This window comes from Tahibacter caeni (assembly GCF_024609805.1).
GTDB classification, from domain to species: Bacteria; Pseudomonadota; Gammaproteobacteria; order Xanthomonadales; family Rhodanobacteraceae; genus Tahibacter; species Tahibacter caeni.
Window position 1 is genome coordinate 1 of the sequence record NZ_JANFVR010000008.1, and the last position, 40,390, is coordinate 40,390.

At 68.7% G+C, this 40,390-nt stretch carries 22 protein-coding genes; 10 read left to right on the forward strand and 12 right to left on the reverse strand.

The annotated features are described in order from the left end of the window. A partial coding sequence (locus tag NON22_RS01550) for a hypothetical protein (protein ID WP_257385133.1) occupies positions 1 to 582 on the forward strand: 582 nt, incomplete at its 5' end. Positions 583 to 640: 58 nt separating this feature from the next. Here the strand turns inward: NON22_RS01550 and NON22_RS01555 are convergent. Next, positions 641 to 2,296 (reverse strand): hypothetical protein, encoded by a 1,656-nt coding sequence (locus NON22_RS01555; RefSeq protein WP_257385134.1) that lies wholly within the window; start codon positions 2,294 to 2,296, stop codon positions 641 to 643. Positions 2,297 to 3,475: 1,179 nt separating this feature from the next. Here NON22_RS01555 and NON22_RS01560 point away from each other — a divergent pair. The 3 genes from NON22_RS01560 (at position 3,476) to NON22_RS01570 (ending at position 15,237) form a co-directional block, all read left to right on the forward strand. Beyond that, positions 3,476 to 4,438 (forward strand): hypothetical protein, encoded by a 963-nt coding sequence (locus tag NON22_RS01560; protein ID WP_257385135.1) that lies wholly within the window; start codon positions 3,476 to 3,478, stop codon positions 4,436 to 4,438. Positions 4,439 to 4,509: 71 nt separating this feature from the next. Then, complete coding sequence (locus NON22_RS01565) at positions 4,510 to 10,536, forward strand: hypothetical protein (protein WP_257385136.1); 6,027 nt, start codon at positions 4,510 to 4,512, stop codon at positions 10,534 to 10,536. A gap of 12 nt (positions 10,537 to 10,548) precedes the next feature. Then, complete coding sequence (locus tag NON22_RS01570) at positions 10,549 to 15,237, forward strand: hypothetical protein (protein WP_257385137.1); 4,689 nt, start codon at positions 10,549 to 10,551, stop codon at positions 15,235 to 15,237. A gap of 192 nt (positions 15,238 to 15,429) precedes the next feature. On the opposite strand, the gene NON22_RS01575 is transcribed toward NON22_RS01570, so the two are convergent. After that, on the reverse strand, positions 15,430 to 15,933 hold the full coding sequence (locus NON22_RS01575) for a DUF4136 domain-containing protein (protein WP_257385154.1): 504 nt from the start codon (positions 15,931 to 15,933) through the stop codon (positions 15,430 to 15,432). A gap of 336 nt (positions 15,934 to 16,269) precedes the next feature. On the opposite strand from NON22_RS01575, the gene NON22_RS01580 reads away from it, so the two are divergent. Then, a complete protein-coding gene (locus NON22_RS01580) occupies positions 16,270 to 16,425 on the forward strand; it encodes a hypothetical protein (protein ID WP_257385138.1) in 156 nt (51 codons plus the stop codon). A 29-nt stretch (positions 16,426 to 16,454) separates the two neighbouring features. Here the strand turns inward: NON22_RS01580 and NON22_RS01585 are convergent, their stop codons facing one another. The 4 genes from NON22_RS01585 to NON22_RS01600 form a co-directional block, all read right to left on the reverse strand. Beyond that, positions 16,455 to 16,976 carry a universal stress protein gene (locus tag NON22_RS01585; protein ID WP_257385139.1) on the reverse strand — a complete coding sequence of 174 codons (522 nt, stop codon included), beginning with the start codon at positions 16,974 to 16,976 and terminating at the stop codon, positions 16,455 to 16,457. A gap of 396 nt (positions 16,977 to 17,372) precedes the next feature. After that, the gene (locus tag NON22_RS01590; protein ID WP_257385140.1) at positions 17,373 to 18,758 is read right to left on the reverse strand and encodes a right-handed parallel beta-helix repeat-containing protein; all 1,386 of its coding nucleotides are present in this window, start codon (positions 18,756 to 18,758) and stop codon (positions 17,373 to 17,375) included. A gap of 476 nt (positions 18,759 to 19,234) precedes the next feature. After that, positions 19,235 to 27,694: a glycoside hydrolase family 94 protein gene (locus NON22_RS01595; protein ID WP_257385141.1), complete on the reverse strand. Its 8,460-nt coding sequence runs from the start codon at positions 27,692 to 27,694 to the stop codon at positions 19,235 to 19,237. Between the two features lie 210 nt (positions 27,695 to 27,904). Then, a complete protein-coding gene (locus NON22_RS01600) occupies positions 27,905 to 28,216 on the reverse strand; it encodes a hypothetical protein (protein WP_257385142.1) in 312 nt (103 codons plus the stop codon). 192 nt (positions 28,217 to 28,408) lie between these two features. On the opposite strand from NON22_RS01600, the gene NON22_RS01605 reads away from it, so the two are divergent. The 3 genes from NON22_RS01605 (at position 28,409) to NON22_RS01615 (ending at position 30,359) form a co-directional block, all read left to right on the forward strand. Then, positions 28,409 to 28,795, forward strand: coding sequence for a hypothetical protein (locus NON22_RS01605; RefSeq protein WP_257385143.1), 387 nt, complete (start codon positions 28,409 to 28,411; stop codon positions 28,793 to 28,795). A 325-nt stretch (positions 28,796 to 29,120) separates the two neighbouring features. After that, positions 29,121 to 29,735, forward strand: a complete 615-nt coding sequence (locus NON22_RS01610) for a BON domain-containing protein (protein ID WP_257385144.1) — start codon at positions 29,121 to 29,123, stop codon at positions 29,733 to 29,735. A gap of 90 nt (positions 29,736 to 29,825) precedes the next feature. Beyond that, positions 29,826 to 30,359 (forward strand): hypothetical protein, encoded by a 534-nt coding sequence (locus NON22_RS01615; RefSeq protein WP_257385145.1) that lies wholly within the window; start codon positions 29,826 to 29,828, stop codon positions 30,357 to 30,359. Positions 30,360 to 30,469: 110 nt separating this feature from the next. On the opposite strand, the gene NON22_RS01620 is transcribed toward NON22_RS01615, so the two are convergent. From NON22_RS01620 to NON22_RS01640, 5 genes are all read right to left on the reverse strand, one after another. Then, entirely contained in the window at positions 30,470 to 30,643 is a 174-nt protein-coding gene (locus NON22_RS01620; RefSeq protein ID WP_257385146.1) for a hypothetical protein, read from the reverse strand. A 178-nt stretch (positions 30,644 to 30,821) separates the two neighbouring features. Next, positions 30,822 to 31,010, reverse strand: a complete 189-nt coding sequence (locus NON22_RS01625) for a hypothetical protein (protein ID WP_257385147.1) — start codon at positions 31,008 to 31,010, stop codon at positions 30,822 to 30,824. A 384-nt stretch (positions 31,011 to 31,394) separates the two neighbouring features. Next, a complete protein-coding gene (locus tag NON22_RS01630; protein ID WP_257385148.1) occupies positions 31,395 to 32,693 on the reverse strand; it encodes a cation:proton antiporter in 1,299 nt (432 codons plus the stop codon). Positions 32,694 to 32,826: 133 nt separating this feature from the next. Continuing rightward, positions 32,827 to 33,450 carry a Crp/Fnr family transcriptional regulator gene (locus NON22_RS01635; protein ID WP_257385149.1) on the reverse strand — a complete coding sequence of 208 codons (624 nt, stop codon included), beginning with the start codon at positions 33,448 to 33,450 and terminating at the stop codon, positions 32,827 to 32,829. A gap of 411 nt (positions 33,451 to 33,861) precedes the next feature. Further along, a complete protein-coding gene (locus NON22_RS01640; protein ID WP_257385150.1) occupies positions 33,862 to 34,287 on the reverse strand; it encodes a hypothetical protein in 426 nt (141 codons plus the stop codon). Positions 34,288 to 35,001: 714 nt separating this feature from the next. Here NON22_RS01640 and NON22_RS01645 point away from each other — a divergent pair. Beyond that, positions 35,002 to 35,211, forward strand: coding sequence for a cold-shock protein (locus NON22_RS01645; protein WP_257385151.1), 210 nt, complete (start codon positions 35,002 to 35,004; stop codon positions 35,209 to 35,211). 3,929 nt (positions 35,212 to 39,140) lie between these two features. Continuing rightward, positions 39,141 to 39,689, forward strand: a complete 549-nt coding sequence (locus NON22_RS01650) for an ECF-type sigma factor (RefSeq protein WP_257385152.1) — start codon at positions 39,141 to 39,143, stop codon at positions 39,687 to 39,689. Positions 39,690 to 39,853: 164 nt separating this feature from the next. Here the strand turns inward: NON22_RS01650 and NON22_RS01655 are convergent. Further along, the coding region (locus NON22_RS01655; protein WP_257385153.1) for a hypothetical protein at positions 39,854 to 40,390 on the reverse strand (537 nt) is incomplete at its 5' end.

A 40,390-nucleotide genomic window follows, 5' to 3' on the forward strand; every position in this document is an offset into this window, starting at 1 on the left:
GGCGCCGGCAGGGCGCAGTCCGCCGCCGATTTCGCCGCGGCCGCGACGACGGGTCTCGACGAGCGCAGCGGCGCCCGGGATCGCGCGGCGGTCTGGCTCGTCCGCGCACGCGCGCTGCGCGCGGCAGGACACGCGAACGAGGCCTCGGACGCGGTCGCCCGCCTGACCGCGATCGCGCAATCCGACGCGACGCCCGTCACGCAGCTGTACGCCGGCCTCGCGCGCGCCGAACAGCAGGTCGCCGACGCGCAGGTTGCTGCCGGCCGCAGCGAGTACGACCGGGCGCTGGCCCTGGCCGAGCAGACCGGAGTGCCCGTCGACATCGCCGAAGTCGCCGTGTCCTACGCGACGCATCTGATCGACGCGGGCGAGCTCGAGCGGGCGAGGGCGGTCGTCGGCCGGACCGCGCGCTGGGCGGACGAGGATTTCGCCTGTGCCGTGCTGCAGACGCGGCTCTACGCCGCGCTCGGCCAGCCGCAGGCCTGGCAGCACGCGCTGGCCGTCGCCCGCCGGCTCGCCGGCGATCGCGAGATTCCGGCCGCCGCGACGCAGCTCGCCGTCGGCGCACCCGGAGCGCACTGAAGCAGCTTCCTGCGAACAGCGGCGCGGCGGCCTGCGCCGCCGTGCCGCTGCGGCCGCGTCAGTCCGGATCGAAGCCGTCGCGGAAGATCGTTTCCGAGTCGTGGATGCCGACCGTGCCGAGCTCCACGCGGAGACTGCGGTCGCCCTGCATGATCTGCCACGACGCCTTCTCGAAATGCTCCGGGCCGACGGTCCGGTCGATCCGGTTCACGTCGTCCGAGTCGAACAGGTCGCCGCCCGGGTTGAACAGCTCGAACTCGAACGTCTGCCCGGACACGGTCGGCGTGGCGAACAGATGGATGCCGTCGGAACGCGGATAGTCGTTGGTCAGCATCACAGCGGGACCGTCCGGCGTCGCGGCGAGCGTGTCGCTCGCGCTGCCGATGCGCAGCGCGAACGTGCCCGGGCGGATCGGATAGCTCGTCGCCCGCGACGGCGCGATCTCGAATCCCTGCGGCGACAGCGCGAACGTGAGCGTCACCGGCGTGCCGACCGCGGCGCCGACGAACGGTCCGGAGGTCAGATCGTTGTAGGCGACGGTGCCGGTCGCCTCGACGATGGCATCGACGGTCCGCTCCGGATGCAGGTCGATCACGAAACCCGCCATCACGCCTTCGGCATCGAGGCCCCAGCCGCCGATGGTCTGGCCGTCGGAGGAAATCGCCGCCGCGGCGGCGAGGAACCAGTTGTCCGGAATCGTCACGCCGCGCGCGGTCACGTAGTCGGCGAGCCGCTGCAGGCCCGTCTCGGGCGTCCATATCGTCGCCGTGCGGATCGGCCACGCGCCGCTCGCGCCGACGATGACGTTGCCGTCGCCGCTGACCGCGAACCCGAACGATTCGGGAGGCAGGAATCCGGTCGGCGAAGGACCCGTCGGCAGCTGCGCGAGCCGTTGCCGCGGCGACTGCCGCGACGGCGTCGCGCGCGCCGGGCCGGGATCTTCCGGCAGGATGCCGATCGGCTGCGTGCCGGTCGCCGCGGTCCAGCGCCAGGCTTCGCTGCCGTTCGCGGTGTAGTAGCCGCCGCCGACGACCACGCGGCCGTCCGCGGTCGCGGCGAGCGCTTCGCCGACCGGGTTGCCGTCCGCGTCCACGAGGTCGGTCGCGGCGCCGTTGCGCCAGATGACGCCGGTGCGATAGCCGTCGGGCTGGTCGTTCCAGCCGAACGCGACGCTGCCGTCGAGGCTGATGCCGTTCGCGCGCGAGTACGTCGACGGGCGGTTGACCGGCAGGCGCGTCATGCCGGTCGCCGCGGTCCAGCGGAACGCGACCGAATTGCCGGTCTCGTCGTACGCGAGGCCGACGGCGATGCCGTCGTCGGACACGCCGTAGGTCGAGCTCTGGTAGTTGTCGAGCTGCACGCCGCCCGGATACGGACCGATCGCGATGGGGCCGACGACGGGCACGTTGCTGTAGGCCAGCGCCGCCACCTCGATGCCCTTGCCGTCGAGCACCGCGCCGGCCAGTGGCTGCGCCCAGTCGCTCGTGCCGAGCGCATCGACGAAGTCCGGCAGCATCTCGACGCCGGTCTCCGGCGTCCAGCGCCAGGCCGGCGCGCCGTTGAAGCCCGACGCGATCACGCCGGTCGCGATGCGCCCGTTGTGCGACAAGCCGGCGACCCCGGCGAAACGGGGAGTCGGATAGAACTGGCCCGCATGGGCGAGCGAAGCAAAGACCGTTGCGGCGGCGACCGCGGCGGCGACGACAGGACGCATGCTCGATTTCTCCGTTGGCTGACAAGCGGCCCGACGATCGGCGCAGGGCGCGCCGCAGGCCATTCGTGCGGCTTTCGCGCTGGATTAGCGATCCGTTTCGGCCTGTTCGCTGGGGTTTCTCCGGCGCGCCGGCCGGCACGCCCGGCCCGCTGCCGGTCGCGGTTTGCCGGTGAACGGCGAGAGCGGCCGCCGCTGGCGGCGGGGCGCGGAGGCCGCGATCCCGGCGGAATCGGACGGGCTTCGCCGTGCGTATCGCCCGACGCGGACGGCGGAACGAACGGCCGTCCGGCGCGGCGAGGGCGAGTTCGACTTTTCATCGCTTCGTGGTCGTCGCGCCGGATGTCGCACGGTTCATGGCCGACTCGCAGCTTCCCTGGAGCAGCCGGGCGCCGGACGGACAGATCCTCAGCCCGGCGTGGAGAGCCAGACCGGGCTGGTACCTGATCGCGCAGGACGACCGGGTCATTCCGCCCGACGCGCAGCGCGCCACGTCGGGCCGCGCCGGCGTGACGGTCAGGACGGCTTCCTGCAGCCACGCGGTCTAGGTCGCCAATCCGCAGGTGGTTGCGGCGGTGATCGAAGAGGCGGCGGCCAGCCGCTCCTTCGCAACAGGTCTTCTGGCAGGTGTCGATGCGGTAGCGCGTGCGCATCACGCGTGTCGCCGGGCGGGCAGCGGGCAGGTACGGAAGCCGCTGCGCGGCGCGGATTCCGGATCGGATGCGCATGCTCGGCGCCATTCGGTGCATCGAAGCACACGGTCGCGGTCGCACTCCGATGCGCGCAAGCCGGATCGCCCGTCGCCCGGGGCGCCGGCGCAAACCTGCGATCGGCCGACCCGATCGTCGTCGTGTCGGGCGCCGGCAGGGAATCGTCCGGAGTACGGTCTGAATCCGCCGATCCTCGACGTATCCATCCGCATCGAACCCGGAGCAGGTCCGGGTCCGATTCCGGCGGCGTCGAGCACGTTCGTGTCCGTGCGCTGCGAGCCATGCCCGGCTCGCGGAAACGCCGGAGTTCGCCCGGATTTCTCCGGCAGTCTTTTTTTGGCGGTCCGGCGCGACGAGGGTGCGAGGTCGTCCGCCGCCGGGACACAAGCAGTGAAGCCGCACGACCGCTACTTGTGTCATCCCGGCCGGATCGATCGTCGATCCGCCGAATCGCCCGCACGGAGACGAGGATATGAGCCAGAGGTTCGGAGCCGCCTTCGGGGCGATTCTCGCGTTGCTGCTTCTGCTGCTTTTCGCGGCCGCCACGCTCCACTGGATCGCCCAGATCGTCATGGCGGACGGCGCGGAGATCAAGAAGAGCGCCGGCTACGTCTACGTGCTGACGACCGTCGCCGGTCTGGTCTCCGCACTGGTCATCGCCCAGCTCAGCGTAACCCGGCCCGGCGCCGCGCCGACGATCGCAGGGCTGAGTCCGGAGTCGCGTCTCGGCACGATAACGCTCAACACGGTGGTCGCCGTCTACCTCGTCGTCTGGATCCTGACCGGGTTCGCCGCGCTCGTCGTCGGCGTCATGTTCTATCCCCCCGAAGCGAACAAGACGATTTCCGATCTCGGCACGACCTGGCTCGGTCTCGCGGTGTCGGCCGCCTACGCCTACTTCGGCATCAGTCCCGGCACGGTCAAGGAAAAGCGGGTAACGCAGAGCGCGGGCGATTCCCTGCACTTGGCGACCCTGGAGCTCGTGTCGAACGTCGCCGAGGAGCTCGGGCAGCGCATCGCTGCCGGACGCATCGTGTTCGACGCCGGCAAGCCGCAGCTGCGGGATCAGCTCCTGAGAACGAATGCCGGTCCGCGGATCACCCCGAAGCTGCAATCGTTCGTCCTGCATCTGTGCGATATCTCGCGCGAACCGATACGCATCAGCGATTTGCTGCGCCCCTCGGGCACTTCCCACCACGTCGCCGGCCGCGCCGTCGACATCGGGAACGAGGAGATCGCCAAGGTCCTGCTGCCGCTCGTCGCCACGGATGCCCAGGTCAACGCGCTCGGCATCGACGAAATCATCTTCGACGCGTCCGTCGCGGGCGAAAGCAACCGCAACCGATGGAACTACGACGCCGGCCGGAAGCACGTCTACGACGACGCGACCTTGGCCCAGCACAAGGATCACGTTCATTTCGCCGTCGTCGCCTGAGGGCGCGGTGAGCTGAAGGTCGCGAAATTCCGGGGCGTGTGCCCTTGGTCACGAACGCAGTCGAGGTTCCCATGCTCGTCTCGCAAGCGCATTTCTTCGTCGGCGAAAACGACGCGGTGAAACGGCTTCGCCTGCACCGCGATGCAGGCCAATGGCGGCTGGACGGCACGGTGCTGCAGAACGGCACGCACGGCCCGCTCGGACGTGTCGAGATCTACGACGACCGCGGGGTGCTCGCGTTCGCGGCCGAAGGCCTGCGTACGGGCGCGGCAAAGATCGCGATCACGGGAACGGCGGCGGCGCGCAAGCTCGCCGCGACGATCGCGCTTCCGGTGTTCTTCAACGACGGCGAAGGCCTCGTCACGGCGACGTTCGATCTCTCCGCCGCCGGCGGCGTCGTCCGGTTCGCGAACAGGGATCCCGGCGACAAGGTCGATCCGCGCCCGCGCGTGTTCCGGCTGCCCGGCGGGCTGGATCCGCCGTCGAGGCTGATGCTGGATCGGGACGGCGAATGGAAGTGCGAACTCGTCAGCGACCCCGCGCCGGCCGACGACGCCGACGGCAATGACAGGGTACGAACTCCGACCCTGAGCTGGCACCGCATCGCGCCGAAGGGCACCATGAGCGACCTCCTGCGGCTGCGCGGGGTCGATCTCGGCGAGCGCGCGGACCCGCTCGCCAACGAAGCCGGCGACATCCGCCTAGCCAACTCCAGCAACGGACCGCCGGCGACGCTGTCGCAGCAGCTCGCGCCGTCGCGCCGCGTCGCGCTCGATGTCGAGCAGTATCTCGGCGAAACGGCGTGGCGGATCGTCGTCGGTCCGGTGTCGACGGCCGACTTCTGCGCCGTCTGGACGGAGTCGCTGTACCGGCCGCTCGTCGACGGGCTGGTCCGCGCGCGCGGTGCGGCACTGACGTTCCTGCCGTCGCTCGCGCCGCGCGGCGATGCGAAGCGCGCGGCGGCAGGCTTGAGCTTTGCGTTCGTCTTCAAGGCGGCGTTGGGCCGAGACGCGCCGGATCACCGCGACGTCGCCCACGCGCGCCTCGCCGGCTTCGAGCCCTTGCCGTCGCTCGCGAACGAGGAGCGCCTGTCCGCGACGATCCTCGCCGGTGCCGGCGGAGCAGGGACGTTGCCGGCGAAACTCGCCGGTACGTCTTCCCGGCTCGTTTTCTCGCTGAGCTACGACGCGCCGCGACGCATCGACCTCGGCGCGCTGAGCTTGCAGGTCGTCGGCGCGGATGTGGATGCACCGCCGTTGCCCATCCGCGTGGCGCTGCGCAGCGCGCTTGCCGCCGGAGTCGTCCTCGAACGGCGTGAGGCTCCGCCGCTCGATCTCAGCGTCGACATCGAGGAACTCGCGCTGTCGCACGTGCGGCCGGGTGCGACCGACGGCGTGCCCGATGCGGCACGCGCGCGGACCGAACCGCCGCTGATGCTGCAGCCGGAAGAAAAGGCGCTCATCAGGAACGCGCGCGGCGCGGACGACGGCACGCTCGTGGTTCCGCTCGGCACGGCAACCGGCGAACGGCGCGCGTGGCTGCGCGCGGCCGAGCGCTACAAGCCGTTTCGGCAGCGTGCGCTCAGTCTCGAGATCCGCAGCGCCGGCGACGCCGCGCCGCAGTCGGTGGCGGTGCTCGACGGCGCGCCGCTGTTCGTCGGCAAAATCGCCGACATCCAGCTCGAGCCCGCCGAAGGCATGGAGGAAATCGCCAACTATGCCGAGAGCGAACTCGACGGATCGAAATGGGAGATTGCCGGCATCCGCTCGTCGTTCGACCTGCGCCTGCCGCCGCAGGCGGTCGGCGAGAACGCGGAGAAGGGCTCGCGCTTCGCGCCCGCGATCGCCGCCGGCCGGCCGATCGACTATCGCTACGCGGCGCCGGCGAAGCTGCTGCTGAAATCGTCGTGGTTCGATCAGCGGTTCAACGAAGCGCCGTGGAACGTGCGGCGCGTATTCGGCTATGCCGGACAGCGTGCGCCGGGCGCGAGCGTCGTCAGCCTCGACTTCGAACTCGTCTACGGGCTTTCCACGTCGTTCGACGCGACCGCGTTGCCCTATCGCACGCAGCTGGCCGAACTCGGCTCGCGCGTCGGCGCGCCGCCGCCGGAGCTGCGGCTCGATCGCCTGCCGCAGAACGACCGGCGGCGCGGCATCGTCCTCGACGCCGCCATCGAACTGATCGGTCTGCGCCGCCGCTACGACAGCCGGCTGGCGCAGCTGGAACTCTACAATCCCGCGGAACGGTCGCAGGCGTCAGGCGGGCGCGCGGCGGCGACGGCCGATCTGCAGCTCGATCGCGGGCTGCATTTCGAACTGCGTCCGACAGCGGCCATGGAGCACCCGTTCGAACCGGGGCGGCATTGGAGCGGAACCGGTCCAGGCGGCGGCTTTCTGCGCGGCGGCGCGCTGTGGGCGTTCGAGTCCCGCACCGTCTACGACGAAGTGGTGAAAGTGCCGGACAGCCGGCAGGGCAGCGTCGATCGCCTGCGATTCTCCGCGCTCGGCGGCTACGGCGAGCAGCGCGCGGTGTTCGCCGACGGCAAGAGCATCGTCAGCGTGCGAACGGAGATGGGGCGCCTTTCCAGCTACGTGCTCGAGCGCAAGGGCCGCATCGCTGGCTATTGGAACCGCGCACGGCACGTGATCGTGTACGAGCGCACGGTATTGCCGAGCCGGCAGTTTCGCGACGACCAGCCGCCGCATCGGGGCCGCCCGCTGCTGCGCAAGGTTTCCGAGTACGTCGAGATCCTCGAGCCGCGGCGTTCCACGCGCCGTCCGGGCCAGACGGCGCTCGGCGCGCGCTGCGTCGAAAGCATCGATTTCAAGAGCGTCGTCATTCCGGTCGACGGCGCGTGGGGTAGCGACATCGAGGGCGGCTGGGTCATCCCGTTGTGGAATCCCGACGCCGATCCGGAGGTGTATCCGCGGCCGACGATATGCCCGGTGTTCTCCGGGTCGGAGGAAGAAACCGGATCGGCGCCGCCGATCAGCGAGCCGCAGCGCCTGCGCTTCTACACGAGCACGCGTCCCGGCGACGGCGAGGATACCGAGCAGTGGGATCCGGTCGAGCGCGTCGACACGCGCGACGTGCCGCTCGAAGCGCCGGGTGCGCCGGTGGAGGGGCGGATCGGGCCGGCGGACTACCTCGCCGACGACGAGACCTTGCCGGCCGAAGCCGGCGAGCCGCTGGGAATGTACTATTTTACATTTCCACTCGACCCGCAGTCGCGGCCGGCGAATCTCGTCGCCGGTACGCAGGCGGCTCGCATTGCCGCACGCCTCGACAACGTCACGCTGGTGCGCGGCGCGGCCGTCGTCGGGGGACGCGACGGCGGCGCGACCTTGCTCGGTGCCATCAGCCGCGGCAACGACGACTTCGTCCGCATCGCGAACGGTGCGCGCGCGCTTGCCGGCTTGTCCGATCCGGACCAGCGCCGCGACCGCGTTCGCGCGCTCAAGGACCGGCTCGGAACCACCTCGAAGGCGCTGCACGACCAGCTGGACGCGACGGACCAATGGCTCGATGCGCAGCGGTCGCAGGCCGGAAGCCTGCTGCGGGACACCCGCCGCCGCGTACGCGACGGGCTGCGCTCGGCCGTCGCTCGCGAGCTCGATGATGTGCGGCGCGCGCTGCAGACGTATCGCGACGAAGCGGTGCGCTTCAGCGCGTCCATCTGCCGTCTCGAGCGCGGCGAAGCCCGGCAGCGTGCGGAGCGCTGGATCGACGAATTGCAGCTGATCGCGACCGGTCTTGCCGCGCTGCCGGACGATGCGCGGCGCCTGCTCGCGCGCGAGGTCGACGCGACCGCCGGGCGCGCGAGCGAGCTTGTCGATCGCGCGCGGCGCGACGTCGAAACGCAGGCCGATACTCTGCTCGCGATCGTCGGCGATGCGGCCACGTCGTGGAACGTGCGCCGCGAGCGACTGCGTGCGGCCTTGCCGCGCGTGCGCCAGGTGCGTGCCGAAGCGCTGGCGACGCTGGCCACTTTCGTGGAGCGCCTGCCGCACGGCGCCATCGCCGCGCTCCTGGGCGACCTTGCGGCGCGCGCACGCAAAATGGAAGCGGCGCTGGGCGCGCTGGAGAACGGGCTCGATCACCGGCTCGCGAATGCGGCGACCCCCGAAGCCGAGATCCGGGCGGCGATCGTCGCGCTGAAGCAGGAGGTCCGCGCGCTCGCCGACGATCTCGTGCGGCCGGTCGACGCCGTGCGCGGCGAAATCCAGATGCGGATCGGCGAACTGACGTTCGGCGCGAGTCCACTGCCGCAATGGCCGGCGGCCGTGCGCCGCAACGTACTCGCCGTGATCGACGGGGTCTTCGACACGGCAGAGGATCGCTGTCAGGTGCTCGGCACGCGGATGCGCGAGCGCTTCGACGCGTTCCTCCAGTGGTTCGACGCCGGTGTCGCCGCGCTGGCCGGCAAACTCGAGCAGGCCGCCGCCGCCTTCGATGCGTTGATCGCACCGGTCGACGATCTGCACCAGCGGCTCGGCGACGCGATCGACGACTCCCGCGCCGAACTCGATGCGCTCCTGACCCGCCTGGAAACCGCGACCGGCGACGCGGCCGAGCGCCTGGCCGGACAGATCGCCACGTTCACCGCGCCGCTGCGCTCCGCGTTCGACGATGTCGATCGCGTGCTCGACCGCGTGCGGCAGGCACCGAGCTTCCGCAAACCCGAGGAGACGCTGCGGCTCGTGCGCGCGCTCGGCGAAGGGCCGCTGCTGCCGAACATGACGATCAACCGCGATCGTCTCGCCTATGTCTTCGACGACTACGCCGCGGCCATCCGCTCCTCGCCGGCGGCGGCGCTCGTCGACCGCGTCGGGTCCGACCTGAAGGCGCTCGGGCTGCGCGTGCCGTTCGACGGCCTGGCCGATGTCCTGGTGCCGCCGGCGCTGCGCGACTTCGATCTCAACCGTCTGCTGCCGAGCTTTGCCGGGCTGCGCAATCTCGAGGGACTGTTCGCAGGCCTGAAGATGCCGGATCTTTCCGAGCGCGGCATCCGCATCAGCCACGGCTTCGACAAGGAACGCCAGAGCGCATGGCTGCAGGGCGACATCGACGTGCGACTGGACCGCCGCGTCGACGTGTTCTCGCTCGCCGGGCTCGCGCTCGGCCTCGACGAGGGCCACCTGACCGGGCAGTCGCGTGTCGTCGCCACGCTCGACGGCCTGCGCGACGAGAGCACGTGGGGCGAGATCCGCGGCGACTGGCTGCTGACCTTCGGCGGCTACACGCTCGTGCGTTTCGTCGACACGCCGCTGCGCTTCGACCAGAGCGGCTCGCTGCGCTTCGACGTCGACGCGCGCAAGATCGTGCTGGACCGCGCGCTGCGGTGGCTCGAAGACGTCGTCAAGCAGTTCAGCGACCCGGACAGCGGGTTCACGCTCGCGCTGCTCAAGGGCGACGACGGCACGCCGCGCGGCGTGCGCGCGTCGCTCGAGCTGCCGTTGCCGCCGCAAGGCGCCGGCGCGGTGACGGTCGCGGGCATCATCCTGAGCGCGTTCTTCGAGCTCGACATTGCCAAGGAACCGCCGCGCGGCGGCGAGCCGGGCTTCGCGATCTCGGCGGGGTTCGGTCTCGGCAAGCCCGAGATGCCGTTCTCGCTGTTCATCGCGTTTCTCGGCGGCGGCGGCTTCCTGTCCGGCAAGGCGTCGTACTGGCCGGCACTGAAGCACGACAACTTTTCCGCCGAGGTGGAGCTCGGCCTGTCGGCCGGCGCCGCGGCCGCGTTCTTCTTCGGGCCTGTGCGCGGCCACGCGATGGTGCTCGTCGGGTTGCGCGCACGCTACGTCGTCATCGGCAAGGGCGGGCAGCTGACGGCGGCGGTGACGTTGCTGATCACCGGCAGCGCGTCGCTGTACGGCCTCGTGACGATCGGGCTCACGCTCTACCTGCAACTGATCTACGGTGCCGACAAGTCGTTGCGCGGCGACGGCTACATCAGCGTCTCCGTGCGCATCTCGCGTTTCTTCAAGGTCAGCTATTCGGCGCCGATCCGGTACCAGATCGCCAAGGGCGACGGGGGCGGCAAGAACGCCGCCGACGCCTATCAACTCAATGCCGACCGCCGTCGCAAGTCGCGTTGCTGAAGGAGATATCGCGTGAGTGACTATCGCGTTCGCCTGCATCTGTTGCGGCTGCCGCAGCTCGACAAGGATGCCGCCTGCGGCTTCGCGCTCGGCATCGACGCCGACTTCGATCCCGCCGCCTTCGCCGCCGTGGACGGTGTCGGTCCGCAGCAGATTGCCGCGGTGCGCGCCGCTGTCCGCGATCGCCTGCCCGAGGACGATGCCGCCGGCTACGAGGCGGCGCTGGCAGTGCCTCTCGGATTGCTCATGCCCTGGACCTGGACCATCGCCTCGCTCGATCTGCGCGGCGACGGCAATAGCGCACGAGCGACCTTGCTGCCCGGGCCGCTCGCGGAGGCGGACTGTCGCAAGGCGATCTACCAGTTCGTCGACCGCCGTCGCGAAGCAGGCGGGGCGTGGGCGGATACGCTCTACGATCCCGCGGCGGCGGCCCGGTATTGGTCGACGCCGCCCGCCGAGGTCGTGTTGCAGCCGCAGTCGTTCCCGCCGTGGGCCGCCGTGCTGGCCACGCTCGGCCAGGAAACCGCTCCGGTGCCGGTGCGTTATGCCGGCGTCTACCGGCTGTTCACCGTCCGGGCCGCCGAACTCGCGGCGCTCGGCAACGCCGTTCGCGCGAGGCTGCGTGTGGGCGCGCAGGACAACGATCTCGAGTTCGATTTTTCGACCGATGAATCGATCGTCGTGAACATCACCGTCGACGGCCGCCCGGCCGAAATCGCCGCGCGGCTCGCCGCGTGCGATCCGCGTCCTGCGCACGGCTGGATGCAGTCGGGCGGCTGGATCACGCAGACGGTCGCCTCGCAGGGCCCGGGACTGGACGTGCTGCCGCAACGCCTGCTGCCGTGGTTCGACCGGCCGGCCGTCTTGCTCCACGACGAAGGCGCGGTCGATCTCGATCTCGTCACGCGCGCGATCGACGAGAGGCCGGGCTTCGGCGCGCGCCACGCCGCGGGCGAAGTGCAGCTCGCGCTCGACGGTGCGAACCTGATTCGCGCCGTCGTGCAGGACCCGGCGGCCGTTGCCGCGCTCGAAGCGCGAGCGCAGGCCTGGGTATCGGAACCGAACGTCGCCGCCCGGCTCGACGCGCTGCTCGGTGACGCTCGCGCCCGGCTGCCCGCCACGTGGAACGAGCATGCCGACGGCAGCGCGTTCGAGGACGCATGGCAACGACTCGACACCGCGGCACGTCGCGCGCGACTGCGCGAACTCGCGCTGGCGGTCGCGACGCCGGAAGCGCTGCTGCGCCGCTATCAGCGCCTCTGGAAAGACGTGGTGGCCGGATTGCCGTGGCCGTCGATCGCCGAAACCGACCTGGCGCGCCGCGTCGAGCTCGACGACGGCTCGGCCGGTGTCGCGGCGGTGCTGGCGGCGAACGGCGCGCTGGCTTCGCGCGGCGCGCTCGGCGCGGCGATCGCTGCCGCGCTGCAAGCCAGCCTCGCGATCGGTCCCGTCGCCGCGGCGGCCTGGAAGGATCTCGCCATCGAGGCCGTCTGGCCCGAGGCGCAGCCGGCCTCGCCGTCGGCCGACCCGTCCGACGCCGACGGCATCGCGCTGCAGATCCAGTCGGGGCAGAACGACGCGGCACTGGCGGACCTGTCCGGCGTGGGCTTGCTGATTCGCCGCGAGACGCCGGCACCGAGCGGCTGGCGCTGTCCGTCGCTCGGCGAGGGCCTGTGCGAACGCAGCGGTTTCACCTGGCCGCATGCGCTGAGCGCGCTGCCGTTCCAGCGCATGCAGGGCATGCTGCGCACCGGCGTCGTCTATCGCGGCGACACGCTCGTGCAGTTCGACGACGCGCTCGCGGCACGGGCGGAAGCGCCCGGCGGTCCGGCGATCGAGTCGATGTATGCCGTGCGGATGCCGGAGGAGCCGCATCCCGACATGCAGGTTCCCGCGCTGGCCTATGGCGCCGACTACCGGCTCGCCGCATTCGCTCTGCCGAACCCCGGCGTGCTGCCAGCGGTGCTGCAGGCGCCCGGCGATCCGCTGCGCTTGCGCGACGGCCTGCGACAGCAGGACCTCGCCGGCATTCCCGCGCAGGACCTGGCGTTCCGCCGCCGCGCCGGCGTGCAGGCGCTCGAATTCATCGACGCTGCACGCCGGACGGCGCTGCGCGAGCCCGCAAGCGCCGGCGCGGCATATTCGCGCGACACGCCGCTGCTGGCGCATGAGCTGGAGCGGCCGCAGGCATTGCAGGATGCGCACCTGCTCGCGCCGCTGCTGCTGTTGCCGCAGCGGCATCCAGAGGCGCGGTTCGTCGTGCGGCCGCCGCGCATCGACTGCCTCGGCTTCGTGCGCTGGTGCGAATACGACCGGCTGAGCAATCCGGCGGACCATCGGTGGGACCGTTTCCTGCTCGCGGCCGAAGCGCTCGCCTGGTATCTCGAGGAGGCCGACGACGCCGAGCGCCGCCGCTGCCTGCCGACGGACCCTGCCGTCGCGGCGCTGCGGTTCTCGCTGCTCGACGAAAACGGCGACGCGGTGGGCGAGGCGAAGGAGCGGCGCCTGCGCGCCGTACTGCCGCAGGACGTGCCGGACGACTATGGGCACGGAGACCTGTCGCGGGACGACCGCGGCCATGTCGGCATCGCACTGACGTTCGGCGGCGATGCAGCCTCGATCGCGCTCGACGGCGACATCCTGGCGATCCGCGTGCCCGAGGCGTCGGTGCACTATCTGCGCATGCAGCCGGTGAGCGACGCGCGAGACCTGGCGCGCTTCGCCGCCGGCACGCGCGGAACGTGGCCCGGCGTCGTCCTCCCGGTCGAATGCGCGACGCGTACCATCGGCATCGACGCGCAGCAGCTGTACCGCTCGCTCGCGCTGACCCTCGCCGACCCGCAGGCCTCACGCGACGTCGAGCTCTCGCTGGTCGTGGCCGACGCGGACCGCCGCGCCTTCCGGCGCATCTGGAAGATCGAGACGGGAACGCAAGCCTGGCGCTGGCAAGGGCGGCCGTTCCAGCCGCCGCCGCGCACGGCGCCGGCGCCGGCCGTCGATTCCGCCGGCGCGGCGGACCTCGACTGGGAAGCGGACGCGTTCGCCGATCGCGCGCCCGAGGCGGCGCACGTATCGTCGTGCCGTGTGCTCGCCGGCGCGAGCGTGCTGTTGCGACGCGAACCCGGCGGTGGCGACACGCGCGAACGCTACTTCCGCTTCTCCGTCGCCGCTCACCATCGCTACGCGGACATCTACCGCGCGCTCGGGGAGCCGCTGCCGGCGCACGAAGCACGGCTGTCCGCGCGACGCCGGCGCGAAGCACCGTATCCGTTCAACGATCCGTGGCTGCCGGCGCTGCGGCCCGGCCGCAACACGGAGCCGGTGCCGCCGCCGCTGGTCAAGGCGTTCGTGCCGCTGACGCTCGCCGCGGAATCGCGCAGCGCCTCCGGCGTGATGTGCCTGCTCAACGAAGGCTTCTGCGACATCGGCGGCACCGCCGAAGGCATCGAAGCCGTCATCGACGACGTCTGGCTGAAGACGTCCGACGGCGCAGAGACCGGCCTGCAGCAGTTCGGTGCCGATCCGCTCTTCAGCGGCGCCGAACGATCCGGCGCGGAGGAACCGCTGCGGACGCTCGACGTGCGCGGACCGCTGGGCCACACGTTCGACACCGACACCGTCGCGCCGCTGTTCGTCGCCACGTCCTTCCTGCTCGATCCGCCGGACGATGCGCTGCCTTTCCATTTCATGAAACTCAAATTGCGCCGCGTGCTCGATCCCGCCGGCATGGGCGACCCGAAAGCGCCGCCGACCGCTGCCGACGCCGCGACCGTCGCCGCCCGTGGCGAGTTCGTGGCCGTGATCGATCCGGAAGACGTCGACGGCGTCGCGACGCTGTCGCTCGGCACGTCCGAACCGGCCGCATTGCGCCTGCACGTCGACGAGGCGGGATGGCGCTTCGATGTGCAAGGCGCATTCAGGCGCGTGCTGAAGGGAGCGGGTAAGGGACGGCTGAGCCTCTACGTGAAACGCCTGCGTGACGTGCGCGAACTGGGCCGGGTCGTCGGGTCGGACTGGGAAGTCGCCGCCTGCGTGGCCGAAACGCGGAACGGCAGGCCGCTGCGGCGGCGCGTCTTCAGCGCTTCGCTGTCCCATCGCCACGCGTCCCAGCCGCTGGGTTTCGGGATCTCGCTCGCGGGTTGCTCGGGTGCGCGCATCGCGTCGGGGCCGCGGCTGTCGGACTACACGCCGCCGACATGGACCCAATGCCTGCCGGACCGGCGCTGGCTGCTGCCGCCCGGGTTCGACGCGCTGACATTGCGCGTTGCCGATGCGGGCTTCACGTTGCGCGACGCCAGAGGCGACACGGTCGCGCTGCAGTCCGTTCCGCTCGCGAACGAAGGCGGCGCCGACGGCATGCCGCGCGGCGTCGCGCAACTGCTGCTGGTGACGCGCAGGTCGCGCGGCATCGACGGACGGGAGTTCGACGCCTACGTCGGCCTCTACGCGCACGCCGCGGCCAGCGGCGCGTTCGAGACGATCGATGGCGCCGACGTGCGCGCGGTCGATGCGGGACTGCGCGTGCGGCTGGTCTGGGTGCAGGTCGTTCCCGCCTGTTTCGATCGGCCGTTCGCGCGCAACGGATTCTGGAACCTGTGCTTCCCGGCCGCCGATGACGACGGACGACCGGTCGACGCGCAGGCGCGCATCGTCGGATTGTCGGAGTCTTGCGAGGTCAAGGCGGCGGAGCAGGGCGGGTGACTGAAACGACAAGTCGCCGGTCGTCGCCGTCACGCCGCCTGGCTGCCGGCGACCGCGTGCGACACCGGCGCCGTGCTCTACGACGCAACCTCCAGCCATCGCCACCGACTGCCGGATATCGCGATCGTGCTGCTTTCCGTTTTCGAGATCGTGCCGGTGCGGGCCGGGAAGCAGGGCAGGCGTTCAAGCCTGCTAGCGTTCACGCGCGGCTTCGGGAAACTCGCGAAACATCCGGCGGACGGCCTCGATCGCCTCGCGGTCCTGGCGCGCTTCCGAATCCGGCACGTAGCCCTGTGCCAGGCCGCGCCAGATCGCACGCTGCGTCCTGGCGTCGAAGACATCCAGCACCAGCGTCCCGATACGCAGCACGCGCAGTTCGATGCGCTGGATGCCGCCGGATGCGTGTCCGTGCCAGTTCCAGCCGTCCCAGCCGGCGTCCTGGTAAAAGTAGTTGAGCGAGGCGTCTTCGCGGGAGGATACGTTGCCGACGAGGAGTACGTCGGCTTGCGCATCCGGTGCGGACCGCCACCCCTTCGCCGCGAACTCGGCATCGACGGCCGATACGACCCGTTGCCGAAGCATCGGATTGCTGATCGGCGGAAGCTGCTTCCATGCATACGTCCGATAGACGCTGAAGTCCACGGTGTCATCCTGCTGAACGTGGATGGCGGGGGCGGACACACACCCTGCCAGCATGCCGCACAACACGAGAAGCCCACCACATTTCACGACGTTTCTCCGGCGCGCCCTGGTCGCTTCCAGTATCCGTCGGACCGATACGCGTGCCTTGACGCAGATCAATGCTCCTGCCTTGGCGCGCACGCCGAGCGCAAGCGCAGCAGCGCAACAGGATCACCGCCCGCGTCAGCGCGGCGCCGATGCGGATCCCGAAGACCGGCGGGGCGGCCGGTCCGTTGAAGACGCGGTCGTCGCGGGCCAGGAATGCGCCGATCGTGGCAGCCATGCCGGTGAGCGCGAGCGGCTTGGCGCGCACGGCGGACGCATCGACGACCGCGGCAGCGGCGTCGTGCCATGGGCGCGGGCCTGCGCGATGAAGTCGACGAACAGATGGCGCAGCGCACGATACTGCCGGCCAGCGCGATCATTTCCGCCGTCGAGGTGACGGTGAATTGCGCCCGGAACAAGGCATGTCCCGGCGGAATGGGCGTGTTTTCCGTTTGGTCGTAGTGAACGCCTTGCGTTCTGCCGATCTCGTCTCAGGCCCGCGCAGCAGGGATGACGAGTACAGGGATCGTGCTATGCGTGAGGACTTTTTGCGTTTCGCTGCCGAGCAGGAATCCTTCCAATCCCCGGCGACCGTGCGATGCCATGCAAATGAGGTCGCACCCGCGCGCGTTGGCCGATTTGATGATCGCCCGGTGGGGATGCTCGTCACGCTCGCTCACCACATCGCAATCCAATCCGGCTCGCTTGGCAGCTTGAGCGGCAACGCTCAGGTAGCTCTGAGCCTGTTCTTCGGTCCGTTGAAAGAACGTGGCGCGATCCTCTTCGAGCATCTCCATGAGATAGCCATAGGTGTGGAACAGCGGACAAACATGGAGGAAGGTCACCCTTGCGCCGAGCGCTTTCGCCAGGCGGACAGCCACGTCCGTGGCGGTTTCCGATTGCGCCGTGCCATCGGTGGGTACGAGGATGTGCCTTGCGAGCATGGCGGCCTTCTCCGGCAGTGACGCCGGCAATCTAAGCTGTTTGCCGCAAGAGCACTTGACCCAGGTCAAGCCTGTGAACTGTTCCTCAGCGGAGGACCGGTAGCCATTTCGGCAGCGGCGCGGCTTTCATGCGGTGCTCAGCGGTCGACAGCGGCCGCTTTTGCATGGCTTTACGTCCGGACGCGCGCCGTCATGACACCAGCCGGCGCGTCTTGCGGTGCTCCCGACCGCCGATGTGGGGCTCCTCGCCGGATCGCCGCAGATCCTGCATCTTGGCCGCGGCGACCTCGCTGCGCCGGAGGCCGACGCCGGCGAAGCCGAGGCAGGGCACGGCGGTGTCGCAGGGCGGCCGTCAACGACGTGCTGTGCCGGCTCGGCAACTTCTCACCGAGCGGGACCTCGCCGCCGGCACACAGGAAAGCCTGGTCCAGCCGGTGCGGCACGATCCTCTCGCGCGAACCGGACTCACTCCACGTCGAAGGCTTGCAGCGTCACCGGCGTCGTCATGTTCTCGAGCGCGAAGTTCACCGGGCCCGGCGTACCGGCGCTGCTCGCGACGACCGTATAGCTGCCGACGGTACCGTTCGCCGTCGCGGTCGTGCCGGCGACGCCGGCACCGATCGTCGCCGGATTCGGCGCGAGGCTCGCGCTGGCGCCGCTGCCCGGCGCGACGTAACTGACCCGGCCGCCGTCCACCGGCTCGCCGGCCGCGTTCGCGGCGAGCGCCACCGACAGCGGATTGGCGAACGTCGTGTTCACCGTCGCACTCTGGCTGCCGCCGCCGCTGACGGCGAGCGTGAAGCCGCGCGATTCGTAGGCACCCGTGTCGATACCCGCCAGCTGCGGCCGCGCGATACCGCGCTGATCCATCGCCGGTGCGCCGGTCGCGACGCCGTGGTCGATGGCCGGGCTGCCCGGAAGCAGCGCGCGCGTCGGGATCGTACCGCCGTAGTTGCCGAGCGGCGCCAGCACCGGGTTCGTGCCGAGCACATCGCCCGGGCCGGCGAGGGCGAGCGTGCCGTCGCTGCTGATATTGCCGCCGAGCGACACGATCGTCGGCACGGTGGCGCCGACGGTCAGCGCGTTCTGAATCGTACTGGCGAGTATCGTGTTGCCGATCGTCAAGGTCATCGGGCCGAAGCGCCCGTCGAACAGGAAGGCGCTGTTCTGGTCCGCGATCGTCGTGTTCTGCAGCGTGACGGACACGGGCCCGTTGTCGGGAAAGAAATACACGCCCTGGCCGCTGTTGTTGCTGAGCGTCGTATTGCGCAACGTCAGGCTGCCGCTGTGGATCACGCTCACGCCGGCATTGTTGGTGAAGAGGCTGTTCGCTATGGTCGCCGAACCGCCGAGGACGGCGATGCCGCTGCCGATGCCGCCGGCGCCGGAGGTGTTGTCGCGGACCAGGCAGCGGTCGACGCTGAGGCTGCCGCCGACCTGGAACGCGCCGCCGAAGGCGGCGTTCGGGCTGAATCCTCCGCGTATCGTGGCATCGGATATCGACAGCGAGCTCTGTACGCTGAATATCCCGAAGGTGTTGTTGCCCGTGATCGTCAGCTGGTCGGCGCCGGGCCCCGTGATCGTCGTCGGCTGCGTGACGGCCGGTAGCGAGCTCGCCAGCGTGATCGTGCCGGTCACGGCGAACGTGATCACGTGGGGGCCGCTCGTGTCGGCGTTCGCATCGAGCATGGCCTGACGCAGGCTGCCGGCACCGCTGTCGTCGGTCGTCGTGACCGAAAACGCGGCGCGGACGGCCGCAGGCTCTCGCGTCGCCGGGACACCGGCCGGCGGAAAAGCGAAAAGAGCGATCGCGCCGGAAGCGGCGAGGCGGCGGCTAATTCTGCGAGTCATACGGTAATTCTCTCGTGAGGGGCTGGGGCGCACGCGTCGCATTGTCCAGAGGAAGCCAGAACAAGGAAGATTCGATCACGGTTCGTAGAGTCCGGAACAGGGAGGCTGCGGAGACACGCCGTCCGTGATGCAACGACTGAACTCGCTAGCGTTCCAGGCGACCTGTCCAGCGTACGCGCAAGCCGAGCCGAGGCTCAACTGCACCCTGGCTTTCGCCCTGTCCGATGGTTGTCGGTTTACCGCGCAGGCTACCGTCCGCTGCGCTGCGCGAGCAGTCGATCAACACAGTGCAGCGAGTCTGTCGGGTTGCGCCCATCCGCTCGGGCACGTCGTGATCGCGCGGTGGCCGGGCCGTACAGCCGCAGTAGTGCCGCACGGGACGCTGACAGCGTTACCGCGCAACCCGGTGGACATCGACAGAGTTGCCGAGCGTCGAACAGGGGCAGATGCCAGCCACGCGGCCCTGGGCGGAACGGCTATGGGGTCGCGTCGGCGCGGGTGTCCGCCGCCTCGGAGACCGCCCGGCTGCCGACCGCGATATCGACGACGTGCTCGGCGCCGTCGTCGATCAGGCGCAGCACGGTGCCGCCTTCGGTGAAGCTGCCGTCCGCTGCGGCGACCACCGTGATGCGATATACGCTGCTGCCGTAGCGGTAGGTGCAGCGGAATCCCGGCCAGTGCGCCGGCAGGCGCGGATCGATACGCAAGGTGTCGCCTTCTCGGCGGATGCCGAGCAGCGATTCGACACTGAGCCGGTACATCCAGCCGGCCGAGCCGGTATACCAGCTCCAGCCGCCGCGGCCGGTGTGCGGGGCGACGGCATAGACATCGGCCGCGATCACGTAGGGCTCTACCTGGTACGTGTTCACGCCTGCCGGCGTGAGCGAGTGGCGTACCGGATTGATCATGTCGTGCAGCTGCCAGGCCGCTTCGGTGCGGCCGGCTTCCACATTCGCCATCGCCGCCCAGATCGCCGCATGCGTGTACTGGCCGCCGTTCTCGCGCACGCCGGGCACATAGCCGCGAATGTAGCCCGGATCGGCCCCCGCACCGTCGAACGGCGGATCCAGCAGCTGGATCAGCTGCGACTGCGGCCGCACCAGATGGGCCTGCAGTGCGTCGAGCGCCTGCGCAACCCGCTCGTCCGGCGCGGCGCCGGACAGCACCGCCCAGCTTTGCGCGATCGAATCGATGCGGCATTCGGCATTCGTCGCGGCGCCCAGCGGCGTGCCGTCGTCGAAATAGGCGCGCCGGTACCACGCGCCGTCCCAGCCGCTGGTTTCGAGGCTGGCACGCAGATGCGCGGCGGCGTCGCGGCAACGCGCAGCGAACGCCGCATCGCCGCGGGCCAGCGCCAATGGTGCGAAGTCCAGCAGCACGCGGTACAGAAAAAAGCCCAGCCAGACGCTTTCGCCCCGTCCGTCGGGACCGACGTTGTTCATCCCGTCGTTCCAGTCGCCGCTGCCGATCAGCGGCAGCCCGTGCGGGCCTAGCCGCAGGCCGTACTCGATCGCGCGCACACAGTGGTCGTACAGCGGCAGGGGCTGGTCCCAGCGCAGCGGAAGGTCGTAGTAAGACTCTTCGTCGCGGTTCAGGGCGCGCCCGTCGAGGAAGGTTTCGGTCGCGTCGAGTACGGCGGCGTCGCCGCTGCAGGCGATGTAGCGGCAGGTCGCCAGCGGCAACCACAGGTAATCGTCGGAACAGCGCGTGCGCACGCCGCGCCCGGCCGGCGGATGCCACCAGTGCTGCGCGTCGCCTTCCTTGAACTGGCGCGACGCGCACAGCAGCAGCTGCGCGCGCAGCAGTTCCGGCGCTGCATGCACCAGCGCCATCGCGTCCTGCAGCTGGTCGCGGAAACCGAAGGCGCCGCCCGACTGGTAGTAGCCGCTGCGTCCCCATAAACGGCACGCGATGACCTGATAGACCAGCCAGCCGTTGACCAGGGCGTCGAGCGAGGCATCCGGCGTCTGCACTTCGACCGCGCCGAGCAGGCGCCGCCATTGGCTGGCGACCGCGGCGAACGCGGTGCGCGCGACACCGGTCCTGCGCAGGCGCAGTACCAGCGCATTGGCCGCGTCGGCGCTGGCGGCCGTGCCGAGGCGAAAGATGACTTCGCGCGACTGGCCGTCGGCCAGGTCGATCGGGATCTGGATCGCGCCGCAGGGATCCATCAGCGCGCCGACGCGCCCCGACAGGCGTGTGCGCTCCATCGCGGCCGGGCGGGCGAGATTGCCGTTGCGCCCGATGAATTCGAGCCGGTCGCCGGTAAGCGTGCGCGCGGCTTCGTCGACATCGAAGAACGACACCCAGTCGCCGAACTCCGGATGGAAAGGATTGCGCGCGAACAGGGCGCCGCTATGGGGGTCGAGCTCGGTGACCACGTGCATGGCCGATTTCGACGGCAGATCGCCGAGCACCCACTCGACGTAGCCGGTCACCGACAGCGCGCGCCGCCGTCCCGACGCATTGCGCAGGCGCAGCACGAAGAACTTCGCGGCGGCGTCGGCGGCCACATAGACGCGCAGCTCGCTCAGGATTCCGTCTTCGACATGCTCGAACACGCTGTAGCCGAAGCCGTGCCGCGTGACGTAGTCGCCCGTCCCGCGCGCGGGCAGCAAGGTCGGCGACCAGTAGCGGCCGCTGTCCTCGTCGCGCACGTAGAACGCTTCGCCGGCCGCGTCGACGAGCGGATCGTTGTGCCAGGGCGTCAGGCGGTATTCATGCGCATTGCTGCGCCAGGTATAGCCGGTGCCGGCTTCCGAGACGACGCAGCCGAAGTCCGGATTGGCGATGACATTGGCCCAGGGCATGGGCGTGGCCTCGCCGGGACGGCTGACGATCACATATTCGCGCGCGTCGGCGGAATAGCCGCCGCGGCCGTTGTAGAGGGCCAGCGCGGATTCGTCCGCCGGCGGGGCAGCGGAGATCGCGGGACGCTCGGTTTCGTTCGGCACCAGGCGCGGCACCAGGGCTTCGGCGGGAGGACGGCGGCGCAGGTGCTCGCCCAGCCCGCCCTGGCGGTCGTCGAACACGATGCGCGCGACGGCCAGCAGCAACAGGCGGTCCTCGTGCGATATCTGTTCGCCGGCGCGCACGAAGACACCGCCGGGCCGGTCGAGCAGGCTCGACTCGACGCTTGCGGCGACCATGCCCATCAGCGCGTCGCGCAGGTCCAGCCGATAGCCGGCACGCTCCTCGTTCCAGATGACGAGGTCTGCTGACAGCCCTTTCATGCGCAGGTAAGCGTGCGCCTGCACCGCTTCGCGCGCCAGCGCCAGGTTGGCGATGTCGCTGATCTGCACCAGCAGGATCGGCAAGTCACCGGAGATCGCATGCGCCCACAGGCCCGGCTGGCCGCGCCGGTTGCGCAGTACCAGCTGTGCGTCGGCGCGCAGTGAGGGATGGCTGTAGAGCAGGCGGCCGGCCAGGCGCGCATAGGTCTGTGCCTGTGCTTCGCTGATATTGAGCTGGCGCAGCGACATCTGGCTGTGCGTCCAGGCAAGATCGGCGACGCGGTCCGCCAGGCGGTGGTCACGGTATTTGTCCGCCAGCTGCAGGCAGTGTTCGCGGCTGGCGCCGACGCCGACGACCAGATCGATTTGCGCCGTCGCCTCGGGCGCCAGGCGAATGCGATGGCGGATCGCGACGATGGGATCGAGCACCGAACCGTCGGTACCCGACAACACGGCGCCGCTGTCCATCGCCGCCGGGCGAGTCGTGTCACGACGGCGGCCGATGAAGCGCGCGCGGTCGGTTTCGTAGGACACGCCAAGGCTTTCGCCTTCGCGCACGACCACCAGGTGCACCAGCCAGGGCGGCGCATCACGCGAATCGCGCGGCCGCCGCGAACACAGAATCGCGTTGCGCGCCGCCGCGATTTCGGTCTGGACGAACAGCTTGCTGAAGGCCGGATGCAGGCTGTCGGCGATGGCGGGTGCCAGCACGACTTCCGCATAGCTGGTGAACTCGAGCACGCGTTCGGCGGCCGACAGGTTGGTGATGCGGGTGCGGCGTAGCTCGATGTCGTCCTCGGGCGACACCACGATTTCGGTATGCGTCTCCCAATCGCCCTGGCGGCGGCGGTATTCGACGCAGGCTTCGGTGAAGGTTGCCGAATAGGTTTCGTCGGGGCGCAGCGTGGGCTGGAACGCGGTGGACCAGACCTGTCCGCTGTTCACGTCGCGCAGATAGGCGTAGCAACCCCAGGCGTCGCGCGTCGGATCTTCGCGCCAGCGTGTGAGCGCGACGTCGTGCCAGCGGCTGTAGCCGCCGCCGGCGCTGGTCAACATGACCTGGTAACGTCCGTTGGACAGCAGCTGGACTGCCGGCGAATCCGGATCGGGCCGGTCGAAGACGCGCAGCGGTATCGAGGGCGTATCGGCCTGCTCGCGCACGTCGACCAGACGCGGGTCGCTGGCTGACTGGCCACTGGCGCGTGGAACGCGCTCCTGCAGCAGCAGCAGCGCAGACTGCACCTGCGGATCGGCTTCGAAGCGGCGCTGCATGGGCCGGTCCAGCAGCACGTGCGCCAATGCCAGAAGGGTCATGCCCTGGTGATGCGCCATGTAGGAGCGCACGACGGCCTGCGATTGCCCCGGCGGTAGCCGCGTAGCGGTGTAGTCGATCGCCTCGTAGTAGCCGTAGCTGCCCAGCAAACCCTGGTCGCGCAGGCGCTGCAGGTTGGCCGCCGCGGCGTTGGGTGCGACGAGCAAGGCAAGGGCGGACGCGTAGGGCGCGATCACGAGTTCTTGCGCCAGGCCGCGCTGCAGGCCCAGGCCCGGCACGCCGAAAGCGCGGTACTGGTAGTTGTTGGCCGCATCGGTCAGGTTGTAGCCGCACTCCGATACACCCCAAGGCACGCCGCGCTCCTGGCCGTAGGCGATCTGGCGCGCGACGGCGGCGCGGGCGGTATGCGCCAGCAGCGAGCCCGGATACGCCGGCATCACCAGGTTCGGCATCAGGTACTCGAACATCGAGCCACTCCAGGACAGCAGCACCGGCATGCCGCCGGCCTTCATCAGCAGTCGGCCCAGCGAAAACCAGCCGCGGATGGGAATGCGACCCTGGGCGATGGCGACGAAGATCCCCAGCCGCGCCTCGGAGGCGAGCAGGTCGTAGTAACCACCGTCGCGCCGATGATCCGTGACGCTGAAGCCGATGCAGAACAGATCGCGCGTGCGGTCGTAGAGGAAGTCATAGTCGAGCACGGCGAACTGCGCGGCGCGCGCGGCAAGCCGGTGCAGCCGCACTGCCTGATCCGCCACCGCGCCGGCGGCCAGCTCCGCCTCGGCGTCGGCGCACTGCAAGGCAAGGCTGCGTGTCCAGCTCGCCGGCTCTGGTTCCAGCGGTTCGGCGGACAGCGATTGCGCCTGCACGCGCAGGCCGCGCAATGCCGCGCGCGCGGCCTCCTCGTCAGCGGCGACGTTCGCGGCGGCGATGCGCGAGGCCAGCGCGGTCTGAGCCGCTGCCGGCAGCAGGCCGTACAGCACTGTCGCCGTGTCGACGGCACCTTGCAGTAGTCGACGCGACGATTGCGCGGCGGCGACCAGTTCCTGCAGGCCTTGGCGCAGCGTCAGCAGATGGCCAGCGAAGTTGCCGCTGTCGACCGTGGACACGTAGCGCGGCTGCAGCGGCGCCAGCGTGCGCGTGTCGTACCAGTTGTAGAGATGACCACGGTAGCGCTCCAGGCGATCGAGCGAATCGAACGCGGCTTCCAGACGCTCGATCAGGCGCAGGCGAGTGAGATAGCCGAAGTCATGGGCGGCCAGTGTCGCGAGCAGGCCCAGACCGATATTGGTCGGCGAGGTGCGATGCGCCACCAGGCCACCGGGTTGTTCCTGAAAGTTGTCCGGCGCCAGCCAATGGTCGTCGGGACCGGCGAAGTGTTCGAAGTAGCGCCAGGTTCGGCGCGCGACATCGCGCAGCGCGGGAATATGGCGCGCGTCCAGACTCGCCTCCGCCGGTCGCGGCGCACGGCTCGCAAACCACGCGGCGAACGGTGCGGCCAGCCACAGCGCGAGGAAGGGCAGGGCGACCGGCATTGCGGCGGGCTGGTACGCCAGGACGGCGACGCTGGTCAGCACTGCCGTTATCGGCGCGACAGCCATGCGCCGCAAGAAGCTGCGCAAGCCGTCATCGCCGCGGCGCTGTACCGCGCTGGAAGACACCCATTCCAGCAGCCGGCGCCGCGAGACGTGGCGACGCCACAGCGTGCGTACTATCGCGTCCAGCGAAATGACCGCTTCGTAGGGCAGACACAGCAGCGTGAACGCGACCTGGCCGAACCGGCGCGCGCCATTGTGAGATGCCAGTCGCAGATGCTGTGCCCAGGACGCGTCGGCGGATTTGCGCGCCGTCGCGAGCAATGTTTCCAGTGCTACCGGCACCAGGGTCATGAACATCAGGCAGACCGTCCAGCGTGCCGATGCGGCAAGGCTGATCCAGGCCAGGATCAGCAGGGCCAACAGCGCCGGGGCCACGAGGCTGCGGCGCAGGTTGTCGAAAATCTTCCAGCGTGCCAGGAGCGGCAGCGGATTGCGTTGATGGCTGCCGTCGGCCAGCGGCACACGCGGCCACAGCCAGGGCGTCAGCTGCCAGTCGCCGCGGATCCAGCGCTGCCGGCGTTTCATGTCCGCGGCGTAGCTCTGCGGAAAACTTTCGAACACGGCCAAGTCGCTGGCCAGGCCGGAACGTGCATAGCAGCCTTCGAGCAGGTCGTGGCTGAGGATGCGATTGTCCGGCATGCGCCCGGACAGGGAGCGCTCGAACGCGTCGACGTCGTAGATGCCCTTGCCGGTGAAGGAACCTTCGCCAAAGAGATCCTGATACGCATCCGAAACCGTGCGCGTGTAGGGATCCAGGCCCAGGTCGCCGCCGAACAAGGCGGCATAGGCCGAAGCGCCGGCCGTCGGCAAACTCGTGCCCACGCGGGGCTGCAGAATGCCGTAGCCGGCGGTCACGCGGCCGCTGTGCGGATCGAATTGCGCATGGTTGAGCGGATGGTGCAGCGTGGCGACCAGTTCCTGCGCGGTGTCGTGCGGCAATCGCGTGTCCGCATCGAGGGTGATGACATAGCGCACGACGCGCAGGCGCTCGACCGGTCCGACGATGCACGAGAAGCGCCCGGCGCCTTGGCCCCGCAACAGCGCATTGAGATCGCCGAGCTTGCCGCGTTTGCGTTCTTCGCCCATCCACACGGCTTCGCCCGGGTTCCAGCGGCGCGGTCGGTGTAGCAGATGAAACACTGCACCGCCGGCGTCGGCATAGAGCCGGTTCAGGCGCTCGATGCCGGCGACGGCGGCGGCGAGCACGGTCGCATCGTCCGGACAGTGCTCCGATGCGGCGTCGGGAAAGTCGGTCAGCAGGGCGAAATACAGGTTCGCCTGGCGATTGGCGAGGTAGCGGATTTCCAGATCGTCGACGTCGCCCTCGGCCGATTCGATGTCGGCCAGCAGTGTCGGTACGACGACGAGCGTCGACGCTTCCGGCGGCAGGCCGAGCGAATAGTCCATGCGCGGCAGTGCCTGCGGCGAGGCCAGGTGGGCGGCCAGCCAGTTGACCAGGGTGACACTGAGCTGGCCGGCGACCAGCGCGAACAATGCGATGATCCCGCAGCGGCCGAGGAGCGCGGCGGGCAGCGGCAGCCACGCCGCCGCGGCGACGACCAGGATGGTCATGACCAGCGTGATCGCGCCGACATAGACCGCTACGGGCAGGTGGCGCGGTGTCGGGCGCAAGCCGCAGCTCCGCTGCAGCACGGCGCGTCCGGCGCCGACGAGATAGTAGCCGACGTGTGCCGGCGGCGTGCCGGCTGCCGCCGCGGCGGCGAGCGCGACGGCGACGGTGGCGACGTCGGCTTCGTTCTTGCCGGCCTCGCGCGCGAGGCGCTCGACCACGTGCCGGTAATCGTCGCGGGTGACGAAGTCCATGCGTGCGTAGACTTCGGCCGGATCGGTGGCCAGGATGGCCTCGATGTCGCTCAGGCCCTCGACGAAACTGCGCCAGTCGGTCGACAGCAGCAGGCGCAGACTGCCGATGCTGTTGCTGACCGACATCTGGTCGGCAGCCTGCTGCTGGTGCCCGGACTGCACCAGCTGTTCGATGGTCACGCCGTCTTCGGCCAGACGTTGGGCGAGCCAGGAGACGGGCAGGGCGAGCGAAGCACTCTGGCCGAGCAGACGCTGCATCAGCTCGGCCACGAACGACGCGCTCGCCGGGGGATCCGAACGGGCCATGTCGGCGACCGCGAGGATCAGGCTCTTGGGATCGTGCGCGACAATGTCGGCCATTCGCTCGCCCCAGTCGGCGGCGAGGTTGCGGTGGCGGCGGTCCTGCGCGACGCGGGTGGCGACGCGGCGCAGGTTCTCGATCAGGGCCAGCCGCAGCATGATGGGTATGGCCCACAGCTCGCCGAGGGTCAACGGCACCATACGCTGGTAAGCGGCGATGAAGCGGTGCAGGCTTTCCGGATCGAAGCGGCCATCACCGTGGGAAATCGCGTTGAGCGCGATGTCGTAGATGCGCGGCAGATCCGCCGATACGCCGTTGACCAAGCGCGGCAGTTGCCGGTTGTACTCTTTGGGAAAATGACGCCTGGCCGTGCGCACGTGTTCGTCGACCAGGTAATGGTTGTCGAGCAGCCATTCGCTGGCCGGCGTTACGCGACGTCCCTCGCGTATCGCCGTGGTGATCAGCGCGCAGGTGTCCGTGAGCACGGTCTCGTTGTCCGCCAGTCGCGGCAACAGCCGGTTCGGCGCGGAGCCAAGCTTCACGCGATGGAACGCCGCCAGCGCGCTGCCGTGCTCTTCCATCTGCTCGGCGCTGAAAAGTTCGGCCCGCAGCGGCGGTTCGATGCCGGCTTCAGGCAGGAAATCGCGTGCCGGCGCGCGCCGTGCGGAGCGTAGCCACATGCCCAGCGCGGCCAGGACTTTCGTCATGAGCGCCACGGCCGGCGCGCTGGCCGGTGTCGGTTACATTCGGCAGCGTGCGGCATCGTGGATTCCTCGGTCGGCGCCAGGTGAAGCGGCCCGGCCGGCGCAGACTGGCTTGCGCGCTCCGTCGCCGCGAGGGTGAATACGATCGCCGTTGCCATTGTCCGATGCGGCGGCGTGTAGCGGAATACGTAGGGCAACGCTGCGGGAACGACGTCAATGCGGACGTTTGGCCGCGGACCAGGCACGTACGAGCGCGTCGCACAGATGTTCATGGCTGCGCTGCGTGTAGCGATAGACGCGGCCGGAGCGGAACGGGCCGATGCGGCCCATGAGGACGAGATCACCCCGTGACGGACCTGTGCGCGGCGACGGCTCGTTGCCGCGGCGGGATCCGGCTGCGGCAATGTCACCGGCCGCTTGCGCGAGGTCGTTGCCGATCGACGCCAGATAGCCGCCTTCGGAAAGGTAGGCATTGTCGGCGGCATCGTAAAGGCGCTGCTCGGTCGATGGCATGGTGATGGACATGGCCTGAGGCTGCGCGCGCGCGCAGCCCATGTCGGTGCGGTGCCGCACACGGGACCGATCGTCCATTTGCGATAGCGAGCCCAGACATGGCGATCGGCTTGGTGGTCCGGCGTACAGACGGCGCGCGGAAACGGGCGCAACGTCGTCGGCGACGGCGAGCGGCCTGCATCACCGTGCACCCAGGAGAGCATCATGAGCACCACCTCATCAAGCCGGCATGCCCTGAACGGCAGTCCGGACGACCAGCGCGACATGCGCGAATACCAGGTCCACTACGACGGCTGCGCCTACGAGTACAACGGTTATCGCTACGACTGCCTCGGCGACGCCCTCGCGTATGCGCGCCTGATGCGGTCGCGACCGCAGCAGCACGACCCGCGCGGCCCGTATCGCAGGTGCCGCGATGTCGGCGCTGAATCGGAAACCAGCAAGCAGCACATGGCCTCGCTCGGCATCGAACTCGAGGACGGCCGTTTCTGTTATCGCGGCTTCCGCTACGACCGGCTGGCGGAAGCGGTGGATTACGCCCTGCTGGAACAACGCCGGCACGATACGGCGCCGCGCGCGATCACGCCGTGAACGTGGCCGGGAAGAAACGACATGGGCCGAATACGATGGCGCAGCCGACGCGAATACGGGCTGCGCAGTAACCGCGAATGCAAGCACCTTCGGTTCGTACGTGCGCTGACGCACAGACGGACCATCCTGTGGCGCCCACCCTGACATCGAGAGGTACGCCGACCGCAGCCGGATTGCCAGCTGTCTCCTTTGTTGCCGAGTATCGCTTGCCGGCGACGCACGAGGGGGCGCCGTGCATCTTTCAGAACAGCCATGGTGCGCAACCCGCCATCGGCAGCGGCCGGGCGTCCCCGCTTTTCCTGGTCGCGATCACTTCAGGAATGCCATGAACCTGTTCCATCCAACACCTGCGCCCTGTCGGCTCATCGCCATCGCGCTTGCGCTCTGCACGATGCCGGCGCAGGCGTCCACACCTTGCGCGACGTTGATGGGCGATCAAAGCGTCGCCGCCGCGGTCGAGTCGCGTCTGCGAGCGAGTTCGCGCATCCAGGCGGACGACATCGTCGTCGTCGTCGTGTCCGGCATGACGGAGCTGCGCGGGGTGGCGCGCAGCAACACGCAAAGGCTTCTCGCCGAGCAGATGGCTCGCGACACCAGAGGCGTGGATCAACTCAACAATCAGCTGGACGTCGTCGACTGGGTGCCTCTCACCGATTTCGCACGCAACGCCGCCTCGCGACGGGAAGGCGCTGACCGATTGCGCCGAGTGCGCAGCGACACGTGGATCACGACGACGGTAGAGAACACGCTGGCACTGTCGCACGGCACCGACAACTGCCGGATCGCCGTCCGCACCCTTGACGGCGTGGTCGTGCTGCAGGGCGTCATGACCTCGCCGGAGGCGCGCAGCACGGCGGTCGAGCTCGTGGCCGGCACTTATGGCGTACGCAGCGTCGACGCCGACGCCTTGCTCGTCGCGGGGAGCGCGAACGTACGCTGAGCGTTCGCCGCGCGGCCACGGTCAGGCAATCATTCCGCGATTCCGGCGCCCGGCAGGCAAGCATGCGCCGTGACGACCGGAGCCGGTGAAATGGACAAGATGATTCATCTCGACTTCAATCGGCGCCGGCGCCTGTCGGCCCCTTCCGATGCCGCGTACCCGGTTCCGCTGGACCCCAGCGCAATCCTGATGCACGACCACACGTCACTTTCGGTGCGATCGGCCGCCGCCATCTTCCGCATCGGCAGCGATCTTTCCCGCGCGCTGTCAGCATCCGGGGTCGCCGGCGCGTCATCCCGCTCCGCCGCCGCATCGGCCATTCGCCGTGCGATGGACGCCTGCCGGACGGAGTCCCAGCAGATTGCAGCGGAGGCTCGTGCGCACGTTGCGAAGCAGGGCCGGCAACTGGGATTCGACGGCATCGTAGCGCTGGCCGACCTGCAGTTCGCCGGCTCGATGCTGGAGAACCTGCTGCAGGCCGAGCAGAGCGCCGGGCCGGAATGGCTTGCTGCCGGCGCCAGCGACGCGGCGCGCGCGATGGTCGGACGAAAACAGTCAGACGCCGTCGCCATGCACCCGGCGCATCCGGATCTACTCAGGAACTTCGATCTCTCTGTCGCCTAGCCGACGGCGGCCAGCGTTCCCCGTTCGCCCGGGCTGGGCCATGAAGCACCACCGGATCAGACGCATGACGCGCCCGCAAACGACGTGCTGCCTGGCCAGCCGCTCGTTCGCTAGCTGGCACGCGTACCGCGCCGCGAGCGATTTCCCGGCATTCTTGCCGGCTTCTCTGCCGCTCCGGCGCGATTCTCGCGCCAGACGGCGCGGCCGCTCGGGGGCTTGTTCCATTGCAGCCGGACCCAGCGCAGCAAGCGCTTCCGTTTTTCCATCGCAAAATTGCTTTTCATGACGATTCTCCCGGATCGGCGTGCCGGCATCCGCATGAACGGTTCGGCCAACGGAATCGTCGTTCCTCGCAATGCACGACCGTACGAAAGTACATCTGCGCACCTGGCGGCGAGGCGGAACGCCGATGGACGGCGCCGGCATCGCGACCGCTCAGGCCTTCGCCTGAGCGGCTGGATCTCAGCGTTTGCTGTCGCGCTTGTCGTCCGCCGGCTCGGACGGCGAAGGACTGGCCTCGGCGCTCCGGCTAGGCAGATTCGTGACTTTGGCGCCGGTCTTGTCGACCACGTCCGGCGCAGGGACGCTGGCCAGGACCGTGCGCGGCTTGTCGTTGGAATTCCACTTGCTGGGCCTGTTGGGGTTCTTCATGAGGATTGCTCCTGAGTGCCATCCCTGGCCTGTTTCTTCCAGGATGAAACACAGCAACCGGCGTGGCCAGTTGCAACAAGGCGTACCGGAGCCCGGCACATCGGTGAACAGGTCGGTGAACGGGTTTGTCGTGGCGCGCCGGGAACCTGGCGCTGTAGACGTGAAGATCGGGAGAGGACGACATCGTCGTCGGTGAACTCGACGGGAACCGTCGTCGTTCGGAGGGAGCAGTACGACTATGCGCCAGCCGGTGTTAGCTGGCCGTTACGAGCCATTTGATGAAAATTATTTATTTCCACAAGAAGGCGGGACTTTTCATCGGGCGCGGCGCTCCGCCGCGGACGGCGATCCGGAGTAGCCGGCCACGGCAGGGCCGTGCCACCGTCATGGGCGCAGATCCCAGTAGCGGCGCATGAGCGGCTGGGCGCTCAAGCCGTGCAGGATGATCGATGCGACGACGGTCCACAGGGTCAGCGATACCAGCGTGTCGGCCACGGCGCCATCGACGCCGTGGCGCAGCGCAAGCAGCAGATAGAAGACGGACCCGATGCCGCGAATGCCGAACCATCCGATCAGGATGCGTTGCTGCCTGCCCAGACGTTCGCCCACGATAGCCGTCATCACGGATATCGGCCGAAGGACAACCAGTACCAGCGGAACGAACCACCCGATGGCCGGAAGCGGCTTCGTGTACGCCAGCATTGCGCCCACGACCAGGACCAGGGCCAGCTCGGCCAGTTTTTCCAGCTGCTCATTGAAGCCCTGGACGGAGTCATGCATCGTTGCGCTGGCATGGGAGGGATGTGTCGCCATCGTCTCGTAGGAATGGCCTTCGACCTCCGCGGCGGCGTGCAACACCGGCGTATTCCGCAGCGGCTGTTCCCGCACGCGCTGCAGGGCGAGGCCGGCGGCAAAGACCGACAGGAATCCGGACGCCAGACAGAGCTGCGAGACGCCGTAGACCACACCGATCAGGCCCAGGGCGAGGAACTCATCCCGTCCGACGGCTTCACCGTGGCGTGTGCGCAGATAGACGACGAAGCGTCCCACCACGGTCCCCAAGCTGGCGCCGATGGCCACGCCGCCCGCAGTAGCCCAGAGCAGATCCACGCTGAGCCAGCGCAGAAAATGAGGGCCGACCTCGTGCATGCCGAGCAGGCCGAGCCCGAGCATGAAGAACGGAAACGCTGCGCCGTCATTGAGTCCGCCTTCGCCGGCAAGGCTGAACCCCAGGCGATCCGGCTGCGGCCCCGCATCGGACTGGACGCCGGTAGCCAGCACCGGATCGGTCGGCGCGATGATGGCGCCCAGAAGAACGGCGGCTCCCAGCGGCAGGTCCAGCAGCCAGACGCCGACGGCGGTGACCATCGCGACCATCGCGGCCATCGACACGAACGCCAGCCGCAGAGGCAGACGCCAGCGGCGATCGCGCAGCGGCACGCCCAGCTGCAGGCCCACCGCGAACAGCGAAATCAGCAGGGCGACTTCTGCGATCCGTTCCAGCACGAGGGTATGCAACGACGGATCCGGCCGCAGCACGTTGCCTGCCATCGGTCCGAGCAGCCACCCCAGTGCGAGATAGACCATCGCACTGCTCAATGGCAGCCGCCCCAGCAGACCGCTGGTGAACACCATCGTCAACAGCAGGGTGCCGATCAGGAACGACCACTCGGCTATCGACATGACCGGCACTTCGGCATCGCTGGCGCAGACGCCGCAGCCCGCGGTACAGCAGGCGATGCCGTGAGGCGCGGGCGTTGTTCGAAGGAACGCCCGGGTTCCCCCCGCGACGCGCATTGGGTGTGGCAGGCGCGGCTCAGCCTGCACCTGCTTCGGGCAGCAGCCGGTCGAACTCGTCCTTGACGACGCGATAGCATTCGCAGGCTCGCTCTTCGAGACGCTTTCGGTCCAGCACGACGATGTGGCCGCGGCTGTAGCGGATCAATCCAGCGGTCTGCAATTTTCCGGCAGCTTCCGTGACGCCTTCGCGCCGAACGCCCAGCATGTTGGCAATCAGCTCCTGCGTCATGGTCAACTGGTTCGTCGGCAGGCGGTCCAGGCTCAACAGCAACCAGCGGCACAGCTGCTGGTCGACGCTGTGGTGACGATTGCAGACCGCCGTCTGCGCCATCTGGGTGAGCAGCGCCTGGGTATAGCGCAGCAGCAACTGCTGCAGCACGGCAGCGCGGCCGAACTCCTGCTTGATGTACTGTCCCTTGAGACGGTAACCCTGGCCGGCGCTTTGTACGACGGCCCGGCTCGGCGTGGTCTCGCCGCCCATGAACAAGGCAATACCGACCAGCCCCTCGTTGCCGACGATGGCGATCTCTGCCGATGCGCCGTCTCTCATCACATACAGCAATGAGACGATCGATGTCGTCGGAAAATAGACATGGCGAAGCCGACTACCCGATTCGTAGAGCACCGCGCCCAGCGGCATGTCGACGGGTTCGAGCCGAGGCGATATACGCGCCCATTCCTCCGCCGGCAGTGCCCGCAGCAGGCTGTTCGTTCGTGCAGGAAGCGGAGAGGGAAGGGGAACTGACACGGGCAGCCTCGAAGCATCGGTGCGCCGGCAATGAAACCACACGGCTCCAGATACCGGGGTGGCTGGGCCATCATAGCCCACGAGCGTAACGCGCCCGTGTTCGGATAGCGGAGCAGCGCCGTTCACTGCGCCATCACGTTCCGGCGACGCAACCGCACGCCGCGCGCCACGGATCTCTTCGCACTTTCGCGGGCGACGTCACGGGTTTCAGGCCCACGTAGCGCCGCGCATGCGACGGAATCGGCGCGTCGGCCGTTACGGACCCGCTCTTTCGCGCATTGCGGCACGCTTGGGCATTGCGAACTAGCTCTTGCACAGCTCGCCGACGATCGGAGCCAGTCGAGTGCCCGTGGACGTGAGCGCGGTCGACAGGACGGCCAGGAAAGCGTCATTCTCGACCGCTGTGGAGACTCGCGCCTGCACATGCAGGGCGGAGAGATTTCTCTCGAATCGCAGCTCGAAACGAAGTGGCGGAAAGGCTTTCTCCACCGCGCGGACCGCACTTTCCGCGCGAGTCGCGGCGTAGCTTCCGGCTCCCTTGTATACCGATTCGTTCCGAGGGTCGTCCACAATGGTAAAGGCCACGTCCTGGCCGGTTTCATCGGGCGCCCCGGACGGCGGCGCATCCGGATCGCGCGGCGGAGGGGCGGCGGATCCCGGAATTCCCGGCTCTTCGCGAGAGGCCGGATTTTCCGGATGGGACTCACGGCTGTTGATCTTGCTGTGCATGGACTGCTCCTGTGCGCCGTCCTTGGCACACCCATGCCAGATGCCGGCAGCCGAGAGCAGTGTCCGGGCATGCAGCACAGGTTCTCCAGCATTGATCAATGCGAGAAAGGGCGAACTGCGGAGTCGACGATAACGGGTGTCGCTGAGGGTTCTGCGTGATGCAGACCCGGCAGGGGAGCAGGGACTGTGCGCTTGACATCGTTACGGGAGCGTTACGAGAACACGCCGGTTCCGCCGGGAAAACGCCTGAAACGGCGGTGCGCCTGGACCACGATTCCTGGTCGCCTGAAGCGCTGACGGTCTCGCTGGCGCCGCGCCTTGTCGACTCGCATGAACATCAAGGGCGCCATCACCTGCGCACGGCAAGCGCACAATCGCGAGCGCTTGCCGCGTCCCGGCATACGCCGACTTCATCCGCGCAAGAGCGTGCAGTCGTTGCCAGACCCGACGGATTGCGCACGCGTGAAAAAATTTGCCGGACGCTACGGGTGCATGGCCGAGTCGCGCAGATCACGCGCGTCTGCGTTCGAAGTTTTACTGGCGATGCGGCATCAGTCAGCGTACAGTGCCGGCACTGTGCTTGTTTGGTCACGGTGATTGCTTGACCCCGGTTCGTCCGTGATCCCGCATCTCATTGTTCACGTCCCACCTTGCAAACCAGTCGCTCGTACCGGCGCGATGTCGGTACATACCCATTGATGCAAGGAGTTTCAAATGTCAGATCGTCAACACGGAACCGTGAAGTGGTTCAATGATGCCAAGGGCTTCGGCTTCATCACCCCGGAAAGCGGTGCCGACCTGTTCGTGCATTTCCGCGCAATCCAGGGCTCCGGCTTCAAGAGCCTGCAGGAAGGCCAGCGCGTGAGCTTCGTCGCCGTGCAGGGACAGAAGGGCATGCAGGCCGATCAAGTCCAGGCGGATTGAAACTGCGTTAGATGCTGCGGTCCCGGCGCACTGCGCCGGGATCGTCCGATCCAGTTCAACGATTTTCGGACCTACCGGTCGCCGGGCTTATGCGCATGGCGGCCCAGATCGTTGGGTTCCCGTTTTTTCCCGACGCCAAATTGGCCAAGTCCGTCCGAAATCTCTCGGCTCGCTTGCCGCAACGAAGATCGTCGGCATAGTCAAGACGTTCTAAAAGTCCGCACCGGACGCGCACTGCGTGCGATTGCCGGCTCGGCGGATCGTGCGGACGGCACTCGGGGCCGCCCGCACGACGACCGGCCTCAGCTTTGGCTGGCTGCCTCATCGGCAAGCGCCTCGCTCGATATGCCCGCAATGCGCTCGGCGCGACCGTTCGCGACGGCGAAGCTAACCGGCGCGAACGACGCCCAGTACAGATTCTTCGACGCCGGGTCGCCTCCGTGATACGCAAGAACCAGCGCGTCCTCGACGACGGCGATCGCCGGCGCCAGGGTCGAGCTCGGACTGATCGGCGCGAACCGGTCGAACTCGATGTCGCCGTACCACCGGCCGTTCGCCGAGAGCCACGACGCGTGCAGCTTGTCCGGCCCGCCGTACGCGGGATAGACGAGCCACAACTCGCCACGGAAGCTCGCCATGCCCGGCGCGGCCGACGCGAGCGGGCCGAAGTAGTAGCCCTGCCGCTGCGTAATCGTCGAGAGGACTTCCGGGTACGTCCAGACGCGGCCGTCGAACGTCGACAGGGTGATCGCCGTATTGCCGACGAAGGTCAGATAGAGCCTGCCTTCGTGCTCCGCGACCGACAACGTGCCGTCGACGCCGTAGCCGGACCAGATCGCGTCGCCGCCGCTCCACGCGCCGCTGGCGGGATCGTAGACCGCGACGCGCGGCACGTTCTGCCCGCCGGACGCGTCGAACAGCGCGTACACGAGATAGGCCTTGCCTTCGAACAACACGAGGCTTGGCGCTATCGACGTCAGCAACGACGCGCCTTCGATCTCGATCGGCCCGACGGGGCCACTGAATGCCGGCGGTGCCGTTCCGTTGTACGACGACACGCCCCAGTTCAGGACACCGCTGGTGCTCCACACGAGCAGCGTCTGGTTGTCGACGACGACTGCAGCCGGCCAGGTGCCGGCGTCGATGTCGACGGAGCCGCCGCCCTCACCTGGTAGCGGCAAGCCGCCGGTCCAAGGCAACAACGCCGGATCGCCGGGGCATGTCGCGCAGTACAGCGTGTTGTCGTTGTTGTAGTACGCGTTGACGCCCTGGCCGACGTTGAACGTCGCGAGCGCCGGCGCGACTGCGGACTTGCACGACGCGCCTTCCGAGCCAGACGCGATCTTCTTGTCGCCCTGCCACAGGCACGGGTTGTCGAAGAACCCGGCGCCGTTCAACGTCGCGCCGTCCTGATAGACGAGACACAGCCCACCCTGGAACTGCGCCATCGATGGCCTGTAGGGCGACGTCGGATCGACGAAAACCGCCTGGCTTAGCGTGGAGATCGGCTTGTCGCCGGTCCACTTCCGGCCGTCGTAGGACGTTGCATAGAGCTTTTCGTTGTCGTCCGAGGCGCCGCGATAGCACAGCGTCAGCACGCCGTTGGCGGCGGCGGCCGACGGCGCCTTGGTGCTTCGCGGATCGATCGTCTTGCCCGAGAGCTGATGGATCGTCGTGTCCTTGAGCCACCTGGAACCGTCGTAGTTCGCGACGTAGATGCGCTGCTCCTCGCCGGCGATGAAGAACAGGTACAGCTCGCCGCGACAGCTCGCGAGCGTCGGCGTGCCCTTGCTCGTCGGATCGATCTTACCGGGCATGCCGGCGATCTTCCCGCCGCCCGACCACGTCAGCGTCGCGATGTCGCACGTCGCCAGATACAGCGACTCGTCTGAGCCCGTGCCGCGATACGCGAGATAGAGCGCCGGCGCGTCCTGGGGGCCGTAGACCGCAAGCGCAGGACCGGCGCCCGATCGCAGCGTGCGCGTCGAACCGCCGCTGGGCACGCGGATCGCCGTGATCGTGCGCCATTGGCCGTCTTGGTACGTCGCAAGATACAGGTTGCCGTCCTCGCCGAGGAACGAGAGGTAACCGATGCCGTCATGACCGGCGAGCGCGGCCGGATGCCGCGTCGTCGCGTACACGCCGGCGCTCGACTGCACCGGTCCGCGGTACGTCCAGACGCTCTCGTGCTGGAAGCGGTACGCCTGCGCGAAGTACAGCGACCTGTCGTTCGGATACACCGTGATCAACGCGCCACCGACCTCGGCCATCGTCCCCGACCCGTCCGCGGTGGTCACGGCGTTCTGCGGCAGGTCGGTGAACACGAGCGGATTGCCGCCGGCCCACTGCCATGCGCGGATACCGCAAAGGCTCTGCGCGAGCTGCACGAGGTCGGTCGTTTCGTAGAAGTCGACGAAGATCATCGACAGGCGGTTCGGCGCACGGCCTACCTCGTTGACCATCCGGTCGACGATCGAGCGGGTGTCGCGGTCGATGTGCGACGACAGCTGCTTGAGCGTCGTCCACGGCAGCTCGATACGCAGGTGTTCTTCGATCAGCCCGACGAGATCCTCGACGATCTCGCGCCCCTCTTGCGACAGGACGCCGATGATCGGCACCAGCGCGATCGCCGGTTCGAGCAGATGGGCGACGACCACGCGGACGTAGTCGGCCAAATCAGGCGTCAGCGTCAGGAACAGCGCGAACGGCCGATCGTCCTCGACCGCCGCGTGCAGGCGCCGGTGCTGGTCCGCGACGACCGCGCCGACGTCGGACTTGTTCGCATAGCGGCCGACGATGCCGCCGGCGACCGGATCCCAGTCGCGGTTCTCGTTCGCGGGACAGTAGGATTCCGGCCAGTACCGGTCGGCGTAGTCTTTCGCGAGATCCTTGGTGTCGTAGACGTCCGGATAGACGACGATGACGCGCGATCCGGCTCCCGCCGTTCCGGCGCCCACGATCTGCGCGTACGTCATGTCAAACGCGGGATTGTCCAGGGCCGTGCGCGGGCCGGTCGGCTGCGACGCATACGTTGGCTCCCACGACGGCGCGTACAGATAGTTGCCGAGCGATTTGTCGACGGCATGCGCGAGCTGCGCGTACGGAAAATCACCGTGATTCGTCTTGCAGTGGCTGATCGTGATGTAGACGATTTCGCCCCCGGAACCGCTCGACGTTTCGCGCAGGAACGCCGCGAGCTCGTCGAGGATCTCGTCGAACTCGACGCCGACGAAACCATGCCACGTATAGAACTTGTCGTTCCCGCCGTCGTAGTACAGCCGAAAATCCATGCTGCGGACGCCGCCTTCGAGCTGCTCGCGCACCGTCTTGTCAGTTGCGCGCGCGAGCCCTTTCACTGCGTCGTAGACGTGGTCGATCACCCAGTCCAGCGTCGCCTCCGGTCCCCAGCCCTCGAGGTGCAGCGCCGAGAGCGGTTCGATGAAGCGCTCCTGCAGGAGATTGAAGACGGGCGCGAAGGCGCCGATGGCGCCGTCTTTGACGAGGCGCTTGATGAAGCGGTAGGTGCCCGTGTCGTGCGTTGCGGGCAGGCAGATGTACTGCAACGGTGCGTTGCGGATCGCGTCGCTGTGCTGCATCCAGGTTTTGTGGGTCATGGCGTGGGTTCCCCGCAGGCTGGTCGGAGCCGGACGCGCGATTGCGTCCGGCGAGCCCAAGCGCACGTCCGATGTCCCGCGACAGTTGCGTTCGGGGCTCGACCCAGTCAGCGACGCCTTGCGCGGTTTTCCCTCATGCCCTCTTTTTTCTTGCGCCGGCGACGCGGCGCGTCGCTCGATCGCCCAGGGCTGGCGGCACGCAGAAGAGCGGACATCACAGCGCCGCTGCACGCGAAGCGTCGGCGTCGTCGCGGCGCCGTCTTCGCGACGGCAATTTGCGGCATGAACGCCCCGCGCACCTGCTACAGTACGCCGATGAGCGACGTCACCAGCCTTCTGCGCCAGTGGTCCGACGGCGATCGCGGCGCGCTCGATCGCCTGCTGCCGCTCGTCTATGCGGAGCTGCGCGCGCAGGCCGCGCGGCAGCTTTCGGGCGAGCGGCGCGATCACACCTTGCAAGTCACGGCGCTCGTCAACGAAGCCTTCCTGCGTCTCAATGGCCAGCGCGCGCAGTGGAACGACCGGCGGCACTTCCTGCTCATCGCGTCGACGCTGATGCGGCGCGTCCTCGTCGATCATGCGCGGCGCCATGCGGCGGCCAAGCGTCCGCCGGCCGAATCGCGCGTGTCGATCGACGAACTCGATCCGGAAGCGCTGCGCGTCGACAGCGATCTCGTCGCCGTCGACGTGGCGCTGAACGAGCTTTCCGCCGTTGACGCGCGCCAGGCGCAGATCGTCGAGCTGCGCTACTTCGTCGGTCTCGACATCGAGGAGGCGGCGCAGGCGCTGGAGCTTTCCGTCTCCACCGTCACGCGCGAGTGGCGCATGGCACGTGCCTGGTTGCGGCGGCGGCTGGCGGGCTAGCGCATTAGGCAAGGTCTGAACGAGTGCAAGCGGCGCGACTCTCGTACCCAGCCCTCTCATCTCCATAACCCCCGTCAAACGCTCGCTACGCAAGCGTTTAACCGCCCCCTTGACTCAAGGGGGATCCACGATCAAATCCAGATTCCGGCCTGTTCAGCGATTCCCTAGCGCACTTCGCAGGTCGGCATCGAAGCACCGTCGTACCAGGCCGGCCAGCGCTGCGCGAGCGCCGCCGTGGATTCGCCGTTCGCGCAGACCGACTCGCGCAGCCGTTGCGCCTGCTCGCGTACCGACGCTTCGCCGCGTGCCACGGCGATATCGATGTGCAACAGCGCCGCTTCGGCGCGCGATTCGGCGAGCGCGGAATGCACGCCTTTCATCGCGGTGTCGAGTCGCGCCGAGGTGGCGTCGGCCGCATCGAGCTCGCCGCGCTGCAGCTGCACGCCGGCAAGGCGCACGAGTGCACGGGTATGCATCGAGGCATAGGCGTCCGGGTCGAGCTTGGCGAGGCCGTCCGCCGCTGCGGCATATTCGCGCTCGGCCGTGGCCGCGTCGCCGCGAGCGAGCGACGCTTCGGCGAGCGTGTCGCGCGCCGCGGCGAGGAAGACCTGCGCCTCCGTCGCGCCGCCGGACTGTGCACGCCTGACGAGCCCCGGAAGCACGCGGCGGACCAGCGCTTCGGCGCGCGCCGCGTCGCCGAG

Bases quoted from the DNA above. Each gene is read 5' to 3' on its own strand.
- NON22_RS01555 (WP_257385134.1), bottom strand. From the start codon at position 2,296: ATGCGTCCTGTCGTCGCCGCCGCGGTCGCCGCCGCAACGGTCTTTGCT.
- NON22_RS01560 (WP_257385135.1), top strand. From the start codon at position 3,476: ATGAGCCAGAGGTTCGGAGCCGCCTTCGGGGCGATTCTCGCGTTGCTG.
- NON22_RS01565 (WP_257385136.1), top strand. From the start codon at position 4,510: ATGCTCGTCTCGCAAGCGCATTTCTTCGTCGGCGAAAACGACGCGGTG.
- NON22_RS01575 (WP_257385154.1), bottom strand. From the start codon at position 15,933: ATGCTGGCAGGGTGTGTGTCCGCCCCCGCCATCCACGTTCAGCAGGAT.
- NON22_RS01580 (WP_257385138.1), top strand. From the start codon at position 16,270: ATGGGCGCGGGCCTGCGCGATGAAGTCGACGAACAGATGGCGCAGCGC.
- NON22_RS01590 (WP_257385140.1), bottom strand. From the start codon at position 18,758: ATGACTCGCAGAATTAGCCGCCGCCTCGCCGCTTCCGGCGCGATCGCT.
- NON22_RS01595 (WP_257385141.1), bottom strand. From the start codon at position 27,694: ATGACGAAAGTCCTGGCCGCGCTGGGCATGTGGCTACGCTCCGCACGG.
- NON22_RS01600 (WP_257385142.1), bottom strand. From the start codon at position 28,216: ATGTCCATCACCATGCCATCGACCGAGCAGCGCCTTTACGATGCCGCC.
- NON22_RS01605 (WP_257385143.1), top strand. From the start codon at position 28,409: ATGAGCACCACCTCATCAAGCCGGCATGCCCTGAACGGCAGTCCGGAC.
- NON22_RS01610 (WP_257385144.1), top strand. From the start codon at position 29,121: ATGAACCTGTTCCATCCAACACCTGCGCCCTGTCGGCTCATCGCCATC.
- NON22_RS01615 (WP_257385145.1), top strand. From the start codon at position 29,826: ATGGACAAGATGATTCATCTCGACTTCAATCGGCGCCGGCGCCTGTCG.
- NON22_RS01620 (WP_257385146.1), bottom strand. From the start codon at position 30,643: ATGAAAAGCAATTTTGCGATGGAAAAACGGAAGCGCTTGCTGCGCTGG.
- NON22_RS01625 (WP_257385147.1), bottom strand. From the start codon at position 31,010: ATGAAGAACCCCAACAGGCCCAGCAAGTGGAATTCCAACGACAAGCCG.
- NON22_RS01630 (WP_257385148.1), bottom strand. From the start codon at position 32,693: ATGTCGATAGCCGAGTGGTCGTTCCTGATCGGCACCCTGCTGTTGACG.
- NON22_RS01635 (WP_257385149.1), bottom strand. From the start codon at position 33,450: ATGCCGCTGGGCGCGGTGCTCTACGAATCGGGTAGTCGGCTTCGCCAT.
- NON22_RS01640 (WP_257385150.1), bottom strand. From the start codon at position 34,287: ATGCACAGCAAGATCAACAGCCGTGAGTCCCATCCGGAAAATCCGGCC.
- NON22_RS01645 (WP_257385151.1), top strand. From the start codon at position 35,002: ATGTCAGATCGTCAACACGGAACCGTGAAGTGGTTCAATGATGCCAAG.
- NON22_RS01650 (WP_257385152.1), top strand. From the start codon at position 39,141: ATGAGCGACGTCACCAGCCTTCTGCGCCAGTGGTCCGACGGCGATCGC.